At 72.3% G+C, this 55747-nt stretch carries 62 protein-coding genes and 1 pseudogene (1 of these 63 cut by a window edge); 55 read left to right on the top strand and 8 right to left on the bottom strand.

What is annotated here, in order from left to right; translation table 11 throughout:
- From CLV63_RS17200 to CLV63_RS17175, 5 genes are all read left to right on the top strand, one after another.
- Positions 1–119 carry the 3' end of a protein phosphatase 2C domain-containing protein gene (locus CLV63_RS17200; protein WP_106584154.1) on the top strand. 697 nt of this gene lie to the left of the window's left edge, so only the last 119 of its 816 coding nucleotides appear in the window; its start codon lies off the left edge, out of view; its stop codon occupies positions 117–119.
- Between the two features lie 931 nt (positions 120–1050).
- Positions 1051–2472 (top strand): ATP phosphoribosyltransferase regulatory subunit, encoded by a 1422-nt coding sequence (locus tag CLV63_RS17190; protein WP_170134247.1) that lies wholly within the window; start codon positions 1051–1053, stop codon positions 2470–2472.
- Entirely contained in the window at positions 2435–3715 is a 1281-nt protein-coding gene (gene hisS / locus CLV63_RS17185; RefSeq protein WP_106584151.1) for a histidine--tRNA ligase, read from the top strand. Before CLV63_RS17190 ends, hisS begins: the two co-directional genes overlap by 38 nt.
- A gap of 14 nt (positions 3716–3729) precedes the next feature.
- A complete protein-coding gene (locus CLV63_RS17180) occupies positions 3730–4782 on the top strand; it encodes a polyprenyl synthetase family protein (protein WP_170134246.1) in 1053 nt (350 codons plus the stop codon).
- Between the two features lie 150 nt (positions 4783–4932).
- Complete coding sequence (locus tag CLV63_RS17175; RefSeq protein WP_106584149.1) at positions 4933–5727, top strand: FkbM family methyltransferase; 795 nt, start codon at positions 4933–4935, stop codon at positions 5725–5727.
- Between the two features lie 264 nt (positions 5728–5991).
- On the opposite strand, the gene CLV63_RS33230 is transcribed toward CLV63_RS17175, so the two are convergent.
- The 3 genes from CLV63_RS33230 to CLV63_RS17160 all read right to left on the bottom strand — a co-directional run bounded on the left by CLV63_RS33230 (position 5992) and on the right by CLV63_RS17160 (position 8544).
- Complete coding sequence (locus tag CLV63_RS33230; protein WP_146165587.1) at positions 5992–7047, bottom strand: glycosyltransferase family 4 protein; 1056 nt, start codon at positions 7045–7047, stop codon at positions 5992–5994.
- Positions 7048–7483: 436 nt separating this feature from the next.
- On the bottom strand, positions 7484–7699 hold the full coding sequence (locus CLV63_RS17165; protein WP_106584147.1) for a DUF397 domain-containing protein: 216 nt from the start codon (positions 7697–7699) through the stop codon (positions 7484–7486).
- Positions 7696–8544: a helix-turn-helix domain-containing protein gene (locus CLV63_RS17160; protein WP_245928877.1), complete on the bottom strand. Its 849-nt coding sequence runs from the start codon at positions 8542–8544 to the stop codon at positions 7696–7698. The genes CLV63_RS17165 and CLV63_RS17160 overlap by 4 nt, the downstream gene beginning before the upstream one ends.
- 349 nt (positions 8545–8893) lie before the next feature.
- Between CLV63_RS17160 and CLV63_RS17155 the strand changes: the two genes are divergently transcribed.
- The 38 genes from CLV63_RS17155 (at position 8894) to CLV63_RS16975 (ending at position 40502) form a co-directional block, all read left to right on the top strand.
- Positions 8894–9508 carry an ATP-binding protein gene (locus CLV63_RS17155; RefSeq protein WP_106584146.1) on the top strand — a complete coding sequence of 205 codons (615 nt, stop codon included), beginning with the start codon at positions 8894–8896 and terminating at the stop codon, positions 9506–9508.
- A 202-nt stretch (positions 9509–9710) separates the two neighbouring features.
- Positions 9711–10628: an aminotransferase class III-fold pyridoxal phosphate-dependent enzyme gene (locus tag CLV63_RS17150; protein ID WP_170134245.1), complete on the top strand. Its 918-nt coding sequence runs from the start codon at positions 9711–9713 to the stop codon at positions 10626–10628.
- A gap of 33 nt (positions 10629–10661) precedes the next feature.
- Positions 10662–10853 carry a hypothetical protein gene (locus CLV63_RS17145; protein ID WP_106584141.1) on the top strand — a complete coding sequence of 64 codons (192 nt, stop codon included), beginning with the start codon at positions 10662–10664 and terminating at the stop codon, positions 10851–10853.
- A 583-nt stretch (positions 10854–11436) separates the two neighbouring features.
- Positions 11437–11952: a hypothetical protein gene (locus tag CLV63_RS33225; RefSeq protein ID WP_146165586.1), complete on the top strand. Its 516-nt coding sequence runs from the start codon at positions 11437–11439 to the stop codon at positions 11950–11952.
- A 299-nt stretch (positions 11953–12251) separates the two neighbouring features.
- On the top strand, positions 12252–12827 hold the full coding sequence (locus CLV63_RS17140; RefSeq protein ID WP_245928876.1) for a hypothetical protein: 576 nt from the start codon (positions 12252–12254) through the stop codon (positions 12825–12827).
- A 133-nt stretch (positions 12828–12960) separates the two neighbouring features.
- Positions 12961–13626, top strand: coding sequence for an SAF domain-containing protein (locus CLV63_RS17135; RefSeq protein WP_170134244.1), 666 nt, complete (start codon positions 12961–12963; stop codon positions 13624–13626).
- The gene (locus tag CLV63_RS17130) at positions 13626–14390 is read left to right on the top strand and encodes a hypothetical protein (protein ID WP_106584137.1); all 765 of its coding nucleotides are present in this window, start codon (positions 13626–13628) and stop codon (positions 14388–14390) included. Before CLV63_RS17135 ends, CLV63_RS17130 begins: the two co-directional genes overlap by 1 nt.
- Positions 14387–15736: a CpaF family protein gene (locus CLV63_RS17125; protein ID WP_106584135.1), complete on the top strand. Its 1350-nt coding sequence runs from the start codon at positions 14387–14389 to the stop codon at positions 15734–15736. Before CLV63_RS17130 ends, CLV63_RS17125 begins: the two co-directional genes overlap by 4 nt.
- Positions 15733–16614: a type II secretion system F family protein gene (locus CLV63_RS17120; protein ID WP_106584133.1), complete on the top strand. Its 882-nt coding sequence runs from the start codon at positions 15733–15735 to the stop codon at positions 16612–16614. The genes CLV63_RS17125 and CLV63_RS17120 overlap by 4 nt, the downstream gene beginning before the upstream one ends.
- Complete coding sequence (locus CLV63_RS17115) at positions 16611–17498, top strand: type II secretion system F family protein (RefSeq protein ID WP_106584131.1); 888 nt, start codon at positions 16611–16613, stop codon at positions 17496–17498. Before CLV63_RS17120 ends, CLV63_RS17115 begins: the two co-directional genes overlap by 4 nt.
- Positions 17499–17531: 33 nt before the next feature.
- Positions 17532–17735 carry a hypothetical protein gene (locus CLV63_RS17110; RefSeq protein WP_106584129.1) on the top strand — a complete coding sequence of 68 codons (204 nt, stop codon included), beginning with the start codon at positions 17532–17534 and terminating at the stop codon, positions 17733–17735.
- Positions 17732–18145 carry a hypothetical protein gene (locus CLV63_RS17105; RefSeq protein ID WP_106584127.1) on the top strand — a complete coding sequence of 138 codons (414 nt, stop codon included), beginning with the start codon at positions 17732–17734 and terminating at the stop codon, positions 18143–18145. Before CLV63_RS17110 ends, CLV63_RS17105 begins: the two co-directional genes overlap by 4 nt.
- A complete protein-coding gene (locus CLV63_RS17100) occupies positions 18142–18549 on the top strand; it encodes a TadE/TadG family type IV pilus assembly protein (protein ID WP_106584126.1) in 408 nt (135 codons plus the stop codon). The genes CLV63_RS17105 and CLV63_RS17100 overlap by 4 nt, the downstream gene beginning before the upstream one ends.
- Positions 18546–18944 carry a pilus assembly protein TadG-related protein gene (locus CLV63_RS17095; RefSeq protein ID WP_106584124.1) on the top strand — a complete coding sequence of 133 codons (399 nt, stop codon included), beginning with the start codon at positions 18546–18548 and terminating at the stop codon, positions 18942–18944. The genes CLV63_RS17100 and CLV63_RS17095 overlap by 4 nt, the downstream gene beginning before the upstream one ends.
- Before the next feature lie 129 nt (positions 18945–19073).
- The gene (locus CLV63_RS17090; protein WP_106584123.1) at positions 19074–21776 is read left to right on the top strand and encodes an OmpA family protein; all 2703 of its coding nucleotides are present in this window, start codon (positions 19074–19076) and stop codon (positions 21774–21776) included.
- A gap of 1226 nt (positions 21777–23002) precedes the next feature.
- Positions 23003–23560 carry a hypothetical protein gene (locus CLV63_RS17085; protein WP_106584121.1) on the top strand — a complete coding sequence of 186 codons (558 nt, stop codon included), beginning with the start codon at positions 23003–23005 and terminating at the stop codon, positions 23558–23560.
- Between the two features lie 52 nt (positions 23561–23612).
- Positions 23613–24104, top strand: coding sequence for a hypothetical protein (locus CLV63_RS17080; protein WP_106584119.1), 492 nt, complete (start codon positions 23613–23615; stop codon positions 24102–24104).
- Between the two features lie 132 nt (positions 24105–24236).
- Positions 24237–24596, top strand: a complete 360-nt coding sequence (locus tag CLV63_RS17075) for a hypothetical protein (RefSeq protein WP_106584117.1) — start codon at positions 24237–24239, stop codon at positions 24594–24596.
- A gap of 132 nt (positions 24597–24728) precedes the next feature.
- A complete protein-coding gene (locus tag CLV63_RS17070; protein WP_106584115.1) occupies positions 24729–24980 on the top strand; it encodes a hypothetical protein in 252 nt (83 codons plus the stop codon).
- A gap of 152 nt (positions 24981–25132) precedes the next feature.
- Positions 25133–25447 (top strand): hypothetical protein, encoded by a 315-nt coding sequence (locus tag CLV63_RS17065; RefSeq protein ID WP_106584113.1) that lies wholly within the window; start codon positions 25133–25135, stop codon positions 25445–25447.
- A gap of 187 nt (positions 25448–25634) precedes the next feature.
- Positions 25635–26219 (top strand): hypothetical protein, encoded by a 585-nt coding sequence (locus CLV63_RS17060; RefSeq protein WP_146165585.1) that lies wholly within the window; start codon positions 25635–25637, stop codon positions 26217–26219.
- Between the two features lie 85 nt (positions 26220–26304).
- Positions 26305–26802: a hypothetical protein gene (locus CLV63_RS17055; protein ID WP_106584110.1), complete on the top strand. Its 498-nt coding sequence runs from the start codon at positions 26305–26307 to the stop codon at positions 26800–26802.
- A gap of 69 nt (positions 26803–26871) precedes the next feature.
- Entirely contained in the window at positions 26872–27219 is a 348-nt protein-coding gene (locus tag CLV63_RS17050; RefSeq protein WP_106584108.1) for a hypothetical protein, read from the top strand.
- Between the two features lie 125 nt (positions 27220–27344).
- The gene (locus CLV63_RS17045) at positions 27345–27842 is read left to right on the top strand and encodes a hypothetical protein (RefSeq protein ID WP_106584106.1); all 498 of its coding nucleotides are present in this window, start codon (positions 27345–27347) and stop codon (positions 27840–27842) included.
- A gap of 56 nt (positions 27843–27898) precedes the next feature.
- Positions 27899–28537: a hypothetical protein gene (locus CLV63_RS17040; RefSeq protein ID WP_106584104.1), complete on the top strand. Its 639-nt coding sequence runs from the start codon at positions 27899–27901 to the stop codon at positions 28535–28537.
- Positions 28538–28629: 92 nt separating this feature from the next.
- Positions 28630–29751 (top strand): AAA family ATPase, encoded by a 1122-nt coding sequence (locus CLV63_RS17035; RefSeq protein ID WP_106584103.1) that lies wholly within the window; start codon positions 28630–28632, stop codon positions 29749–29751.
- 33 nt (positions 29752–29784) lie between these two features.
- Positions 29785–31539, top strand: a complete 1755-nt coding sequence (locus tag CLV63_RS35025) for a VWA domain-containing protein (protein WP_106584101.1) — start codon at positions 29785–29787, stop codon at positions 31537–31539.
- Between the two features lie 88 nt (positions 31540–31627).
- Positions 31628–31942, top strand: coding sequence for a hypothetical protein (locus CLV63_RS17025; protein WP_106584099.1), 315 nt, complete (start codon positions 31628–31630; stop codon positions 31940–31942).
- 105 nt (positions 31943–32047) lie between these two features.
- Entirely contained in the window at positions 32048–32905 is an 858-nt protein-coding gene (locus tag CLV63_RS17020) for a hypothetical protein (protein ID WP_106584097.1), read from the top strand.
- A 218-nt stretch (positions 32906–33123) separates the two neighbouring features.
- Positions 33124–33303, top strand: coding sequence for a hypothetical protein (locus CLV63_RS17015; protein ID WP_106584095.1), 180 nt, complete (start codon positions 33124–33126; stop codon positions 33301–33303).
- A gap of 41 nt (positions 33304–33344) precedes the next feature.
- The gene (locus CLV63_RS17010; RefSeq protein WP_106584093.1) at positions 33345–33824 is read left to right on the top strand and encodes a hypothetical protein; all 480 of its coding nucleotides are present in this window, start codon (positions 33345–33347) and stop codon (positions 33822–33824) included.
- Between the two features lie 18 nt (positions 33825–33842).
- A complete protein-coding gene (locus CLV63_RS17005) occupies positions 33843–34208 on the top strand; it encodes a DUF7715 family protein (protein WP_106584090.1) in 366 nt (121 codons plus the stop codon).
- A gap of 427 nt (positions 34209–34635) precedes the next feature.
- Positions 34636–35058 carry a hypothetical protein gene (locus CLV63_RS17000; protein ID WP_106584088.1) on the top strand — a complete coding sequence of 141 codons (423 nt, stop codon included), beginning with the start codon at positions 34636–34638 and terminating at the stop codon, positions 35056–35058.
- Positions 35059–35189: 131 nt separating this feature from the next.
- Entirely contained in the window at positions 35190–36050 is an 861-nt protein-coding gene (locus tag CLV63_RS16995; protein WP_146165584.1) for a MarR family transcriptional regulator, read from the top strand.
- A gap of 245 nt (positions 36051–36295) precedes the next feature.
- The gene (locus CLV63_RS16990; RefSeq protein WP_170134243.1) at positions 36296–37381 is read left to right on the top strand and encodes a helix-turn-helix domain-containing protein; all 1086 of its coding nucleotides are present in this window, start codon (positions 36296–36298) and stop codon (positions 37379–37381) included.
- Positions 37382–37572: 191 nt separating this feature from the next.
- Positions 37573–38511 carry a hypothetical protein gene (locus CLV63_RS16985; RefSeq protein ID WP_106584082.1) on the top strand — a complete coding sequence of 313 codons (939 nt, stop codon included), beginning with the start codon at positions 37573–37575 and terminating at the stop codon, positions 38509–38511.
- A 116-nt stretch (positions 38512–38627) separates the two neighbouring features.
- Complete coding sequence (locus CLV63_RS16980) at positions 38628–39743, top strand: hypothetical protein (protein ID WP_106584081.1); 1116 nt, start codon at positions 38628–38630, stop codon at positions 39741–39743.
- 135 nt (positions 39744–39878) lie between these two features.
- Positions 39879–40502, top strand: a complete 624-nt coding sequence (locus CLV63_RS16975; RefSeq protein ID WP_146165583.1) for a hypothetical protein — start codon at positions 39879–39881, stop codon at positions 40500–40502.
- Between the two features lie 516 nt (positions 40503–41018).
- Here the strand turns inward: CLV63_RS16975 and CLV63_RS16965 are convergent.
- A complete protein-coding gene (locus tag CLV63_RS16965; RefSeq protein WP_106584293.1) occupies positions 41019–42200 on the bottom strand; it encodes an Nramp family divalent metal transporter in 1182 nt (393 codons plus the stop codon).
- Positions 42201–42512: 312 nt separating this feature from the next.
- Positions 42513–43430: a dihydrodipicolinate synthase family protein gene (locus tag CLV63_RS16960; protein ID WP_106584075.1), complete on the bottom strand. Its 918-nt coding sequence runs from the start codon at positions 43428–43430 to the stop codon at positions 42513–42515.
- A gap of 115 nt (positions 43431–43545) precedes the next feature.
- Between CLV63_RS16960 and CLV63_RS16955 the strand changes: the two genes are divergently transcribed.
- On the top strand, positions 43546–44553 hold the full coding sequence (locus CLV63_RS16955; protein ID WP_106584073.1) for a LacI family DNA-binding transcriptional regulator: 1008 nt from the start codon (positions 43546–43548) through the stop codon (positions 44551–44553).
- 83 nt (positions 44554–44636) lie between these two features.
- Here the strand turns inward: CLV63_RS16955 and CLV63_RS16950 are convergent.
- Positions 44637–45844 (bottom strand): IS3 family transposase gene (locus tag CLV63_RS16950; protein ID WP_106584071.1). Its coding sequence is split into 2 segments (ribosomal slippage): positions 44637–45544 and positions 45544–45844, totalling 1209 coding nucleotides; the frame shifts between segments, so codons are not numbered across the junction.
- Positions 45845–46211: 367 nt separating this feature from the next.
- Between CLV63_RS16950 and CLV63_RS16945 the strand changes: the two genes are divergently transcribed.
- Genes CLV63_RS16945 through CLV63_RS33590 form a run of 7 tightly spaced genes read left to right on the top strand, consistent with a single transcriptional unit; the run spans position 46212 to position 50997 of the window.
- Complete coding sequence (locus CLV63_RS16945; RefSeq protein ID WP_106584070.1) at positions 46212–47063, top strand: TRM11 family SAM-dependent methyltransferase; 852 nt, start codon at positions 46212–46214, stop codon at positions 47061–47063.
- Positions 47060–47989 carry a TRM11 family SAM-dependent methyltransferase gene (locus CLV63_RS16940; protein ID WP_106584068.1) on the top strand — a complete coding sequence of 310 codons (930 nt, stop codon included), beginning with the start codon at positions 47060–47062 and terminating at the stop codon, positions 47987–47989. Before CLV63_RS16945 ends, CLV63_RS16940 begins: the two co-directional genes overlap by 4 nt.
- Positions 47986–49128 carry a DNA cytosine methyltransferase gene (locus tag CLV63_RS16935; protein WP_245928875.1) on the top strand — a complete coding sequence of 381 codons (1143 nt, stop codon included), beginning with the start codon at positions 47986–47988 and terminating at the stop codon, positions 49126–49128. The genes CLV63_RS16940 and CLV63_RS16935 overlap by 4 nt, the downstream gene beginning before the upstream one ends.
- Complete coding sequence (locus CLV63_RS16930) at positions 49128–49457, top strand: hypothetical protein (RefSeq protein WP_106584066.1); 330 nt, start codon at positions 49128–49130, stop codon at positions 49455–49457. The genes CLV63_RS16935 and CLV63_RS16930 overlap by 1 nt, the downstream gene beginning before the upstream one ends.
- Before the next feature lie 51 nt (positions 49458–49508).
- A complete protein-coding gene (locus CLV63_RS35020; protein WP_106584064.1) occupies positions 49509–50522 on the top strand; it encodes a hypothetical protein in 1014 nt (337 codons plus the stop codon).
- A complete protein-coding gene (locus CLV63_RS16920; protein ID WP_106584062.1) occupies positions 50519–50767 on the top strand; it encodes a WhiB family transcriptional regulator in 249 nt (82 codons plus the stop codon). Before CLV63_RS35020 ends, CLV63_RS16920 begins: the two co-directional genes overlap by 4 nt.
- Positions 50764–50997 (top strand): helix-turn-helix domain-containing protein, encoded by a 234-nt coding sequence (locus CLV63_RS33590; protein ID WP_170134242.1) that lies wholly within the window; start codon positions 50764–50766, stop codon positions 50995–50997. Before CLV63_RS16920 ends, CLV63_RS33590 begins: the two co-directional genes overlap by 4 nt.
- 23 nt (positions 50998–51020) lie before the next feature.
- Here CLV63_RS33590 and CLV63_RS16910 read toward each other — a convergent pair whose 3' ends face one another.
- Together CLV63_RS16910 and CLV63_RS16905 are read right to left on the bottom strand one after the other, a co-directional pair.
- Entirely contained in the window at positions 51021–51365 is a 345-nt protein-coding gene (locus CLV63_RS16910; RefSeq protein WP_106584058.1) for a hypothetical protein, read from the bottom strand.
- Entirely contained in the window at positions 51365–51778 is a 414-nt protein-coding gene (locus tag CLV63_RS16905) for an ATP-binding protein (RefSeq protein WP_106584291.1), read from the bottom strand. Before CLV63_RS16905 ends, CLV63_RS16910 begins: the two co-directional genes overlap by 1 nt.
- Positions 51779–52355: 577 nt before the next feature.
- Here CLV63_RS16905 and CLV63_RS16900 point away from each other — a divergent pair.
- The 4 genes and pseudogenes from CLV63_RS16900 to CLV63_RS16885 form a co-directional block, all read left to right on the top strand.
- On the top strand, positions 52356–52730 hold the full coding sequence (locus CLV63_RS16900; RefSeq protein WP_146165582.1) for a hypothetical protein: 375 nt from the start codon (positions 52356–52358) through the stop codon (positions 52728–52730).
- Between the two features lie 99 nt (positions 52731–52829).
- Positions 52830–54653 carry a polymorphic toxin-type HINT domain-containing protein gene (locus CLV63_RS16895; protein ID WP_106584054.1) on the top strand — a complete coding sequence of 608 codons (1824 nt, stop codon included), beginning with the start codon at positions 52830–52832 and terminating at the stop codon, positions 54651–54653.
- A gap of 13 nt (positions 54654–54666) precedes the next feature.
- Positions 54667–55053: a hypothetical protein gene (locus tag CLV63_RS16890; RefSeq protein WP_106584052.1), complete on the top strand. Its 387-nt coding sequence runs from the start codon at positions 54667–54669 to the stop codon at positions 55051–55053.
- Positions 55054–55119: 66 nt separating this feature from the next.
- Positions 55120–55428, top strand: a pseudogene (locus tag CLV63_RS16885) (histone-like nucleoid-structuring protein Lsr2); the annotation flags it as partial.
- Positions 55429–55747 lie beyond the last annotated feature (319 nt).

The raw sequence follows: 55747 nt of genomic DNA, 5'->3' as shown, positions 1-55747 counted from the left end.
CCCGTACCGTCATCGAGCAGGTCCGCGACGCCGAGAAGCAGGATCCGGACCAGCAGGCCTACCCCCGCGGCAAGGCGTGCGACGACGCGACCATTCTGCGATGGACCCCCGACAAATGAGGACACGCCCGTTGGTCCCGGGGTGTCCCTGCCGGGACGCCGGCGGGGACACCTATGGCCCGCGCCCGCTCACCCGCCGCTATCGAATGGAGTTGCGTCTCCCGCTGGTGTAAGCGGCTACTGCCCGCAGTTCATCGTCTGGTCGTTCTCGAACATGATCGTGCAGCGCTTCGGCTCGTGGTCCCATAGCCAGTAGACGACCTCGGGATCCCCTCACGCCCGCGAGGTAGAAGGCTCGGTCGTGTCCGTGGCCCACGACCGGTTGGGGAGGGGGTGCAGCGTTCAGCGCGCGGGACAGCAGTTCCTTGGCGACGGATTCACGCTTGCCGCCTGCGACGGGGCCCTGCGCCCGGTTGAGTACCGGGCGCCTCAGTGCAGTAGCCCGGGTGGTGCTCCCATGGGCGATTGCGCCGCTGCCATCCGCTACGGCTTCGGTGCGACCGGGTCGAAGGGGTGGGTCGCGTCCAGCCGCGCCACTCGCGTGGAGTGAGGCGCCGTTCTCCGACCCTGTATTTGTTAATTCCTGTGCACGGCGGCCGGAATCGGTCAGGTTGCTCTCTAAGTGGAGCGGCCAGATCTCCGGTTCAATTCGGCCCGGATCCCTCGACAATTCGCTTGCGCCTGGCGGGATTCCAGTCTCTCAGCCCTGTGTCCAGGTCTTTCTCTTCACATGGGCGCATGTAGGTTCCAGTCCGATTCGAATCAACGCTCTTCGCGGCCTCGATAAGCTCTGACCGGTCAAGAACGCTTCGGCCCGTTACGGCTGTAGTGTGCCTCGGTATCAAAATGCATGGAATCGCCCGGCCGACCACTTCCATGCACGCGTACCGAAATGCATGCTGCTCCTGGCCTGCGAGTCCTGTGCGGCGGGCCGCGGCGCACGCCGGTGCCCGCCGCCTGTTGGCGGCTCGTCCCCCAAGGAATGGAAACGATGAACTACAGTGAACACGCCCTGGATCGGACGAACCGGCTGACCACACCCTTGGCAGGAATGCCCGATGCGTTCGGGGTGGAGGTGCGCAAGAGACGGTACGTTCAAGCGGTGCTCTCCGCCCTGGCGCATCGTTTCGGATACGAGCAGATCGACATACCGCTCATCGAGCGGGCCACGTCCTTCTCCGAGGAGGTCGTGGGCCGCTCTCCCTGGCCGGAGTGGAATGAACGAGGGTGCTTCTATGTCGAGGTGCCCGACTACGCGAACTCCTATAACACCAAGCCCGAAACGACCTCGGCGCTCCTGGTTCCCGAAGGGACGGTCTCGGTCACCCGATGGTTGGGATCGCAGCTCATCGCGGACCCGGGCTTCGTCTTCCCAGTAAAGCTGTTCTACGTCACCCCGTGCTTTCGCAACGAACTCGTGGACCAGCTCAGTGAAGGCAAGCGGCGTCAGTTCACCCAGTTCGGACTTGAGGTGCTCGGCGCCGAGGCCGGCAACGCCGACGTCGAGGCAATCCACCTGATCGCGGAAAGCCTGCGCGAGTTCGGCGTCGCAGCCGACGCAATCCGGGTCCGTGTCGGAGACGTCACGGTGTTCAACCGGCTCGTCGAGTTGAGCGGACTCAGCGCAGAGGGCGCCATCTCGGTGAAGGAGTCCTTGGACGGCATTGCCGAATGCAAAGCCGGTAAGGACGCCCTGCGGTGGCCGGCACTCATCGATGACATCGCGCGCGTGCTGGAAAAGGAGGAGACTCCCCGGCCTTGGGCCGCTGTATGGCACGAACTGGCGGCAGCGGGGGACTCCGCGGCGGTCGTGCAGCGCCTCGACGACCCGGTCGCCACCGAGCGCCTCACCGAGTTGCGTGAGCTAGCCCGCGTGCTCGCGGCACTCGGCGTCCGTGTCGATCTCGATGTGTGCGTTGTCCGCTCCCACGAGTACTACACGGGCATCGCGTTCGAGATCGACGTCATCAGCGCTGATCGCACCCACGTCGAAGTCGGCGGCGGCGGGCGCTATGACCGGCTTGTCGGCCACTTTGCCCCCCGCGGGGCGCGACATCGGATCCCCTCGACCGGATTCGCGTTCGGCCTGGAACGGCTGATCCCCGTGCTGGAGTCCCAGGGCCTATTGGACCCCGATCGCTCCTGTGCTCCTCGGGGGGTCAGTCTGTGCACCGCTTCGGCCGAGCGATTGCTGATCGGCCGCCCCGACCCGGCCGGATACCTTAAAGTAGCCGGTGCCGCGGCCCCGGCCCGCGCAGAGGGCGTGCGTGTCGACACCTACTTGGGCGACCCCAGTCCCGAGCGCTGGCGCGAATACGCCTCGGCCCGCGGCATCCCGCATACCGAACCGCTGCTCGACGTCGAGGACCCAACTGGTGAAGACCGATGCAACCCCGCCCCGGGGCACCCGTGACCTGCTGCCCGATGAGGTGGCCGCACGTGACCACGTGAGCTCCACGGTCGCCGACATCTACCACCGCTTCGGATACCAGCGCATCGAAACGCCGTGCGTGGAGGATCTTGAACGCCTCACCGGCGGACAAGGCGGTGAGAACGCCAAGCTCATCTTCGCGATCATGAAGCGCGGCCTCACCGACCCCCTCGCCGGGGAGACGGCGCTCAAGGACATCGCCGACCTCGGCCTGCGGTTCGACCTCACCGTTCCGCTCACCCGCTACTACGCCCACAACCACGCCAACCTGCCGATGCCCTTCCGCGCCTTCCAACTGGGCCCGGTCTGGCGCGCCGAACGTCCCCAGCAGGGCAGGTACCGGCAGTTCCACCAGTGCGACATCGACATCATCGGCATGCCCGGCGTCCTGGCCGAGATCGAACTGATCGAAGCCACCTCCCAGGCACTGCACGCGGTCGGCCTGTCCGGCACCACCGTGCGCCTGTCCGACCGCCGCATCCTCTCCGCCCTCGCCCACCACGCACGACTGCCCGAGCAGTCCTGGGACGGGTTCTTCATCAGCCTGGACAAGCTCGACAAGATCGGCTGGGACGGAGTCGGCCGCGAACTCGTCGACAAGCGCGGCCTCGCACCAGAAGCCGTCGCCCAAGCGCTGGAGACCGTGCAGGGCCTGCACGCGGTAGAAGCCGACAAGAGCATCGACGCGCTCGGCACCGCACTCCCCGAACTCCCCGACAGCGTCCTGAACGACCTGGCGAGCACGACCGGCGCGCTCGGCGACATCGGCGGCCTCTCCTGGGTCTTCGATCCCACCCTGGCGCGCGGCATGGGCTACTACACCGGACAGGTCTTCGAAGTCGAGCACCCCGACTCTCCCGGCTCGCTGGCCGGCGGCGGCCGCTATGACCGCCTCGTCGGCCGCTCCCTGGGCAAAGACGTGCCTGCCTGCGGCTTCTCGCTCGGCTTCGAGCGGATCGTCAACCTGTTGGGGACCCGGCGCCGCGAAGCCGTGGCCGTGCTCCTTGACGCCGAGGTGAGCGAGTCCCGCGCTCTCCACCTGATGCGCGCGCTGCGCGCCGAGGGCCGCACCGCCGCGTCCGTCCCCCGCAGCGGCAAGTTCGCCGCCCAGCTCGCCCGGTTGGAGGCCTGGGGCTACACCTCGTTCATGCACCTGCGCGCCGACGACACCACCCCTTCTTCCCGGCCTGAGGAACGCCCACTGGGCTCACCGCCCCAGACGTGAGACAAGGACGGCCCGTGCTCTCCGACGCTTTCGACCGCCTCTCGCCCGTACTCCGCCAGCGCTACCGGGAACTCCTGGAACGCGAATTCACGGACAGCCCGGAACTGTCCGACCTCCATCGGCTCTACATCGACTACGCGCTTCGCGACGCCCACCTGCCCCGCCCGGTCCTGGCCTATGTCGGATACCACGCCGACTCGGCCACCGTGGACTTCAGCGACGCCGACACCATCGCCGAGGGTCTGCTGATCGCGCAACTGCTGCGCGATGTCCTCGCCATCCACGACGACATCGTCGACGAGGACCTGGAGAAGTTCGGCGCCGCACCGCTGCCCGTCGCCTTCTCCGGAGGCGAGCGGCTGACCCAGCACGGGAAGAACCTCGCGCTGTACTACGCCGACTACCTCGTGGGCGTCATGCTGCGCGTCGCCGCCCGCCTGCCCGCCGCAGCCCGGGTCTCCGCGCTCATCGCTGAGATCCTCCACACCAACCAGCGCGGTCAACTCGCCGAACTCCTCGCCGAGACGCGGCCACTGACCGCAACCAGCGTGGACGACCTGCTGCTCATCGGCGAGCGCAAGGCCGCCTACTACTGCTACGTGTTCCCCTTCCGGCTGGGCGCTCTCCTCGCCGGCCACGACGAACGCCACATCGATCCCGCCGCTGCGGTCCTGACACGGATCGGCACGGCCTCGCAAGTGATCGACGACCTCACCGGCGCCTTTCCCGGCCTCATCGACCACGACAAGGACACCCTGGGCGAGATCGCCAACCTGCGGCGCACGGTGCCCCTGGTCCTGCTCGCCCAGTCCACCCGCGATGCCCAGGTGCGACACCTGTTGGAATCGCCTCCGCCGCTGGGCGGGCAGGACGCGCATCGGCTCCGCAGCGCTCTGTGGAATTCCACCGTGCCAGCCGAGGCCGTCCGCCTGTGCGACGGACTGATCGCTGACATCACCCCGCGGTTGAACGGCCTTGCGCTCGGTGCGCCCGCCACTCAGTACCTCAACGACCTCGTCGAGCACCGCCTGATCGGAAGCGTCGATCGGCTGCGCGCCGGCAAGTAAACGCACCATCGGCGACCGAGCCCCGCGGGCCGCCCCCTGGTCACGCGCGCCGTTCTACCTGCACGGCCAGGCCCAATTGGCGCCATCACGCTACAGCTGCACTAACGCCCCTCACCGGGCCACGCGACCAGCGACGGAACGAGTTTGCCAATGGAACGCCAACAGGCCCCCTGGGGCGACACCATCTGGTTCGACCCCGCCGATATCAGTCTCGACCCGCCGTTCCTGACCACCGGGGTGAGCTGGCCGCACGAACTCCACGCGCTGAAGCGCATGGTCTCCCCCGGCGACCGGGTCATCGACGTTGGAGCGAGCCTGGGGTACCTCACCTGCCACCTCGCGCACCTCTCCGGTCCGGCCGGGTCGGTGCACGCCGTTGAACCCAACACGGCCATGGCAGAGCTGCTCGCCCGCAACGTCACCGCGAACCAGCATGCCAACGTCACCATCGCCCCTCTCGCCTTCGGAGACCGCGAAGGCCATGCCGATCTCTGGCTGAGCCGCACCAACCTCGGACGCCACTCGCTGTACCGTGCGAACGTACCCAACCCTGCACACACCGAGCGGGTTCCGGTGGTCACGGCCGACAGCTACTGGCGCCACCAGATGGCGGGGGCTCCTGTGGGTCTCCTCAAGCTCGACGCCGAGGGCGCAGAGCACCGCATCCTCCAATCGGCCCCCGAACTGCTTGCAGCGACGCGCCACGTGTGGATGGAGTTCTGGCCGGAGGGGATTGCCGCATCCGGCGACGACCCGTACTCGGCACTCACCCTGCTCCAAGACGTCGGCTTCCGACTGACCCGATACGACCTTGTGACCGGCGCGTCGGAGAACGTAGGACAGGTCACCGAATTGAGGGCGGTCGTCCACGACTTGGCGCAATGGGTTGAAGAAGACGGTCAAGGATTGTCACCGATCCTCTACATTCATGCGGAACGATCCTGACTGCCGTTGGCGTACGAATGATCGACCGAGCTTGGCCGGGCCATTATGATAGCGAAAGCCAGCGTCGTCACCAGGACAAGTTCGCACAACATCCAGGTCGGCTTCATAGGCGAGGATAGTGGTTCAATGAGCCCTAGTTGACGAGAAAGTAGGTCAGATCGCACTCTTATGCCAGTCCTTGAGGGTGATCTTTCCGATGGGATTATCGATATTCCTATGCTGGCCGATGCAGTTCCCGTAATTAATTTTCGGGCCGCTACTGACCTATATTGAATTCCACTCGGTTGCTGCGGATTTCGCGTCCTTATAGATTCTGGCGTGCGCGTCCAGCAACTCCCGATGCTCTCTTTCCCGGTAAGCCTGCCAGCCGGTGTGGTCGAACGGGTCATTCCGTTCGACGGCTATTGCGCGGCGCAGCAGTCCGGCATACTCACCAGGGCTGGCCAGCGCAGAGGCGCGTGCCCACACCACAGGCGTGGTCTCGTCACCAGTGTCGGTGAGTTGAGCGCGAACTGTCGCGGCATCGGGGGCCACTGCCGCGAGCCCCAGATCGCGCGCCAGCTCCAACTGTCCGGAGTGCGTGATGTGGCGATAGGGAAGCGCGAGCACTGATCCCTGGGCGCACCACGTGGCCAACTCATCCGGCGCCACCATGGTGTCGGTGACCGCGACCGTGCAATCCGGCTCCTCACGCACGGCGGTCTGGAGTTCAGTCAGCAGAGCCCTATTGCGTGCCACATCAGCAGGGCCGACGGAGCGCAGCAGCAGCCGAAGCGGTGGTCGCTGAACTGGGTCCAGGGTTCGCCAGGCCCGCACGAGCGCCCCGAAATCCCGATTGGGCCGCAACGCTCCGAACGCGAGGATCCCGGGCGCGTTGTTCGCAGACCCCGCTGGGCGCCCGGCACTACCGTGCGGAAGACAGCACAGGCTTCTTGGTTGATCGGCCGTGCGGTTGATCCGCTCGACGGCGGCCGTGGTGAGCGTAATGACCGTATGCGCCAACCGCATGGCAAGACGCATCTTCTGCTGAAACGCCTTGCCGTCTGCCTCGATATTGGGTGCTAGGTCATGGGCGGTAAACACCAGTCCCTTGCACTGGGCCCTCAATCGTGCAGACAAGAGCCGCACCTGTTCGATCGAGGCCAGTTCCACGGTGTGCAGGTGCAGCACATCGAAGAACCGCCAATCATCTAGTTTCAGCAGTTGGTCGATCGTGAATGGCGCGCTGCCCGGTGCGGTGACGGGTGAGTACAGATGGGAATGGAGTTTGTGAACGTAGGCGATATGACTGGGGATATGCAAGACGCGAATCCGGGTCACCGGGCAGTCCCGTTAGGAGATGATTTCGGGGGCGCGCTCGATTCAGCGCATTCGGTTCTCGATTGGCCAGGTGGTAGCGGTGAAGAACACGGCATGGTGGGAATGCGCCCAACTCCTTCCGGCGAGACGGAGAAGATCCAGATCGCTATCGCTAACACAGATCGCACTCTGAGCAGGTCGGGGGCGGTTCGGGCCATCGGTGTCGTACACGATCGAAGAGACCGCCCAACACGGTGATCCCATGGTGGGGCAGTCCATGCCCGGTCCCGATCCGCCCCGTCGTGAGGTCATGTGTAGTAGACCATCTGAAGCGCCCTAGGTCTCCAGGCCGGTACACGCGAGACCCCTTCACCCCGGGACCGGTACGGCGACAGATGGGGCCCGCACGATCGGCACGGAAGCGGGAAGATCTGCGGTGAGTCCCGGGGCCGGAGGACTAGCGGGGGTGGTGGAACTCGCCCTTGCCGGCACTGTTGAGGAAGCACTCCCACTCGCGGGGGGTGAAACTCAGGTGCCCGGCCTCAGGCTTCGTCGAATCGCGCACCAGGACCCCGGCCGTGGTGTGGGCGACCTCGACGCAGTCTCTCCCGCCGCTTGTGCTGTAGCTGCTCTTGTACCAGGCGGGCGTGTCTTCGATGGTCGGGCGCGTCATCTCATGTCTTTCAGTGCGGAGGCGATCAGTTCGACCGATTTCGACTCGGACAGGGCCAATGCCTCCAGTCTGGCGTATCGGTCGATCAGTCGCTCCGCGTCGGTGGTCTCCAGGTACAGGCTGCCCGCAGGGCCGTCGGCGTAGGCGATCTCGGGGAAGGGGTCGGCCATCTTGATGAGGATGTACCCGCCATCGGGGCTGGGGTGCGCCCCGGCCGTATAGGGCAGAACCCGGACGTCGACGTTGGGCCGCTCCCTCTCCGCCAGCAGATGCGACAACTGGTCGCGCATGACCGCGGCGCCGCCGACCGGGATGCGGAGCGCGGACTCGTCGAGCACCGTCAGCAGAGAGGCGGACTCGTCGCCGTGGAGGACTTCCTGGCGCTTGAGCCGCATGGCGACCCAGTCGCTGATCTGCTTGTCAGTGGCGTCGTGCTCGACCGCGCGGATCCACGCTTCGGCGTAGCCGGCGGTCTGCAACAGGCCGTTCACGCGCATCACGTCGAACGATCTGATGCGCTCGGCGCGGCTCTCCAGCCACATGTAGTCGGCGATCCCGCTGGAGAGGTCCTTGGTGATGGGTTCCCACCAGCCGGTCTGGGCCACGTCCTCGGTCAGGCGGATCAGGATCTCGCGGGTCGGCGGGTCGCTGATCCCGTAGAGGTCCATCAGCGCCAGGACATCACCGCGCCGGATCGGTAGGGAGCCCGCTTCGAACCGGGAGAGCTGGGAGGCGTCGCGCTGGAGATACTCCGCGGCTTCTTTCAGCGTCAGCGCGTTGGTGTCGCGCTGGTCCTTGAGGATCTTGCCGAGCCACTGCGCTCGCAGTGTCACCTTGCGCGCCATACCGACCCTCCACGAAGTAGCATGAGCAAATTTGCAAATGTCTATTGAAGATGTCTATGCCATGTGTGAATCTAGCAGGGCGTGAGGGGATCCTCACCAGCAGCCGGTGTCGGCGGCGACGCAGCCGCCGGAGAAATGCCGCCCGGAGCGTGATGAGTTGGCGCTCCGAGAACGCTCCGGGCGGCGCGACCGAAGGAGTTCCGATGCACGGAAACCCACACGGCACGTCCTGTATACAGCACCACCCCGGCCTCCTCGCCAACGGCGAGCCGGGCGGGCGCACGCTGCACGCCCGCGACGCCTCATACGCCGAAGTCCCGCGGAGCGAAACGGCCCCGGGGACAGCGCCATGACCGGCCCGACCGGCGACGCCCATCACCGCGGGCGGTGCCGGCGCTGGAACCACCTGAGCGAAGGGGATGTGGTCGAAGCGCGACGCCTGGTCACCGCGACCGGGAGAACCCTCGGGCTCGGCGACGAGGAGCTCGGCTGGGCCGAACTGATGGCGAGCGAACTCGTCACCAATGCCCTCGTGCACGCCCTTGGTATCGGCGTGGAGGTCGAGGTGTGGCACTGCCCGCTGGGATGCGTCGTTACCGAGGTCCGCGACGGCGTGGCAGCACGCCCCATCCTGCCCGCACACCGCGGCGCCGATCTGGACGCCGAGAGCGGCCGCGGTCTCGCCATGGTCACCGGCTTCTCCGATGGTCTCTGCGGAGCTGCGCCGTCGCACGTGCCCGGAACCCGCAAGACCGTGTGGTTCGCGCTGCCGCTGGCCGATGGCGCTGGGCCTGTCTCGGTGCGCGTCCTGTCATCGCTGATCCAGATCCGCAACACCCGCCAGCACGGCCCGTCCAGCCACACCGCTGCGTCCAACACACGGGTACCAGTGCTGGATCTGCGAGCGGGGCGTGTGCCCGACGACCGCGGCGCCGTGACCCGGGCCCAGCGCGCGACCGCCTGAAAGTCCACGCCCGCACGTGCGTTCCACGCTGCGGGTCGTGGACCCTCCCAGCGGTCGAGGCCCCACGGGGCGTGCAGCCATCTCCCGCCGGGACCCCACCGATTAGAACGACGCCTGCTGAAGGACCACACCATGCCCGCACCCTCCGGAGGCCGCCCCCGTGCGACGGCGCCCGCCCCGCCAACCGGCCGAGTGCCCCCCGGTGATCACCGCCGGGTCAGGCCCCTACCTCACCACTCTCGACGGGCGGCGCGTCCTCGACGCCACGGCCGGCGCCACCGCGGCGACCGGGGACCGGGTGCTGCTGGGCTACGACTGGAACCCGGCCAGCTCACTGCGCCGGGCACCGCTGCTGCCGGTCCTGCCACCGGCCTGGGAGCGGCCGGCCGAGCGCCAACTCGCCGACGACCTCGCAGCGCTGCTGGGTTGGGAGTACGCGGTCCCGGCCGCCAGCGGCCCGGTCGCCTCAGCCGTGCTGTACGAGGTCGCCGTGCGCGGCTGGTGGGCCACAGGGTGGTCGCCGGACGGCGTCGTCGAGGTCGACCTGGCCGAGTTGAGCTGTGCCGAGTACGCCGGGGCCGACGAACCGGGCGTGTGGGAGGTGCTCGATCGCATCGAGCGCAGCATCACCGCCTCCCGTGACGGCTACGTGGTCAACACGGTCGTCGTGCGGGCCGCGGCGGTGACGCCCGTGCCGGTGCGGGCGATGCGGACGTTGCGCAGACTCGCCACCGACGCCGGCCTGATCCTCGGGTGGGACGAGACGAAGGTGGGCCTCGGCCGCAGCGGCGCACCTGCACTGCTGTCCTCACTGCCGGTAGACGTACGTCCGGATGTCGCAGCGATCGGCGACAGCCTCGCCGCTGGGCACGGGGAACTGGGTGCGGTGCTCTGCGACCAGCGGCTCTTGAGCCGGTGCCGGTTTCGCGCGCACGACTTCGGCGACATCCACCCGCTGGCGGCGGCGATCGGAACCGAGACCCTACCCGGAATCATCCGCGCTATGGCCACGGCCACTGAGCGCGGGGATTACCTGCGGCGCGCGGTTGCTGAGCGCCTCGGTCAGCACGCCGTCGTCACGGCGTGCGGGCTGGAGGTCTGCGTCTACCCCGAGGTATAGCGCGGACCCGACATCCCCGGGATCGGTCCCGCGGTGGTGGCGGAAGCCCGGCGCCGCGACCTGCTGCTGCGGTCGACCGCAGACGAAACCGGACTAGGACTGACACCGGTACTGACCTGCGAACACGCCGACCTGGACGCCATCGCCGATCGGGTGTGCGCAGCGGTCGAGGCGTGCATCGAGGCCCCGCCGCCCCGGGTCCGCCTCGGCCCGGGCCGCCGGTGACCGGTATGCAGGCGCGGATCCATCCTGAAGTGTCACGTGTCACGTGTCACGTGTCACGTGTCGGCCGGCGGCCCCGCGGGCAGGTCCGGTGCGCGCTCATCTGGGTTCTCGGACCGCGCGCACCGCCCCTACGCGGACTCTTCCATCCCAGGAAGGACCGACGGTGCAGCCCCTGATCACCTCCGACGCTCCTACCCTGGGCCGCTACCGGGGTCTGGGAGTTGGGGTCCGGCGAAATGGAAAGGTCGACCTTGCTCATCCCGCTACCGCCTGGTCGCTCTCACGACCGTGCGCCGCGAAGCACTCCCGTGATCGGGCGCGCAATTGGGGCCAGGGCTGCGGTTGGACATGGCGCTGTGCGAAGGTGCGCACTCATTCGTTCTATGTCGTCAAATGCCGAATAAGAACATCTTTGTCCGCTTGTGTGCGGTTGTCCGGTAGACACGCTGACTGCCATTTTCAATGGCCGTTTCAGGTCAGACCGTCGCATGAATAACCGCTTGGCGCGAGGTGTCGGTGGTGTTACGGTCAGTACCCTGACGCACGTTGCAGTTGATGCTGAACATGCCGATTGAGGAACGCGATGACATCCCCCACTGTCCGCGTGAGTGCCGCCGGATTCCTCTTGGCGGCAGCCGTGGCCTGCACCTCCAACGCCGAGCCCGATCCTCCCGCAACCTCGCCCCCGGTCTCGACGGCGCAGCCGAGTCCGAGCCCGTCGGCGGGGAATGGAGCCATCGCCGCCTATGAGGGCATGTGGGACGCCGTTGTCGACGCGTCCCGCGACGCGAGTTCGGACCACCCCGAGTTGGATAAATATGCCACCGGTGATGCGGCCGCGCTGATGCGCCAGGGAATGGAATCGGTTGAATCCTCCCACGTTGGAAAGCCTTCGCACGATCTCACTGTGAAATCCGCGAAGCCGAATGCCAACCCGTCACGTGTCGAATTGCGCGATTGCCAGGACGGATCGGAATGGCGTCCGAAGGGGGATCCGCCGTCTGACCAGAAGGACATCCGCGTCGACGCGACCGTTGTCAAGGATGCGCTGAGTTGGAAGGTCTCCGCACTCCGGATCTGGGGGCCGGGAACATGCTGAGAAGCGCGATCGCGATGAGCACGCTGGTATTCGCGGGGACACTTTTCGCGCCTGCGGTGGCAACCGCGGACCCACCCCATCAGTTCTACGGCAGTACGCAGTGCGATGCCGGAGGCGGACCCGGATGCGACGTGTCCGCCGAGTCCGGGGGGCGGCAGCCCGCACCCAGGAGCGAGGAGCCGGAGAACGGAGGGCGCGGGGGGTCAGGGGCATCGTCGGGCGCACCTCGCTCGACCGAATCCGCTCCCTCGTGCTCGTCGGGGTCGCGGCGGATCCGCGTCCAGAACTCCCAGGGTGAGATGGAAACACGCGAGGCCACCGATGATGTGGACTGCTCCGCTTCTGCCGCGGGTGCGGCGGAAGGCGGCGGGGGCGGCGAGGAGGTCTCCCCGGAGGTGTTGGCCGAGCAGGCGCGGGCCTCGATGCGGCTGCCGGAGCCGGTCATGGCCGGCTCCCCCCGCCTGGGCGCCGAGCAGCTCGTCCACGTCCCCGTATGGCTGTGGGTCGAGCGCGCGGCCTGGAAGCCGGTCTCGGCCCGCGCAGAGGTCACCGGAGGCTCGGTGTCGGTGAGGGCGACTCCGCAGACGGCGCGGTGGTCGCTGGGCGACGGCCGCACCGTCGCCTGTAAGGGCCCGGGCACCCGGTACGTGCCCGGGCGGCACGACCCGGCCTCCGAATCGCCGACCTGCGGTGCGACCTTCACCCGCTCCTCCGCGGGAGAGCCCGGCGGGTCGTTCGACGTCGGGGTCGCGATCACCTGGGACGTGGAATGGGAGACCTCAGAAGGCCGGGGCGGTGCCCTGGAGCCGCTGGTGACCTCCGCGGAGACCGGGGTCGTGGTGTCGGAGTCGGCGGGGGTGGTCACCCGCAGCTGACTTCTCGGCTGGGGGGCCGATCTGATCGAAACCTGCTGGGGGCGCGTCGTGAGGGAGTTGACGAACCGTGGCCTCGACCACACGCAATACCATCCGAACCGACCGGAAAACCCAAGAACAAGAAAAAGAGCGGGTGCGGCTGGCAGCGCCGTCACGCCGGCGCTGGCGGTGGCTGGCCGCCGGGGCGCTGCTCATCGCCTGCGGCGGGGCCGCAGGGGCGTGGGCGTCGCTGCACGGCGAGCAGCGGGTGCCGGTCGCGACCGCGGTGAGCGATCTGCCCGCCGGCCACGTCCTGACCGCCGAGGATGTGCGGGTGGTGCCGATGGCCGGGGCCGAGTCCCTGGACCTGGTGGATGCCCGCGACGGCGCGGTCGGCAAGCCCCTGGCGGTGCCGCTGCGCGCGAACACCCCGATCGCCGAGGCCGCGCTCGGCGGCGCGGCGTTCCCCGGCGAGGGGGAGGCGGTCGTGGCCGCCGAGGTCGCCCCCGGGGTCCTGCCGGGCGCCGCGGTGGAAGGGGCCAGCGTCGCCGCGATCATCACCGACACCCCGACCGAGGCCGCCTCCCCGTCCGCGCCCCCCGACGAGGAGGGCGCCGAGGGGGAGCAGGGCACCGCGCCGCCGCCGGGCCGCTCCATTGAGGCGCGGGTGCACGCGATCGACGCAGCCGAGGCCGGGCAGGGCCGGGCCCCGGTGGTGGTGGAGGTCGTCGTCGCGGCCGAGGATGCCGAGGCGCTTGCCCGCGCGGCTGGCGCCGAGCAGTTGCGCTTCGCGGTGGTCCCCTCAGGCGGGGGGCGCTGATGCTGATCGCACTGTGTTCCCTGTCCGGCGCCCCGGGCGTGAGCACCCTGGCGCTGGCCCTGGCCGCGACCTGGCCCGGGACCCAGTCCCCGGTGCTGGTGGAGGCGGACGCCTCCGGGGGCGACATCGGCGTGTGGCACCGGGTCCCCGGCGAGCCGGGTCTGGTCGGGCTGGCGGCCGGGGCCCGCTCCGCGGAGCCGGGCACCGCCTCCGCCGGCCTGGCGGACGGGCATGCCCAGGATCTTCCCGGCGGGGTGCGGGTGGTGTGCGCGCCGGCGGCGCCGCACCTGTGCGAACCGTCAGTGCGCCTGCTGGCCGCGCGCTCGGAGGCGCTGCGCGCCGGGGCGGGGGTGGTGGTGCTGGATGTGGGCCGGATGGTGCCCGGCTCGGCCGGGGCCGCGCTGGCCGCGCGCACCGATGCGGTCCTGGTGTGCACCACGGCCGAGCCCGCGCAGCTGCGCCGGGTGGCCGCCTGTGCCGAGGTGCTGGCCGCGCTGCCCGGGCGCGGGGCCCGCGTCGGGCTCGCCGTGATCGGCAGCGGGTTCGCCGATGCCGAGATCGCCGAGCAAACCGGGCTGGAGGTCTGGGCGCGCATCCCCCACGACCGGCGCGGGGCCGACTTCGTGGCCGGCCGCGCCGGCGGGGCCGGGATCGCGCGGCGCCCTCTGCTGCGCACCGCGCGGCGCCTGGCCGGGCGGATCACCCGCGAGTACGAGGAGCACCAGGCCGCGCTGCGCGCCCTGGTCGCCGAGGAGGCGCAATGACGACACCGAACCGCTCGCGCGAACCGGCCCCCGCAGCGCCCGCCGCGACGGTGGAGCGGGTCGCGGCCGAGGCCACGAACCGGCTGGTCGCCGCGGCCCGCGACGACGAGGCCGCCGGGCGCCCGGTCGTGGTCGGGGCCCAGTACCGCGAGCGCGCCCGCACGGTGATCGCCGACGTCCTGGACGCCATGGCCGGCCACGCCCTGTCGAACGCCCGCCCGGTGATGGCGCCGGAGGTGGAGGAGCAGGTGCGCCGCCTGGTCCTGGCCCGGGTGTGCGGCCTGGGCCCGCTGGAGGAGCTGCTGGCCGATCCGGAGGTGGAGAACATCGCCATCACCGGCGCCGAGCGGGTGATGGTGCGCTACCGCGGCGGGCACCGCGCCGCCGCTGACCCGGTCGCCTCCAGCGATGCTGAGCTCATCGCCCTGGTGCGGCGCCTGGCCGCCGAGGCGGCCTCCGGCGAGCGGCGCTGGGACGCCTCGGCCCCGATGCTCAACCTGGAGCTGCCCGGCGGCCAGCGCCTGGCCGCGGTCATGGCGCTTTCGCGCCGGCCCTCGGTGGTGATCCGCTGCCACCCCGCCCACCATCTGCGGCTGCGCGACCTGCACCGGGCGGGCATGGTCGAGGACACCGCCCGCGACCTGCTCACCGCCGCCACCCGGGCCCGGCTGAACCTGCTGATCTCCGGGGCCACCGCCGCGGGCAAGACGACCCTGCTGCGCGCCCTGGCCGCCCACATCCCCGCAGGGGAGAGGCTGGTCACCATCGAGGACACCTTCGAACTCGGCCTCGACACCGCCGATGAGGGGGCGGCCCACCCCGACTGCGTCGCGCTGCAGGGCCGTCCGCCCAACCTGGAAGGCATCGGCGAGGTCACCCTGGCGGACCTGGTGCGCCAGGCGCTGCGGCTCAGCCCCGACCGGGTGATCGTGGGCGAGACCCGCGGGCCTGAGACGGTCGCGGTGCTGACCGCCATGAGCATGGGCACCGACGGGTCCATGGCCACCCTGCACGCCAGCAGTTCGGCGGGGGTGTTCACCAAGCTCGCCGCCTACACCGCCCAAGCCCAGGAACGCCTCTCCCTGGAGGCCACGAACCTGCTCATCGCCGCCGCGGCCCCGCTCATCGTGCACATCGACGCCACCCCGGACGGGGCGCGGCGGGTGAGCAGCGTGCGCGAGGTCGTGGGCGCCGAAGGCCACCAGATCGTCTCCAACGAGATCTACCGGCGCGATGCCGAGACCGGGCAGGTGACGGGCGGGGATCCGCCCGCCCCGGCCACGGCCCGCGCCCTGGCCGGGGCCGGGTTCGACACCGCCCGCCTGGTGGGGGAGTGGATCGCATGAGTGCCGCTCTGGTTGCGGCGACGGCGGCCTGCGGGGCGCTGCTGGCCGCCGGGGCCGCCGCCCTGGCCTACGCGGGCGCCACCCACCCCGCCGCCGCCCGCACCGCCCGCGCCCTGGCCGTGCGTGCCGCCGGGTTGCGGCGCCGCGAGGCCGCCCTGCACGCCGGCGCGGCCCTGGCCGCCGGGGCCGCGACCGGTGCGGCCACCGGGTGGCCCGTGGCCGCGGTCCTGGCCGCGGCCGGGCTGTGGTGGCTGCCCCGGCTGCTGGGCCCCGACACCGCCACCACGGCGGCCGTGGCGCGCATCGAGGCGGTCGCCGCGTGGGCCGAGCAGCTGCGCGACATGATCGCCGGCGCCTCCGGCCTGCAGCACGCCATCGCCACCACCGCCCCCATCGCCCCGGAGCCGATCCGCGGCGCGGTCCAGTCCCTGCACCGCGCCCTGGCTGCGGGAACCGGCGCCGAACAGGCGTTCACCGCCTTCGCCCACCGCGTCGCGGTGCCCACCGGCGACCTCGTCGCGATCGCCCTGTCGAGTGCGGCCTCGGGCCACGCCGCCGATGTGGGGGCGTCGCTGTCGCGGATGGCCGAGGCCGCCCGCGAGCGCGCCACGACCCTGGGCCGCGTCGCCGCCTCCCGCGCCCGGTTGCGCTCCTCGGTGCGCATCATCGTGGCCACCAGCGCCGTGATGGCGGCCGGCCTGGTGCTGACCAACCGGGAGTTCCTCACCCCCTACGACACCCTGGCCGGGCAGTTCGTGCTCGCCGTGGTGGGGGCGATGTGGGCCGCGGCCCTGGGGTGGCTGGCGCACATGGCCCGCCCCGACCTCGGGCGGCGCCTCCTCGATGCCGGGCACCCGGTGGGGGAGGCGGCCCGATGAGCCCTGCACTCACGGCCGGTGCCGGGGCGCTGATCGCCGCCGGCCTGTTCGCACTCGCGTGGGCGGCGCGCCGCCCGAGCCTGGCCGACCTGCTCGCCGAACCCCGTCCCCGGCCCGGCACGGGCGTGGGCGGGCCGGTGGTGGCCGGGTGGGCGCGCTATGGCACCTGGGGGGCTCCGGTGCTGTCCGCGCTCGGGCTGCCCACCGCCCGGGTGCGCCGCGCCCTGGCCGCGGCCGAACGCGACACCGGCGCCTACCTCGCCGAGAAGACCCTGGCGGGCGTTGCCGGGGCCGGTGTCGTGCTGGTGCTGGGCGGCACCGTCGCCGCCACGGCCGCCCCGCTGCACCCGCTGGTGGGGGCCGGGGCGGCGGCGGTGTGCGCGCTGGCGTGCTGGCTGGCGCCCGACCTGTCGGCGGCCTCGGCCGCGGCCGAGCGCCGTGCCGAGATGGACGCGGCCACCAGTGTGCTCGCCGACCTTGTCGTCATCGCCCTGGCCGGCGGCGCCGGCATCACCGGCGCGCTCTCCCGCGCGGCCGCCCAGGGCCACGGGGCCGCGTTCTCCCGGCTGCGCCTGGCCGTGCACACCGCCGCGCTGTCGCGCACCCCGGCCTGGGAGGCGCTGGCCGACCTGGCGGAGCGCACCTCCTCGGTGGCCTTGGGCGAACTCGCGGCCTCCATCCAGCTCGCGGGCACCGACGGGGCGCGCATCCGCGCCTCCCTGGCCGCCAAGGCGTCCTCGCTGCGGGCGCGGGAGTCGGCCGAGGCCGAGGCCCGCGGCCAGGCCGCCACCGAGCGGATGACCATGCCCGTCATGGTGCTGGTCGTGGGCTTCCTGGTGCTCATCGGCTTTCCCGCCCTCGTCCATATCACCAGCGGCTTCTGACCTGAACCCTCACCCCCATGGGAGGACCCCCGCATGCTCCACATGTTCCGCCTCGGCGCCGCCCTGGCCCGCGCCCTGCACCGCCGCACCCGCGCCCGCGGTGACGCCGGCGAGCAGACCACCGGCTTCATTCTCATCGTCGCGCTGGCCGTTTCCATCGCTCTGACCGTGGGCGCGATCCTCACCAGCACGCTCACCGACGCCGCCGAGTCCATCGATCTGGGCATCGAACCGTGACGCCCCTCAGAACAGTCCTGCGCCGGTGGGGGAGGAGGGGCGATGCCGGCAGCGCCGAGATCATCCTGACCCTGCCGCTGTGCCTGCTCCTGCTGCTGCTGGTGGTCCAGGTCGCGGTGTGGGCCCACGCCCAGCACCGCACCCAGGCGATCGCCACCCACACCCTGTCCGCGCTGCGCGCCGCCGATGCCACCCCCGCCACCGGCCGCGCCCGCGCCGAGGAGTTGAGGGGCGACCTCGGCGGGGACCTGCTGCGCGGAGTGGAGATCGAGGTGGAGCGCGGCCCGGACACCGCCCGCGTCAGCGTGGGAGCGCGCATCATCGGGCCGCTGCCCGGGTGGAAGCCCCGCACCCGCGCCGAGATGCACGCCCCCGTCGAAGCACCGCCCGGCCCGGAGGGCGCCCGGTGAGGGGCGAGCGCGGCGCGGCCGCGGTCGAACTCCTGCTCATCGCCCCCGTCGTGATCGCCGCCGCCCTGTTGATGGTGCTGGCCGGGCGCCAGGTCTCGGCGCAGATGGCGGTGGATGCCAGCGCCCACGCCGCCGCGCGCACCGCCTCCCTGCACACCGACCCGGCCGCCGCCCGCACCGCGGCCGAGCGCAGCGCCGCGGCCACCCTGGGCCCCATCGGGCGGGTGTGCGCCTCCCACAGCCTCACCCTGGAGTTGGACGGGCTGCGCCCGGGCGGCACCGTCACCGCGCGCCTGGACTGCCGCACCGATCTGGGCGGCCTGGGCCCGCTGTCGGATCCGGCGGGGCGCACGATCACCGGCCGCGCGGCCGTGGGCCTGGACACCTACCGGGGCACCCCGTGACGCCCCGCCACTCCCGGGGGGACCGGGGCCACGCCTCGGCGTTCGTCATCTGCACGATGGGCGCGGTCATCGCCTGCCTCGGCCTGGTCTACGACGCCGGCGGGATGCTCATCCAGCGCGGCCAGGCCAGCGCGATCGCTGATGAGGCCGCCCGGACCGGCGCCCAGCAGCTCGACCTGGCCGCGCTGCGCGCCACCGGCCAGCGCCGCCTGGACCCACAGGATGCTGAACGCGCCGCCCGCACCCACCTGGCCGAGGCCGGCGCCCGGGGCGCCATCGCCGTCGACGGCGCCTCGGTCACCGTCACCGCCCGCCTGGACTACACCTCCCGGTTCCTTCCGATCGGTGCGCGCACCGCCGAGGCCTCCTCCACCGCCGCCGCCCGCGCCCCCTGACCCCCGGGCGGCGGTTTGCCCGCGCGTGCGGAGTCGAGGTACCACCGCGCGGGGCCGCTGCCCCACCGCGATCACCGCGGTGACACACGGCTGACCAACGGCGAACACCCGGCGGAGGGAGCAGGGGCAATGGGCGCGAAGCTGCGGTTCGTCACGGTCGCGGCCGCCACCGCCGCACTGGTGGCCATCCCGCCGCCGGCGCTGGCCCGCCTGGGCTGGCCCGCCCCCGCGCTGGAGGCCGATTACGTGCTGCTGAGTCTGCGCAGCCTGGTGGTGCCGCAGCCGCTGCTGGCCGCGGTGCTGATCGGCGCCGCCTGGGCGGCCTGGGGCGTGTTCACCGTGCTGGCTGCGGCCGATGTGTGGGCGCTGGCCCGCGGGCGCAGCGCCCGCCTCACCCCGCTGCGCCTGCTCGCCCTGACCTCGATCGGCACGACCCTGGCCAGCCCCGCCTCGGCCGCCGCCGAGACAGCTCCGGCCGCCTCCCACGCCCCCGCCGAGGCCGCACCCCGCACCGCCCCGGATGCCGAGGCGCCCCAGCCCGAGCCCTGGGAAGTGGAGCGGACACGGACCCTGTCCGGCTTCGCCCTGGACTCCGCCGCGCCCACCCCGGCGATGCGCGAGAGCCTGGCCGTGATCACCGACCTGCTCACCGCCCACGGCACCGGGACCGTCACCGTCACCGGCCACACCGACCCCTCCGGGCCCGCCGCCCACAACCAGGAGTTGTCCAAGCGCCGCGCCGAGGGCACCGCCGACCTCCTCACCGAACAACTCCGCGGCACCGGTGTCGAGGTCGAGGCCCAGGGCCGGGGCGCCCGCGACGCCACGGACGGACCGGCCGCCGACCAGCGCCGCGTCGAGATCACCTACACCCTCACCCCGCCCCGCCCGCCCGAGCCGCCCGGCGAGGACGCGCCGCCCGCCCGCGAGGGCACCGACGCACCGGAGACGCCCCCCGGCCCCGATCCCGGCGGTGTCGACGCGGCCCCGGGTGCGGTGCTGGCCGCGACCGCCGCCGCCGGGCTCGGCGCCGGATGGGCCCTGGGCCGCGCCGTCCCGGCCCGACGCCGCACCCCCCGCGGCCCCGCACCGGATGCGAACACCCCCGGCCGCGCCGCCGCCGAGGCGTCCGCACCGCCCCCGCCCGCCACCCCCGCCCCCGAGGACGCCGAGCCCGCGGCGCCCCCCGACACGGCCACCAGTCGCGACGTCGCGGCCCACCCCCCGGTGATCGATGACCAGGGCCGCCTGCTCCTGGCCCGGGCCCACACGGGCGACGTGGTGCGCGCCGCCTCCGCCACCGGTCTGGCCCTGCACGGCGCCCACGCCCCCGCAATGGCCGCGGCCCTGCTCGCCGCCGCCCTGACCGAGGGCCACCACGTGCTCCTCAGCGACGACCTCGCCGCCGACCTCGGCGCCCCGGGCCCGTATCCGGGCCTGCGCACCGCCCCGGACCCCCGCGCACTCGCCCTGCACGCCGAAGCCCGCCTCCTGGCCCAGCGCCGCGCCGCCGCCGAGGACGAGGACGCCCCCGCCGCGGAGCAGGGGCCGTGGCTGCTCGTGCTCAGCACCCCCGCGCCGACACCGGCCCTGGGCGAGCGCCTGGCCGCCCTCGCCCACGCCGGCCCCGCCACCCGCGTCGCCGTAGCCTTCCTCGGCGGCACCCAGGGCCGCACCATCCGCTGCGACCGCCTCGACGAACTCCACATCGAGACCGACGGCGCGCCGCGGCGCCTGTCGGGCCTGCGGGTGCGCGCACTGGAGGCCGACGAACTGGCCGCCGCGCTGCACCGCCGCACCCCGCCCGAGACCGAGACCCAGACCGGGGCCGACGGCGAGGCGGGACCCGCACCCGAACCCCGCACCCCCGACACCGATCCGGACTCCGGCGGCCCTGCGCCGCCCGCACCCCCGGCACCGGACCGGCCGGCCCCGGATGAGAGGAGCGCCCCCGCGCCGGAGCCGGACCCCGCAACGGAACCGGAGCCCGAACCTCGGCAACGGCCCGAACCACACGCGGAGCGCCAACCGCAGGCAGAGCCGACACGCACCGCGGCGCCGGTGCGGCTGCGGCTCTTCGCGCCGCGCCTGGCCATCGAGACCGCCCACGGCGAGATCGACAGCGGCCTGCGCTCCCACGCCCGCCTGCTGCTCATGCTGCTGGCGCTGCGCCGCGGCGGCGTCAGCGCCGAGGAGGTCCTGGAGACCCTGCGCCCCGACGCGGCCGATGCCCGGGCGCGCAACACCCGCAACGCCGCCGTCACCAACGCACGGCGCGTGCTGCGCCGGGCCACCGGGGCACCCGAGGCCGCGGTCATCCTCCACCACAACGGGCGCTACCGGCTGGACGAGCAGATGGTCGACGCCGACGTCTGGATGTTCGACGACGCGGTGCGCACCCGCGGCGAGGACGACCCCGCCCAGCGCCGCTCCCGACTGGAGTCGGCCCTGGCCCTGCACGCCGCCCCGCTGCTGGCCGAGGAGACGGCCCCCTGGATCGAACCCGAGCGCGAGCAGCGCCGCCGCGCCGCCGCCGAGACCGGCGTGGAACTGGCCCGCACCGCCACCGACCCCCGCGAGGCGCTGGCCTGGCTGGAGCGGGCCCGCGCTGCGGACGAGTACAACGAGGCCCTCTACCAGGAGATCATGCGCCTCCAGGCCGCCCAGGGCCGCGCCGACGCGGTCAGCCGCACCCTCGAACTGCTCACCGAGCGCCTGGCGGCCATCGGCGCCGAACCCGGCCAGGCCACCACCCGCCTGCTCACCGAACTGACCGCCCTGCCTCCGGCCCGCAAGGCCGTCCCCCTCAAACCACGTCGAGCGCGCCGCTGAGCGCGCACCCCGCCTCCGCCACGACCGCGCACTCGGGGGGTCCGTTGGGGGGTCCGTTGGGGGGTCCGTTGGGGGGTCCGTTGGGGGGTCCGCCTAGAACGGACCCCCCACCACCCGCGAACACCGCAGGTCAGACCCGCTGACAACGGCCGGCCGCCACCCCCGACTCGCCACGAAAGTGGCAGGTGAAACCGAATGACCGCGCGCGGCCCCGCTCCTCCGGCTCCAGGCCCGGCCCCCGCTCACCTCTCATCCGTTCTCACCGTCCCCTCTCCTCACCCCCTCACCAACTAATCCCCCCCTTCCTATTGAACAATTCAATTCATTGAATTGAATTACCTCAATTGACCATTTTTCGGGCGCGACAAGATCACCCGCGGCGCACGCCGGCCGCCCGCCCATGATCACCCAGGTCGCAGGGAATTGCGCACACGCGCGCGTGACGCGCGGGAAACCCCGTAAAACGCGCCGAAAAAACCCGCTAATTCCCGCTTGACTTCCCGCCGCCCCCCAAGTCACGGTCGTACCGCAACCCCAAAACACGGCACCGGGAAAACCGGCGAAAGAAAAACCGAAAAAGGGGTTGACTCACCGGAAACACCCAAGCGAATCTCGGACCAATCAAAACCGGGAACACGGAAAAGGAACGGAGGTGAGGCGCACATGCGCCGCAATCAGAACCGGCCCCGGTGCCGAGACCCGGGCGAATAACAAACCCGGCCCGGGCGGCAATGAAACACCGCCGGGAAAACGCGCCAACACCGCGCGGACCCCGGCAACCCCGCCGCCCAAGGCGCGCATAGTGCCAGCACAACGGCGCTATGGCACCGCCGCAGCCTCCTCAGGGGACGCCTAACTCCATAACGCGGGACATTCACGGACCCGGCAATCGGCTGGCCGTAGTAGAGAGCCCATATCCCCTCCGGAGTACCCGGCGGTAATGCAGCTGATACTTGATGAACTCAATAGTGTGCGACGGCAGGCATGGAATCGGGTGCGGCGTATGAACGCGCATAAACCCACGAGAGAACCGTTCTCGAACGGCTCTGGCCCGCCGCAATGCGAACCGATTTCCACTTGCCGTCTAATGCGTCTCCATAGTGATACGCGCCGGAACTCAAGAGAACCCTCCGGTGTCAGGCGAACTCTACCTGCGCCGAGGAAGAGACGACGCGTATCGCTACGGAGGCACATTCCAACAAATACCGCAAAGGAAGGTAGGACGAATGAGTAAATCCATCGAGCCCTACGAGACCATCGCGAAGCAGATCGACACCCAAGGCGGGACCGAGCGGGTCCTGGCCGCGGTCAAGGAACGGCCCCGAACCCCGGTGCCGACCCAGGCCGACATCTGCGAGGACCTGTTCGCCCAACTCGCCGACCTCCTCGACGACGTGTCCCTGGGGACCCTCCAGATCACCTGGACGACCGGCAAGTTCACCAAGGACCCCGAGCGCACAATCCGCTCCCGCAAGGCATCCAAGGACAAGAGTCGGCCCCCCATGGGCACGGTCTCCCGCAAACGCCCCGTCACCACCCGCTACACCCTCACCCGCTACGGCGCCGAGCTGCGCGAGTTCCACGGCGCCAACGCCGCGGCCGAGGCGTTCGCCACCGTGCTCGGCCTGCTGGACGCCCTCATCGGGCGCGAGCGCAGCCCCCGCCTGCGGGTCGCCCTCACCCGCATCGAGCAGGAGTACACGACCCGGCTGCGTCGGGTGCAGAGCGTCAAGTGCCCCATGACCGACTTCATGACGCTCGGGCGCACCCTGGCCGACGGCTGAGCCCTGACGCCCCCGTGAGACCGCCGCTCCCCGGACACGGACGGAGACCGCGATGACCCTGGACATGAGGGCCCACGCCGACTACCCGCACGTCCCCGGCACGCTGTACGACTGCCGGGCGTGCGAGGCGCAGTGCCACTGCGGCGACGACGACGGCTTCATCTGCATCGCCTGCGCGGAACACGAAGAGACGCGGGTCTTCCCGGAGGCGACCGCCGAGCGGGCCCTGGCCGCGCTGCTGGAGCACACCGCCGAGGTCTACGCGGCCGCCGCGGCCCGCGCCCCGGCGGCCGTGCGGCCCTGCCGTGCGGTCCTGGACACGCTGCTCACCCGCCTGCGCACCACCCGCCCCGACCTGGCGGGACTGACCCGCGAGGAGGCCGCCATGGTGCGCGGCTCCGCCGAGGACGCCATCGCTCTCGCGACCACCCAGGAGTACGGGTGGGATTCCGCAGCCGCCTACCACGCCGACCCGGGCTGGTTCGACACCCAGCCGGTGCCCACCCGCGCGCGCATCGTGCGCCGGGCGCTGGCCCAGTTCTGACCCGAGACCTGTCCCGGCACCCGAGCACGGGCTCGACCGCTGGCCCGGCACCGCCCGCGCCGTTCTGCGCGGGGCGGTGGCACCGGGTGGACCCATGGCCCGCCCGGCGCCGATTCGAGAGATGGAGGAACCATGCCCACACGTCCCCTCAGTCCTTACTGCGACAACCTGCTTAACACCGAGCTGGGCCCGGATTACACGATCCATGCCGCACCCCCCGAGGACGGGCTGGCTGGTTCGCTCGAGTGCGCGCTTGAGCTCACCGTGGAGGAGATCAGCCGTCTGGAGGCCCAGCTCATCGAGCTGGGTGCGGCGCACGACGACTCCGAGGAGTACCAGCGCGAAATCAGCGCGGCGCTCACGAGCGCGATGCGGCCCGGGATCGAGGCCCCCGAGGTCTTCTGGCGCGTGTTTGACCACCTCAAGTGCGCGCACCAGCACTTCCGGCACCTGCTGTTCCTGGTGCGGATGCTCCGCCTCCGCACCACCTGACCTACCGGCCCGGGTCGGGCAGCACCCGCAGTCCGACCCCGTCAAGCCCTCGAACCGCCCCTGCCCGCACGCTCGCTTCGACCTGCACCCGCAACCGCCGGGCACGAGCCCGGCCAGACACGAAGGACGCACATGAGCCGCGAGACCACTATCCAGGACCTCATCGACATGCTCGCCGAGCTATTGGAGGAGTGCGGATCTCCCGACACGCCCGTCCGCATGGCTGTCCAGCCGCGCCACCCCTTCGCCCACCGCGTCGCAGGCATGGCGATGGATCACGGGGAGGACGGCCACGTCCTCTACCTCGGGCAGGGCGCCCAGATCGACCACCTGCCCGGTACCGCCCGCGCGGCCCTGCGCGACTCCGGCACCACCGGGTGGTAGATGCCTCGCCCGCCGCCCCGCGCAAAGGAGGGCACCCGCACCCCTCCTGAAACCCGCCCACCCGGACCCCGGCATGAGGGCGCCGCCGTGCGGCGGCGCCCGCGCCCAGTGCACCAGCCGACCGTTTGGCGTAACCGACCCGAGGAGTCCCCGTGTTTCGTACCTACGTCCCGCGCCCGTACACCATCCGCGCTCTGCCCGTTACCACCGACAACTACCGCGACGCCGCGGCCTGGATCGCCAACACCATCGCCGACGAGCGCGGCGTGGACATCGTGGAACCCGGGGAGACCGGCCAGGGCCGGCCCCGACTCACCTTCCGCCTACGCGATCGCCGCTTTCCAGTTCCCCTCAATGTTCCGATCCCCGGCTACCTCGTGCGCGGCGAATGGGACGACGGCTCCACCGACTACCGCGGCGACGACGCTGACGACTTCGACGTCAGCCATCAGCGCGCCGAGGACTGATAAGGGCGGCGCGCCGAGGGCGCCCGCCCTTGCCGTACCGGCCCCGAACAGGCCCGGCACTCGCCCGGAGTGCCGGCTCTTCCACCGCGGAGCGCTGCGCTCCGATCACCGCCTCACCCCAGTCCCGACAGCCCACCCAATGGAGCCCGCCCCGGGCGGGCGGGCTCCCACACCATGAGGAGCAGACATGCGATTGACGTTCGCGGAGTTCGCGGCGCTGGCGAGCGCCTACGTGGACACGCCCGTGCGCCGCATCCCCGAATCCACCCCCGCGTCCGTGTGCGACGGGCTGCACGACGCTGGCCTGGCCACCGAGACAGGAGTGCTCACCCGCGCCGGAGAGGACTTCGCGAGCCAGGTCATCGGCAGCGGCGGCCATGTGAGCATCCCGGGCCGCATCCCGTGCGCCATGGAGTGCTCGTGGAAGCCGGTGCGCGCAGGCTTCCTCGGCTGGATGTCCTTCGACGGCGAGCAGCTCTACGACCCGCTCGGACGGGAACGCAACACCGTTCGCGTCACCCGCGCGGTCGCCGAGGAGATCTCCCGAGCGCTACTGGCCGACCAGGAGCGCCGCATGGCCGCCGAGGGCGAGTACACCGACTACGTCCCGACGTGGCAGGGCGAGGAACTCTGGCTGCACCTGACCATGCCCCCGGGGGAGGAGCCCGACCCGGGCTGGCGCGTCGGCCCGGACGAGCAGGGCTACTACGTGCTCGGCGGCACCCGGTGGCAGTGGGACGCCATCGAACCCCGCGACGACCATTCCCGATAAGGAGGCTCGCCTGACCCGCCCCGCCCGCGTGCGGCCCGGCATCCTCGCGGTGCCGGGCCGCACGCGTCTATCGAGAGGAACGACCGTGCCTGATCTCGCCCCCGCGCTCGACCGGTCCCGCCAGGCCGCCATCGACGCCTGGACAGAGGAGCGTCGCGCGTCCGCCCGCACCGAGGACGCGCTGCGCGCCCACCTGGGCGCGCTTCTGCGCGACGTCTGGCCCGCGGCGCACATGATCGAGGTCGCCTTCGCGCACCTCGGGCGCATCGACTACACCGACGGCCGCATCCGCAGCGTCCTGCACCGCCCGGTTGCTGCCCTGCTCCCGCTCCTCCACACCACCAGCGACGGCTCCGACCTGGCCGACCTCACCACCGACGACATCGAACTGCCTCCCGGCGTCACCGCGCAGCAGTGGCACACCATCCGCGCGGAGGTGGACCGCACCCTGACCTTGCTGCTGGCCCGCGGACTGCCCAGCAGGACCGAGGACGAGTTCGTCCCCGGCGACGAACTCGGCCCGAGTCCGCGCCTGTACCTGGACCTGACCCCCAACGACCACGAGGCCACGACCGCGACCTGACCAGTCCCCCCCCGGAGGGCGGGCTGCTTGTGCCGCCCGCCCCGCACCCATGCGCGAAGGAGAATACCCGTGCTGTTCAGCCCGTACTGCCGCCGCCTGCTCACCCAGGAACTCGGCGAGAACGCCGTTCTCCCGGTGATGGTCCCCGTGGACCACCCCGACCACGGACTCGAATCCGCCCTCTATGAGAGCGCGCTCGCCATCACCTGGGTGGAGGAGCGGATGGCGCGGCTGGCCCATGACTGGGCCCGCAACGCCGAGGACATCACCACGGCCCTCGCCGAGGGCCGTGTCCCGACGATCGGTGATCACACCGACGAACTGCGGCGCTGCGCCGAGCGCTTCCAGACCCAGCGCGGCTACTTCTGCACCCTGCTGCGCCTGACCAAGGCCGCCCGTACGCGCACCACCACCTGACCCACCCGCCAACCGGGGCCGGACAGCACCCGCTGCCCGGCCCTTTCGCCACGCCCCAACCCGGACTGCCCCGCGGCCCCGGCGGCACGTCCGTCATCCACCACCCCATGACGAGGAGAACCGCGATGCCCCTGCGCCTCACCGCCCACTCCCCGGAACTCGCGCGCTCGCTGCGCTGGCTGGTCACCGCGCACGCGGCCGAGACGACCGCAGTCTTCGGTACCGAACTCGCGGCGCGCAACCACCTCACCTTGCTGCTGCGAGAAGTATGGCCCCAGGTCACCGCCGTGGAGATCACCTTCGGCACCGCTGCGGCAGACCGGTGCGACTACACCACCGGGCACATCCGCTGCCTGCTCCACCAGGTGGGCGGTCGGGCCGCGCCGCTGGTGGACTCCACCCGCGACGGCGCGGCACTGGGCGATCTCACCCGCGACGACATCGCCCTGCCGCCCGGCGTCACCGGTGAGCACTGGCGCCGGATCGCCCGCGACGTCGACACCGTGCTGGCGCTGCTGCTGCGCCACGGAACTCCGCACCGCGGCCCCCAGGACGAGTTCACCGTCGAGGCGGAGCAGGCCGTGCTGCACCTCCACCTCACGCCGACCGCGGCGCTGCCCTGAGGGAACCGGGCCCAGAGCCCCCGAACCAGACACCCCATCCGACGGAGGACCCACCCATGAATCCCATGCCGCACATCATCGTCACCGCCGGTCACGTCGGTCGGCTCCGCGAGCAGGGCCCCGGAGGGCTGCTCGTGTGGGTCGAGCCCCACGACGAGGTCGTGGTCCTCGACCGCTCCGGCCAGCCCACCGTAGAGGGCGGCTACACCCTGAAGGTCCGCACGGCCCTGAGTGCCAAAGCCGGACACATCGACGAAGACCTGATGGTCGTTGCGGGATTTCCCGGCAACACGGACGGCTTCGCGGATGACGCGGTGCTCGCCGACCACCTCACCGAGCAGGCCGAGGAGCTGTACGCGCAGTGGCCCGAGACCCGCGCCATGACCCCGATGGTCATCCGGCTGCGCGCCGCCCTCGCCGAGCACGGCATCCACCTCACCGGACCGCCCCGACACCTGGGCCGCCCAGAGACCCCGGGACTCATCGAGAAGTACCGCCGCCTCGACGATTCCGACTACGAGATCGAGGTCGCCACGACCTTCGGCCACCGCGATCCGGTCAGCGTGGCCGCCCACAGCGTGTTCACCGGGCGGCAGTACACCCGGTTCGCTATCGACGTCGCCTCGATGGCCCCGGTCGCCGCGGCCGAGGTCACCGCCGCCGTCATCGAACGCGCCGTGCGCCCCGGCCGGTAGCCCGGCACACCGCGGCAACATCCCGGAAGAATCCGCGGGCCCCCGGCAGCCAGACCCCGCGGGGCCCGTCCACCACGTTGAGGAGCGGACCGATGACCACCCCGCCCGTACCGCCGCCCGCCCCCGCCGGACACGGAGCGGGGGAGCGACTGCCCGCTGGTGAACTGCGCCGCCGCGTCGCCGACCACCTTCTCACCACCGGCTCCGACCTCACCCCCACCCAGGTCTCCCGCCGCCTGGGCAAGTCCTCCGGGGCCGTGGGCAACGCGCTGGAGACCCTGGTGGCGCGCGGTGAGGCTGACAAGGTCACGGGCACCCCGGTGCGCTACCGCGCCAATGCCGCGACCCCCGCCGCGGCCGCCGCCCGGGAGCCGGTGCCCGCCCCGGCCCGCCCCGAGCCCGCCGCTGCGGCGCCGGTCACCGGGCCCGTACCGCGCCCGTCGGGGCAGATGTATCACCCCCGCACCCTCTCCGGCCTGCCCGACGTCGAAGCGCTGCGCCGCCTGCGCGAGGCCGGAGTCGCCGCACTGCTCTACGGCCCGCCCGGCACCGGAAAGACCTCCTTGGTCGAGGCGGCGTTTCCCGACCTGCTCACCGTCCAGGGCGACGGCGACACCACCGTGGCCGACTTCGTCGGCGAATACACCCAGACCCCCGAAGGCCGCTTTCATTTCGTGCACGGCCCGCTGGTCACCGCGATGCGCGAGGGCCGCGCGCTGCTCATCGACGACGCGACCCTCATCCCGCCCACCGTGCTGGCCGTGGTCTATCCCGCGATGGACGGCCGCCGCCAGATCATCGTCAAGGCCAACGGCGGCGAGACCGTGGACGCCGCCGAGGGGTTCTACACCGTCGCCGGGCACAACCCCGGGGTCCACGGCGCCCTCCTTAGCGACGCCTTGAGCTCCCGTTTCGCCGCGCAGATCGAGGTCTCCACCGACCTCGACCTCGCCGCCCAGCTCCACATCGACCCCAAGGCGATCCGGGTGGCCCGCAACCTCGCCACCCGCCAGGCCAAGGGCGACATCGGCTGGGCGCCGCAACTGCGCGAACTCCTCAGTTTCGAGCGCATCGCCGCCGTGCTCGGCACCCCCGCCGCGGCCGGAAACCTCATCGGCATCGCGCCGGAGGAGGACCGCGAGGTCGTGGCGAGCGTGGTCAAGGGCGTGTTCGGCGCCGCCGTGGCGCCCCTGGCCCTGGGCGGGCGCATCTGAACCCCCCCCCGCACCCCGTGAAAGGAGCCGATCATGACCGCCCACATCGCCGCCGGTGCTGCGCCGACCACGGTGTTTCCCGCCGCCCCCGGGTGGATGGCCCTGTCCGCCGCCCTGGGCGATGAGGTCCCGGTGATCGCCGACCGCGACGACCTCCTCGTCACCATCGCCCCCGGCGCAGGCCGCGGCGCCCCGGCCTGCTTCATCCCGGACCAGGCCGCGATCGAGATCGACGGCGCCCACCTGGGCACCGTCGACCCCGCCACCGCCGCCCCGCACCGCGCGGGGGACCGGGCGCGCTATGCCACCGCGTGGGGGCTGCTCACCCACGAGTGCGCCCACGCCGCCCACACCCGGTGGCAGGCCCCGCCCGGCACCCCGCCCGGCGCGGCAGCCGCCGCACTCCTGCTGGAGGAGTCCCGCATCGAAGCGGCCCAGATCCGCCGCCGCCCCGAGGACCGGTACTGGCTGCGCGCCAGCGCCACCCACCTCATCCTCGCCGAACTCAGCCCCGGAACCGGGAGCAGGGCCACCGGTGCCGGTCTCGCCGCCCGAGCCCGCGCGGTGCCCACCACCCCCCAGGACGCCGCCCGCACCGCCGCCCTGCTGCTGGCCCGCGCCGACGCCGGGATCCTCACCCGCACCGAGACCGCAACCGTCACCCGCGCCGTCACACCGGTACTCGGCGCCGACACCCTGGCCGCCCTGCGCGGCCTGTGGCGCGCCGCCCAGACCACCGCCGACACCGACGCCGAGGCCATGATCGAGCTGGGGCGGCGCTGGTGCGAGGCGCTGGGCACCGACCCCGCCGACCCCGCACCCGAGGCCACCGGTGAGCAGGCGCCCGGGCGTCCGTCGCCACTGGGCCGGGCGCTGGCCCGCGCAGCCGCTGCGATCGCCCGCGCTAAGGACCCCGCGCCCGGCGACCCCGCCGCCCGCGCGACCAAAACCGCGGCCGAGAACACCGCGGCCAGGGACGCCGCCCGCACCGAAGCGGGGCGCGTGTTCGCCCCCGGCGGGCCCAGCACGCCCCGGTCCCCGATCGCGGGAACCCGCGCGCCCACCAGCGCCGAACGCACCGCGGCCCGCCACCTCGGGCGCACCCTGAGCACCGCCGGATCCCGCGAGCGCACCCCCGCCCGCACCACCGCGGCCACCCCGCCGGGCCGTCTGCGGATGCGCGGCGCCCTGGCCGCCGAGGCCCAGCGCGCCGCCGGCGCCGTGCCCACCGCCGAACCCTTCACCCGCACCACCCGGACCACCGTCGCGACCCCGCCGCTGCGCCTGGGGGTGGCCTGCGACGTGTCCGGGTCCATGCACGCCTTCACCGCCCCGGTGGCCTCGGCCGCCTGGATCCTCGCCCACGCCGCCCGCCACACCCGGGTGCCCGCCACCACCGCCACCGTCACCTTCAGCGCGCAGGTGCACCCCATCACCCACCCCGGCACCGCACCGCGCGAGGTCACCGAGTTCCGCGCCTGCGGCACCGGGCACGCCATCGACACCGCCATCACCGCCCTGGACGGCGCACTGGACCTGAGCCGCGCCGATGCCGCCCGCCTGCTGGTCATCGTCTCCGACGGGGTCTTCGGCCCCACCCGCACCGAGGCGGGCCAGGCCGCGCTCGACCGGCTGCGCGCCACCGGCTGCGCCGTGCTGTGGCTGACCCCCGACGACCCCGGCGCCACCCCGCTGCGCGGGGCCCGGGTGCACACCCTCACCGACCCCGCCGCCACGGCACGGGCCATCGGCCAGGCCGCCACCGCCGCAATGCGCACCCGCCGCTGAGCACCCCGCACCTGTCTACTTCCGCGTGCTCACCGGCAGTTTCCGAGACGAGCACACCCGCACCGCACACCCGAGAGAAAGGACGCTCATGCCGGACGGCAACACCATCGACCCGGTCACCGGGAAACCCCGCCTCATGGCGCGCAAGTGCGCCACCTGCCCGTTCCGACCCAACAACCCCATGCACCTCGATGAGGGCCGCCTGCGCGAGCTCATCCAGCACAACCGCGCCGTCGGGGCGGCCCTCACCTGCCACACGACCCTCTCCTACGGCGACCACCCCGACGTCGGCCCGGCCTCCTGCCGCGGGTTCCACGACGCCTTCCCCGACACACGGGTCTTCCAGATCGCCCGCAGATTCCTCGGCGGCTTCACCGAAGTCGACCCGCCCGGCGAGCAGTGAATCCCGCATCCGCCCACCACAACAACGGCCCGGGACCGCCCGGTCCCGGGCGTACGCGGTTCGGCGCGAGCCGCCGCGACGCCTCCACGACGAGGAGCAGAGACCATGACAACCACGGCAACGGCCCCGGTGCGCCTTTGGGAACCTGGGCTGGCCTACACCGACCACGGCGGCGGCTGGTTCGCCGGAGAGCGCAGCACCCACCACCACGACACCATCCGCCTCGGAGAAGCCGAGGCGCGTCGTTTCGCCGACGCGCTGTTCACCGCCGAGACGACCGGCGCTGACGCCGAGAGCCACCTCCTGCTGCCCATGTGGGAGCTGGACGGCGGCCTGTACCTGCAGAACACCCACGAGCCCGGTCAAAGCGCCGCGCGCCTGGGCCCCGACGCCGAGGGCTACTACCTCGTGGGCGCGCCGGAGTTCGTGTGGGATCAGGTCCTGGCCCGGCCCGCAGATCACCCCGCCGGCCTTCACGAGGAGACCACCGGATACCAGGTCATCGTCAGCCGCACCGACGCGGTCGGGTGGGAACCCTGGGGCGCCACCCCGGACCCCGACCGCGAGAGGGCCTGGAAGGAACTCTTCCGCGTGCTGAGGAAGGATCAGGAGGCGCAACTCCGGGCCCCGGTGTTCGCCGCGCGGATGCTGCACGTGCGCACACGCCGCGAATTCGCCCCGATCGACCTGGGCACCGACATCCGCCGACCCCACCTCTCTGGCGGGGTCATCGACCGCGCCCGCACCCACGGCGTCTTCGACACCGAGTCCCACTATCAGCTCATCGGCTGGGACGGCCAGACCCTCGCCCGCCACGCTCCCCACCCGACGCACATCTACCACTACAAGGCGGGCAACGACCTGCTGGCCTACCGGTCGGACCACCCGGATGCGCCCGGCGGTACGGCGATCGTGCGCACCAGCCGCACCCGGACCCTGCTGGGCCCCGAGATCAGGGCGTGAGCGCGGCCCCGGCGGGGGCCGGTCGGTGTTGCACCCCCGGGACACCACCCCGGCCTCCGCACGGCCCGCCCCCGAGCGCGGGTCCGCACTCTCCGCGGGTGGCGCGGTCACCGGTGGGGCGACGCGAGCGCCGGGTTGACACCGGCATCGGAGTCGAGCGCCACTAAGCCCCCGCGGATCCCCCACCATTCCCGCCGGATCCGCCGAAGGAGGCACCGATGAAGACGAGCCCCGCCACACCAACGGCGTCGCCGGAGTTCGGCGCCCGCGCCCGCGCCTGGGCGCGCACCCACCTCGACCGCCTGGAACCGGCCCCCGCAACGCCGCCGACAGAAGGCGGAGGTCCCCTGCGCGACCTCACCCTGCTCGCGCTGTGGATGCACCTCCTCCGCCGCTGAGCTGACCCGTCCCGGCGATGTACCCGAAAGGAGCAGTCACTGTGGCAACCACGCAGAACCCGCCATGGGAGCACGACCTCGATGTCCGGTTCGGCAGCGAGGCCCTCGCCGACGTGTACACCGACGCGCGCTGCCTCGATCAGCCGGGCCTCGACGAGGCCTCGCTGACCGACAGCCTGCACCGCCGCTTCGAGGTCGCGCTGAAGAGCCGCGACGGCGACGGCGCGTTCGCGGGAGCGGGAACGGCCCGGGTGATGGCCGTGCACACCCGCCACCGGTCCCGGTGCCGTATCGCGGGCGAGATCGCCGAGGGCGACATCCTCACTCTGACCATCCGGGTCGAGACGATCCCACCCGGAACCGCCAACCGCACCGTGTATGAGGCGCTGACCGAGGCGGTGGAGACCACGACGGTCCCGGCGCGGATCATCTCCTCGCCCTACGTCGTGCACGTGGGCTTCCGGGCCGAGCACGACCAGCCCGACTTCCCGCACTGGACCGACCCGTGGTGGAACGCCTGAAACGGAAGGAGAACGACTATGAAGCTACTCACGGCCCCCGCCGCACGCAGGGTTCAGACCGATAACGAGTTCAACTGGTGCATCGAGGGCGAACTCGTCATCGCAGACACTGTCGCCATCGACTGCACATGTGGATGCAACAGATCCTTCACCGGCCTCCGCAGCCGCCGGGCGACAACGACCGCACTGGTGACAGAGGTCGACCTCACCCGCGAGGAGATCGCGACGGCCATCCGAGACTCCTACGAGCGGTCCGGACTGCTGAAGTACGTCAGCGAGGCCGATCTCGCAGAGACCACCCAGGACGTCGTGGAATTCGCCCGCCCCTACCAGATCGGCGACGTCCTCGAACGCAGAGGCGACGAGGTTCGCGTCCGCCGCTGACGGATAGGAAGCACGCGACAGCCCGGCCCCGCGGACCGAGCGAGATCGCCTCGACCAATGGGGGAATCGGCGCACCCCGCGACGACGCGCGCCGCGATCGCGCCCGAGCACGGTGACGACCGCGTCGACGCCCCACCGTCACCTGTGCTCCACCACCCCGGCCCGGGCCCCGGTGCCCGCCGCGCCGAAGAATCCGCGATACTGCCCGTCACGCCGACCCGCACCGCCGGGAATTCCGGTCCTGAACCCGGCCCGTGCACCCCCGGAAACAGCGGCGCGAAGAAATTCTTCCCCACGGGCTTGACTGAATGCGGCACCCAAGGGTCCATGGACCCGACCGCGAATACGCGGCCAATCCGCCCCCCGCCCAAACGGCGCCCGCGCGGGCTGAAAGAACCCGTTGTGCGCACCCGAGGAAAGGAAATGAATGGGAATCGAAATCATCGGGGACCTGTTCGATGAATGCCCCGATCTCACCACCGGCGAACTCGCCGCACGGATCCAGGCCGACGTCACCGACGTCCAGAACGACGGGGAGATCGACCCCCGGGCGCGGATCACCGTCACCTCGCCCGGCCCGGGGCTGCTCAACGCCCACATCACGATGCCCGGGGCCGAGGAGGCGGCCACCAGCGCTGTGGCCCGGGCCGTCACCGAGCTGGCCACCCACTACCAGCGAGTCGATCTCGACCACCCCGAACACGCGCGGTTCCGCCTCGCCATCGAGATCGCCGACCCTCACTGCGGCTGCGTCAAATCCGCCGCCGTGACCTACGGCAGCCTCTATCCCACCGACCCGGCCTCCGACCACGCCCCGGCGGGACCCCTGAGTCTGGTCGCCGCCCAATAACCCCGGGGAACCACCCGGAGAAAGAGAAATGCACGCGGGGCGCCCGAAGATTCCGTGAACCAAAGGAATGCGCATTATGCGCCCGGGCGCCCCCGTTCTGTTCACACCCCATCGCGAAGGAGGAAAGAACAATGACCGCAACAATGGAAACCCGCACCCTGTCCACCCGCGGGCGGATCCTGGCCCACCTCGGTGACCACCCCGAAGGCTCCACCGTGTCCGACCTCGTCACCGCCACCGCACTGTCGCGCTCCGCGGTGTCCAAGGCCCTGGTTGGCGCCGAGACCGACGGCGCGGCGGTGCGCGAAGGCGGCACCCGAACCGGTGCGCACCGCGTGCCCGACACCTGGTTCCTGCCCGCCGATGCCGCACACCCCGCGCACGGGCCCGGGGCTACCGCGCCCAACCCTGATGCGGCCGTCGACGGTCCCCCCGCGGATGCCCCGGCCCACGAGCCCGACCCCGCCGACCCCGGCCCGCAGGACCCGGCGGTACCCCCCGCGGTGCCCCAGCAGCCGCCCCGTCCGGTCACCGACGGGCCGGAGGCCGTGGACGAGGAACCCCCCGCCGAGACCGAGCGGGTCCCGGACCCCGGGGACCCCGTCGATGCCCCCGTGGACCCCCAGCCCGAGCGCATGGCACCCGACCCCGACCCCCGCACCGCCGCCGCCACCCCCGGCGCCGACGACCGCGAGCCCGAGGAGCAGGCGGCCCCGGCGCCCCCAAGTCGGCGTATCAACGCGACCGGCCTGGCCAAGGCCGCCCCGGGCGAGCTGCGCGCCATGGTGCTCACCCACATGCAGGACTACCCCGGCTCCGAGTTCACCGCGGGCGAGATCGCCAAGGTGATCACGCGCAGCGCCGGCGCGGTCCAGAACGCGCTGGACCGGCTCGTCACCGGCGGGGACGCGGAAAAGACCTGCCCCGCCCCCCGCCGCTACCGGGCCGCGCCCCCACCGCAGGCGCCCGCGCAGGACCACGGCACCGCGTGATCACCGCGCCTCGTGTGGCCGCCCTGGCGGCCCAGGACGCGCAACGCCGTCGCCCCGCGCCGCTGCGCGCCCCGAAGCCGGAGAACCGTCCGGCCAGGGGTGCGCACCGCGGGGCCGCGATGGCTCAGGCCGGTAGTCCCCGGGCGCCCGATCAGGGGCGCCCCGCCATACCTGGCGCTCCTGGGCTCCCTCCCGACCCTACGGACGGTCAGGAACGAACTCCCAAGAGAAAGGCAAGGAAGCCGATGACCACGCCGGAACCCGACCCTGCCGCATCTGCGCCTGCACCCGCACCGCCTCGGGGCCGCCGCGTCGACCAACTCGCCGCCTACCTGGCCGAGCACCCCGACGGAGCGCGCGTGTCCCAGATCGCGTCCGACCTGGGACTCCACAAGCCCAATATCAGCACAATGCTGCACCAGCTCGAAGGGGCCGGCTGCGCGCGCCGCGAGTCCCTGCCCGGGACGCGCGCACACCTCTGGCGGCCGACCCCGTCGATGTCGCGAGCCGAACCGAGCGGCTCTCCGCACACCCCACCCGGACCTGCCGTGGAGCGCCATATCGATCGGCTCGCCACCTACCTGGCCCGCCACCCGGAAGGGGTCCAGGCGTCCCGAATCGACAGCGACCTGGGCATCGACCGGCCCTATACCAGCAAGCTCCTGCGCACATTGGAGGCCATCGGCTACGCGCGCCGCGACGACCAGCGGCGCTGGAGGCGCACCGACCTATGGCGGCCCACCGCACTGACGACCCGACCCGTCCCGCGCCGCCTCCCACCTCCCGGACGGCGCGCCCTCCGGCAGCCCGCACCGTCGGTGAGTGACCGGCTGATCGACGCGGCCCACGCCCCGCGCTGGACGACACGATCGGCCGCCGAACAATGGCTGGCCACCCATCTCCCGCCGGAGGAATCCAGGGCTGAGCTCGGGGCGCTCCTGCACGCCGACGAGATCGTCGTCGACGGCGTGCTGCTCGCCCTGCGCCTCGACACGGGGCCCGGTACGGACCTGGACCGGGCCCTGATCGCGCGGACCCTGCTGTCCTCCGTCGGCGCTGTCGTGCGCGAACGGGTCGCCGACGACCTCGACCGGTGGATCCGCGCTCTGGACGCCGACCTCGACGCCCCGGCATCGCAGGAGCGGCCCAGCCCACCCAACGACGCCCGCGCCCACGTCGGCGTGCTGCGGGTCATCGCCGCACGCATCCGCGACGCCACCCCAATCCTGGACACGATCACCGACCCGGCGGCGGACCGGCCTGCTGACGGAGCGCCCCGCCCTGGCGCGGTCGAGGACGAACACCCGCCCCGGTGCGCCCAGTCGGCATAGCAGGTGCGCCCCCGATCTCCGGCTGAGGCCGGTGAGCATCGCCGGCCGCGCGCGATCCGCGCGGCCAAGCCCGGTCCACCCCGCCGGGCGGGCAGCCCCTGTTCACGACCGCCGGCAGTGCCGCCGGCCTCCCCGCGCACCAACCGACTGCAAGCTCTCCTCCGCATGCCTGAAAAGAAAGGAGTTCCCCGATGTACGCACGCGACGTTCCCCGCCTGCGCGCGCACATGAGCACCTGGGCCCGCGATCCCGGGCGCGACGGCGCCGCCGCCTGGCTGTCCACCGTGTTCGCCATGGAAGACGAAGACGGCACCGCCAGGACGCCCGACGAGGTCGTGCGCGCGGGCCCCTGGCTGGCCCGGATCCTCGCGGCGCAGTTCCCTGCCGCCCACCTCTTCCACGTCGCCCCCGACATGCTCGAACTCGCACGCACCGCGGGCGCGCGGCTGCCCGACTACACCGTGCACCCCCACGACCTGCCTGCCGAGGTCGGGTTCATGGCCCTCGGCGCTCCAATGCACACCCGGTGTGCGCGCGAGGAGAGCGAACCGGTCCGGCTGCTCACCTGGGGCCCGTGTGAGGGGGGCACCATGCTCACCGTCTGGGTCGAGCCGCCGGACTGGCTGACGCCGGAATTCATCCCGCGCCCGGGAGCCTCACCGCTGCCGCGTTCACGCCAGGCACGGCGGGTCCGCCCGCGCCACGGGCTCCTGCTCTCCACCACCATCCGGTACCTGAGCCCCCGGGCGCAGGCGCTGGCGTTTGACGAGGGCAGCGAAGTGCAGCGCAGTGTCCTGGCGATGTGGCTGCTGATGGGCCAGACCCTGTCGGTCAGCGAACGGCAGGCACCCGACCGCGCGACGCGCCGCGCGGTTGCGCGCGAGGACCCCGCACTGGGTACCGACGTCTCCTATATCTACCTGCGGCGCCGCCGTACGGTCCGGGACTCCACCGACTCCGACGCGCCGGGGCGCAACTACCGCCACCAGTGGTGGGTGCAGGGCCACTGGCGCAACCAGTGGTACGCCCGCCGCGACGAGCACCGCCCCATCTGGATCAGCCCCCACCTGGCAGGTCCCGAAGACGCCCCGCTGCTGGGAACCGAACGCGTCAACCTCTGGCGCCGGTAATCGGAACGCGAGCCGACCCACCGACCGCCCAGCGGGATTCTGCGCGCAGGCTCCGCCCAAGAACGCGCCGAGTCGGGCCACCGAGCCCTTGGCACCCCTGCTGCAAGGAGATCACGATGACCACACCGACCCCCGAGCCGAGAGCAGCAACACCCTCACCCGTCCCTGAGCGCAACCGCCGCATCGATTGCCTCCTCGCCTACCTGCTCCAGAACCCCGACGGAGTGCACGTATCCCAGATCGTGTCCGAACTCGGGTTCTCCACGGAGGATGTCCACGCGATGCTCCGCCGGCTCCAGGACCGCGCACGCGTCCACAGCGAAGCCGTGCCGGGCAGTGGTGGCAGGCCCGTGAACCTGTTCTACGCACGGACCTCCCCGGCGGGCCCGGACCGGCCCCAGCAGACCGCCCGCGTCTATCCGGCCCAGCGTCACATCGACCGGCTCGCCGCCTACCTGGCCGTGCACCCCGACGGCGTCGAGGAGCCCGGGATCCGCGCTGACCTCGGCGGCGCCGAATCGCACACCCGCACAACGCTGTACCAACTGGAGGAACTCGGCTACGCGCGCCGAGAACGCCAGGCCGGCACGACACGGCACCTGTGGCGTCCCACCGCCCTGACGGCCCGCCCCGTCCCGAACGAGCTGCCGAACCACGACAGGCACCGCTGCCCGCAGGCCACCGGTGATCGACCGATGCCCCAACCGCCCAGTCCTGAGAAGGGTTCCGCATGGCCGGGCCGCAGGATCGACCGCGTGGCCCGCCACCTGCAAGAGCATCCCACCGGTGTCGATGTCCCCGACATCGTCGCGGGCACAGGGGCCTACACCAATGCGGTGAGGGCAAGCCTGGGCGCGCTGGAGAAGATCGGGCATGCGCGGCGCGAAATCCCGACCGGTGACCGCCGCGCCCATACCTGGTTCCCGACCGACCTCACCAGTGTCCCGGTTCCCCTCGGGCTCTACGCACCCCCGGACCCGCCCCCGCCACCCCCCGCCCCCGATTCCTCTGCCGCCCGGGCCTCCATCTACCTCATCGAGAACCCTGCGGGGGTCACGGCCCGGCAGATCTGCGACGACCTCGGTTGCCCCTATGCCGAGGCGATGCGCGACCTTGAGCAGTTGGAACGCAGCGGGCATGCCTGGCGCACCTGGCCCCTGCCCCCGTGCTCGACCAGTGGTACCCCGGTGCGGGCGGAGCGCCCTGGCCGCGACGCAAGACGGTGCGCGTGATCGACCATTTGTTCGCCTATCTCGCCCAGCACCCCGGCGGGGTGGAAGCACGCCAGATCCGAGCCGACTTCAAATGGACGAGGAAGAACACCGAGACGCACTTGCGTCAATTGGAATCGGCCGGACTCATCCGGCGTGGAGGGGGATTGGAGCCCCAAAAAGTGGCTGCTCACCGACGCTGCGCTGCCGAGCCGCCGGGATGTGGCCGGTGCCGCTCCAGCGCCGACACCCCGGTCGGGGTTCAGCCTCCCCATCCGTGCCGCCGCGGCGGTGCTCCTCGACCACCCCGGCGGCATCCACGCCAGTGACATCGCCACCAAGTGCGACTACAACATCAACTACATCCGGCGGGCGCTGCGCCATCTGGAGCACCTCGGCGCCGCCAGGTCCCGCCGGGACGGCCCGACGCTGCTCCGCTGGTTTCCCGTCGCAACCACCGAGGCGTTCGCCCGAGGCCGGGCTGCGGTGGACACCCTGACCCAGCCCGCGATCGGGACCACGACGACCGAGAAGATCGCGGAATTCCTCCTCCACCACCCTGAAGGGGTCTCCGCCATCGAGGTCCGCAACGCCGTCGGAACCGACAACGTCTCCCGCCGCTTGGTCGCACTGTGCAAGCAGGGTCGGGCGGAGCGCCGCAACATCAACCTCGATTCATCGCGCCCACGTCCCGACGGCACCAGCGGCGTGCGGTGGTTCCCGACCGCGGCAACAGCCGCTGCCCCTGAGGAACGACAGGAGCCGCGGCCCGACCCGTGAGCCTGGCGGTCCGGACGCGTCCCCGCCCCGTCGTGGGCCCGGTGCCGCCGAGGACGCTGGAGCCGAACCGCCAGTACGCGGCCTCCGGGACGACGCCATGGAGCGGGCTGCCGCACTACTGCGGGACCATTCCGAAGGCATCTCGTCCGAACTGCTCCAGAGTGAACTCCGCCTCGGCCCAGCGCGCGTATTCAAACTGCTGCGCGCGCTGCACGCGCGCGGCCGGGCCCGGTGCGAACGCGCCCGCGGCACCACCCGGTGGTACCCGCAGCAGCGGCCACACGGTCACTGACCGAGCAACAGCGCGGGCAACCGCTGCCTCGACCGCGGCATCAGTGTTCACATCACCGCCGATCGGAGGACCAGAATGTAGGACGACCTCATCACGACTCGCGCAGCACTGGAGCCGTGGGCGGGCAAACGCTCCGCGAACGCGGGTGTCTCGTGAGCGATCGCTCACGAGACACCCGCATTCGCGGAGCGCTACGGGGAGAGGGCAACTGATCGCAGACGCGGTCAGAGCAGGCTGGTGATGAGCCGGTAGCAGGTGGCCAGGATCGCGATGAGGCCGATGGCGGCGATGGTGTTGTGCCACCAGCGGTTGCGTAGGTCGTCCATGAGGCTGTGGTTGTTGACGAGGATGATCAGCAGGAGACCGAGCAGAGGCGCGACGACGACGGTGAGCGCCTGGGCGATGATGATCAGCTGGATGGGTGAGCCGCCGACCGCGGCGGTGACGAGCGCGCCGAAGGCCAGCACTGCGAGGATGCCCAGCCGGACCCGCGGTGAGGAGACTCGGTCGCCCCCGCCGAGCCCGTCGGAGAGCAGGGTGCCGCCGGCGGTGGCGTTGGCCAGCATCGAGGAGAACGCGGCGCCGAAAAAGCCCAGGGCAAAGATGATCCGGCCGGTCTGCCCGGCGATGGGTTCGAGCACGCCGGCCAAGTCTGCGAGACCGGCGCTCTGTTCGCCGCTGAGCACGGCGGCCGAGGCGATGATGACCAGTACGGTCATGATGCCGGGTGCGACGATGCCGGGGATGGTGTCGGCCAGGGTGGTTTGGCGGTATTGGTCGCGGCGCAGGCCGCGTTCCCGAGAGGCGTATCCGGTGTAGAACGCGGCGTTGATGGAAAAGTTCGTCCCCACCAGTGCGACCAGCAGCAGCCCGGTGCCTGGCGGGACGGTCGGCAGCATCCCGGCGGCCGCGGCGTTCCAGTCGGGACGACTGAGCACAGCGGTGACCACGAAACACACCGCCATGGCCGCGACCATGACCAGCAGCACCTTCTCGATCACCCCGTAGAGTCCGCGGGTGAACAGGAACGTGGCGACCACGGCGGTGCATGCCAGGGTCCACCACACCGGCGAGCCGCCGAGTACCAGCGACAGCCCCAGCCCGGCCCCGACGGCGTTGCCCACGGCGAACATCAGGGTGATAGCGAAGACACCGAGTCCGGCGGCCGCGCCGACGGGACGTCCCAACGTGCGCTTGACGGTCTCCACGACCGAGCCGCGGGAGACGATCGCGATACGCACACTCATGTCGGTGAACGCGATCATCAGAATGGTCGAGACGACGATGACCCAGATCAAGGAATAGCCGAAACCGCTACCGGCCTGCACGGCCGAGGCAAGGTTGCCGGGGCCGAACTGCCAGGCACCTGCCACGAACGCCGGACCCATGAGGGCTAGCAGGCGCATGATCCGGCCACCGCGCCCGCGGCGCGGGATGGGGCGGGGTCCTGCCCTGTCGGGTTCCATACGGCGGGGTTGGTCGGGTGTGCCGTTCGTGCGGCGGGCAGGCACTGCGTCGGACATGGTGGACCGTTCCTCGCCTCCGCGGTCGTCGCGGAGCTCGTCGGGGACTTCGTTGTCACCGAGCCCGTCTGGCGCACCGTGCGTGTGCACCAGAGGGGCCGGGGCGACGGTGGGCATCGTCGAACCCTGGGTTGTGCTCCGCCCACGGTGCGGCGGGCGGAGCCAGACCGCAAAACAGCGTTTCGGACGTTGGCTTCAGACCAGCCCGGCACTCTTGAGGGCGCGGGTGATCTCTTCTTCGGCCTCGGTCGACAGGTCGATCAGCGGCGGCCGCACCGTGGCCGAGGGGAGGATCCCGCGCGCCTTGAGTCCGAGTTTGAGCGCGACGGTGCCTTCCATGTGGGAGCCGCGGTGGTAGACGGCTTTGGTCACCGGCAGCAGTCGGTCGTGCACCGCGCGGGCCGCGGGGTAGTCGCGGGCCTTGCCGGCGGCGAGGAGCTCCAGCAGCGGCTCCGGGGCCAGGCCGCCGTAGCCGACCAGGGCCCCGTCGACGTCGAACATGGTGTGCAGCAGGTACTCATCGTGGCAGGTGAGGATCTGCAGGTCGGGCTGCTCGGCGCGCAGTACCGGGATCTCGGTGTCCCAGCGGCGCATGTTGCGCACGCCGTTCTTGGTGGCGAACACGCCAGGCTGGGCGGCGATGTCCAGCTGGGTGGGCAGGTCGTAGCTGGCCTTGGTGCTGTCGGGATACTGGAACAGGATCAGCGGCATCCCGGATTCCTCGTGGATGGCCCGGTAGCGTTCCTGCGGGGCACCGGGCTGGAAGCCGAAGCGCAGCCAGCCGTGCGAGGGATAGACCAAGCCCGCCGACGCGCCGGCCTCCACGGCCCGCACGGCCTCGGCCGCGGCCACGGCCGTGCCCTCACCGGTGATGCCGGCGATGATCGGTACCGCCCCGTCGACCGCCTCGACCAGCGTGCAGATCGTGGCGACCTGCTCTTCCTGGGTCAGGAAGGTTCCCTCACCGGCGTGGCCGAGGCACACCAGACCCTTGACCCCGTCGAAGCCGGCCAGCCACGTGCCGTAGCGGTCCAGGGCCGCGTGGTCGACCGCACCGTTCAGGGTGAACGGAGTGACGGGCGCGGGCACCAGCCCGCAGAGATCGAGAAACATGCGCTGAACCCCTTTGGGAACGATTGCGGGAACGTTCCCGTACACTGTGAGGCATGCCATGCCCACCGTCAATGCCTCGCCCTGCCGGCTTTCTCGGCCCGGTAACCTCACAGCTGTGGTGACCATCCTGGACGTCGCCCGGGCCGCCGGCGTGAGCAAGTCGACGGTCTCACGGGTACTTGACGAACGCCTGCCCCGCTCCACCAATTCGACAGCCGAACGCGTCCGCCAGGCCGCCGCCGAACTCGGCTACGTCCGCAACTCCCTGGCCTCAGGACTACGGCGAACCGGCACCAACACCGTGGGGGTGGTGGTGCCGCGACTGACCGACACGGTCATGGCCATGCTCTACGAAAAGATCGCCGCAACCGCCGCCGTCCGCGGAATCTCCGCCCTCGTGGCCACCACCCAGGACCAGCCCGAAGCTGAGCACGACGCCGTCGACACCCTGGTACAGCGACAGGTCGACGGGCTCATCCTCACCACCGCACGCACCCCCACTTCGCCCGCCGACCAACTCGCCAACCATCCCGTGCGGTACGCGCTGGCCCTCCGCACCGACGGCCTCAGCGCCTCCTCGATCGGCGACGACCGCCTCGGCGGGCACCTCGCCACGCGACACCTGCTCGACCTGGGCCACCGGCGAATCGGGCTGGTCAGCGGCCCCGACTACGCCTCCAGCGCCCAAGGCCGCCGCGACGGCTATCGCCAGGCACTCACCGAAGCCGGAATCATCGTCGACGAAGCCCTCATCGAAGGCGACTCGTTCTCGATGGACGCGGGCGAAACCGCAGGCCGGGCACTCCTGAACAACCCCGACCGCCCCACCGCGATCTTCGCCGTCAACGACAACACCGCAATCGGCGTCATGGCCGCCGCGCACACACTCGGTCTGCGCATCCCCGAGGACCTCTCCCTGGTGGGCTACAACGACATCCCCGTCGTCAGCCGACTACCGGTGCCGCTGACCACCGTGCGCGTGCCCTTCGACCAGATCGCCGCCGGCGCACTCGACCTCCTGCTCAACCACAACGACACCGCCGCGCGAACTCTGATCGCCACACCAACCCTCATCCCCCGACGTTCCACCGTCCCACCCCAGCCGCAACCAGGACCTGCATAACCCCCTCGACATCCACTCCGTGCCGCAACGCTCGTGCCGGACGGGAAAGGGGGGTTCCCCCCGAAGTGTGGACACCTTGTTGATCATGCAGCGGTTGCCAGGCTAATCGAGCGCTGCTCGCAGGCGAGCGGACTGAGGCGGCGGTTCCATGAGTGGCGCCGCCGGGTGTTGTAGCGGGCGATCCAGGCGAACACCGCCAGGCGGGCCGCCCGCAGCGTGGCCCAGCATGTGAGCCCCAGCCCTTGCAGCGTCTCGCGTTTGAGCGTGGCGTTGAACGACTCCGCTGCCGCGTTGTCGGCGCTGGAGCCGACGGCGCCCATCGACCGGGTCACGCCGAGCCGATCGCACAGCTCGGCGAACTCCTTCGAGGTGTACTGGGCCCCGTGATCGGAGTGGAACACCGCACCCGACAGGCATCCGCGCTCGCGGGCGGCGGCCCGCAGCGCATCGGCGACGAGTCCGGTGCGCATATGGTCGGCGATCGAGAACCCCACCAGGCGGCGCGAGTACAGATCGATCACGGTGGCCAGGTAGAGGAACCGGCCCCCCTCGATGGGCAGGTAGGTGATGTCGCCGACGTAGCGGGTGTTGGGCCGCTGCGCGGTGAACTCGCGCCCGAGCAGGTCCGCCACGGGCTCCTCGCAGGGCTCGGGCACCGTGGTGCGCTTCCTCTTGCGCAGGTGGATGCCCTCGATGCCGGCCTGGCGCATCACCCGCTCCACCCGCTTGTGGTTGACCTCATAGCCCTTCCCGCGCAGTTCGGCGGTGATCCGCGGCGCCCCGTAGGCCGGGTCCTGCTCATGGACGGCCTGGATTGCCCAGGCCAGAGCGGCATCGCCGGCGGCCCGCACGGCGCGGGCGGGCGCTCCCGCCCTGAAGGCATAGAAGCCCGACCGGGACAGCCCGAGCACCCGGCACAGCCGCTTGACGCCGAAGGCGCCCCGGTGGTCGTCAACGAAGCAGAAGCGGCTCACTGCCTCATCTCTCCCGCGAAATAGGCGGCCGCCTTGCGCAGGATCTCGCGTTCCTTCTCCAGTTCGGCCACGCGCTCGCGCAGTCTGCGGTTCTCCTGCTCCGCGGTGGGTGCCCCCACCGCGGCGGTCGGGCCCGGTATCGGCCTCGCGGCGGGCCCGGTGCCGCGGCGGCCGTCATCGGTACGGATCCAGTTGCGCATGGTCTCGCGGTTGACGCCCAGGTCATCGGCGACCGAGGCGATCGTGGCCCCGGGCCGGGACCGGTACAAGGCGACAGCGTCGGCCTTGAACTCAGGCGGGTAGACCTTCATGGCCATAGATGGACTCCTCCTCTGGTTCCAGTGTCGGAGGTGTCCACAAATCAGGGGGAAGGCCCAAAGCTCCTCACCGCAGCACGCGGCCACGAAGGTTCCCGGCCACGCGGCAACACCGTGCGCGTGCGTGACCACGCGAAGCCGACACCGGGGTTGAAGCCGACACCGGGGTTTTCGCTCCGGCACCAGCCGTGCGGGTGCGGCACGCTCATCCCCGGAGGCGACAGCCGGTCCCGGCAACGGAGCGGGTACGCAGCAGGCGCCCTCGGGGGATTCTGCTCGGGCATGTCCACTTTCGGTGCGGTCCTGGCAGTTTTCGTGGGCGTCAGGGCATCCGGCACCGATCACCCCCCGCGCGGGCGCACCGCCCATGAACCACCCCGATCCCGCCCCCGGCCGCGAGTCCACCACCCCGCAGCCGCCTATGGCCATCTGGCCCTGCGCCCAGAGGCCGCCTGAGGACCAGCGGGCCGAGCGCGGCCTGGCGAACCCGGTCGCCGCGGCCGAGCCCGCCACCCTGCCTGACCTCGCCCAGCGCGTCATCGTCGAACTCTGCGCCCCCGGCTCCGCGGTCGCGGACCTGATGTGCGGCTCGGGCACCATCGCCGCCGAGGCCGCCCGGATGGGACGGCGCGTCCTGGCCATGGACATCGAGGCCGCCTGCCTCGCCCAGACCCGCACCCATCTCGACCAGCCGGGCCTGTCCGCCCACGTCGAAGCGCTGTGGCAGGGCGACCTGCGCGACGCCGCCGACCTCCTTCCCGATGCGCACCGCAGCCGCGACCTCATCGTGCTGGCCCTGCCGCTGCCCGGCCAGGGCACCCCCGCCGGCCGGGAGCGGGGCACCCTCACCGGGCTGTACGCCTGCTCCTACGCGCTGGCGCTGGAACAGGCGCTGCGCGCCTGCGCGGTGCTGGCGCGCCCCGGCGCCCGGCTCGCACTCATCTGCCCCCACCAGCCCGCCGCCACACCGGATCTGGCCGGGCTCGCCGCGACCGCCGCGACCGCCGCCGGGCTCACCTACATCCAGCACGTCCTCGCGTTGAGGGCCCCGATCACCCACGGCGCCCTGGCCCTCCGCCCCGCCCCGGTGCAGGCTCCGCTGAACCCCGACAGCGCCCGGGCCGCCGCGAGCCTGCACACCCCCGTCCACGACGACGTCCTCATCTTCACCGCCCCCACCCGCACCGCAACGCCCGCACGGGCGGGGGTGGGCCGATGAGCGCACCCGACCCCGGGCCGGACCGGCGCTCGGTGTGGGCCACCGGCCAGCTCCAGGCCCGCGCCCAGCGCGCCGAGCGCTACCTTCCCGAGACCCTGGACCACCCCGCCCGGATGCTGCCCGCGATCGCCCGGCGCGCCATCACCGCCTACACCCGCCCCGGCGACACCGTGCTGGACCCGATGTGCGGGATCGGCACCACCCTGGTCGAGGCCGTGCACCTGGGCCGCGACGGGCTCGGCATCGAACTCGAGACCGCGTTCGCCACCACGGCCCGGGCCAACCTCGCCCGGGCCGCCGCCCAGGGCGCGCCCGGGTCCGCGACCGTGCACACCGGCGACGCCCGCACCGCCGCCGCCGAAGTCGCCCCGCCCGTCGGCGGGGCCGCGCTGCTGCTGACCTCACCGCCGTACGGGTCGATGACGCACGGGCGGGTCCGCTCGCGCCGCGACGGCGCCACCGACCGCAAGGTCGACAAGTGGGCCCACCTGTACAACCAGGACCGCGACAGGGCCAACCTCGCCTACCAGCGCCCCGAGGCGCTGCTCAGTGCGTTCGCCGAGATCCTCGTCCAGTGCCGCCCCCTGCTCTGCCCGGGCGGCCGCGTCGTCATCACGACCCGCCCGTTCCGCATCAAGGGGCGGCTGGTGGACTTCCCGTCCCAGGTGGCCGAGGCGGCCCAGGACGCCGGGCTGGTCTTGGTCGAGCGGTGCGCGGCGTTGCTGTGCGCGCTGCGCGGCGAGGGCTTGGTGGGGCGCGCCTCGTTCTTCCAGATGATCGAGACCCGGCGGCTGCGCGAGCGGGGATTGCCCGCCCACGTCATCCAGCACGAGGACGTCCTCGTGCTGGCCAATCCGGGGGGAGGGGCCGCGGTGAGCGGCCCCGTGGGGGAGCCGACCGGCCCCGCGGGGGAGGGGGCGCCGTGAGGCCCGCGCTCGCATCGGCCGTCCCGGGCACCCGCGCTCACCGGCCCGCCCCGTCCGGGGCGCTGCCGGTGATCGGGTCGCTGTGCACCGGATACGGCGGCCTGGACATGGGGGTCGCCACCGCCCTGGGCGGGGCGCGCCTGGCCTGGACCGCCGATGACGACCCCGACATCGCCCGCCTGCTGAAGGTGCGCTTCCCCGGCACGGCCAACCTCGGCGACCTCGCCGCCGTGGACTGGGCCCGCCAGGAGCGCGTCGACATCCTCACCGCGGGATGGCCGTGTCAGGACGTCTCCGGGGCCGGGCGCGGCGCCGGCATCGAGAAGGGAAAGCGCAGTGGGGTCTGGGTCCACGTCGCCCGCGCCGTTCGCGATCTACGACCCGGACTCCTCGTGCTGGAGAACGTGGCCGGCCTGCGCTGGACAGGGCGGGGCCTGGACCGGGTACTCGCGGACCTGGCCGCGGCAGGGTATGACGCGCGGTGGTGCAGCCTACGTGCTGGCGACATCGGCGCCTGCCACCGCCGCGAGCGGGTGTTCGTTGCTGCCCACCCCGTGCGCGAGCGAGGGGAGCGGGGGACCGGCCGACCCGGTGGTGCGCCGGGCCCGCGGGCGCCAGGTGTTGCTTTCCGATGTGCTGTGCCACCTGGACACGGCGCCCGCACCGGGCCCCGGGCCGACCGGGCGGCGCCGGGATGCCGCGCGGGGGCCCGCCCGGGAGGCCGACAGCGCCACCGCGCCCCGTCCAGAGGGCCCGACCGGGGATCCGGTCCGGCCCACTGCCGCCACCGCCCCGCCCAGCGCCCTGCCCACCACCGAGGGGGTTCGCCTTCGGCCGGTGCTGATCCCGCACAGCGGTGGGGCCGCTACGCCCCCGCCATCGCCCGCTGGGAGCACGCCGTCGGACGCCGCGCCCCCGCACCCACCGAGCCCGGACGGCGCGGCCGGCCCCGGCTGAGGCCCGCCTTCGTCGAGTGGGCCATGGGCCTGGATCCCGGCTGGGTCACCGGGACCGACCTCGCCTTGGCCCGGCGCGCCCAGTTCCGCGCGCTGGGCAACGGCGTCGTGCCCCAGCAGGCCGCCCACGCCCTCACCCACCTGCTCAACCGATCGGCCGCACACCCCGAGGAAGGCCCCTGATGCACACCGCCGACGCCCCCGCGCGCGCCCGGATCCTCGCCCAGATCCACGCCCTGGCCGGCTTCCTGCACGCCCGCCCCGACCTGCCCGTTCACGACCTCGCGACCTTCGACCTCTGCTACTTCCCCGGCGGCGACGACGAGGCCCGCGAGGCCGAGGTCGAACGCATCGCCGACCTCCTCCAGGCCCCCGTGGTGCGCGAGGACGGCCACACCACCTGCGAGCACCGCATCGGCGCCGCCGCCTACCGGGTCGTGGCCATCAGCGATGAGGCCCGCGCCCGCCATCGCGCCCTGGCCACCTACGCCCCCAACATCCGCCCCGACTGACCGCGAGCCCCACCCCGCCCCCCATGTCTTCGCGCTGTGAGGAGCTTGCGCATGCCCGCGGCCACCGCGACCGAACTGACCCGGATCCAGCGCGCCGGGCGCAACCTGGACCGGGCCCTGACCGCGGTGGCCGCGGGCGCGCTCGCGTTCTCCACCGTCAACGTCGCCCTGCTCGCGATCGCGCACGGGGTGCCCGCCTGGATCGCGTGGCTGCTGGAGCCGCTGGTCGGCATCGCCCTGTGGGCCGTGCTGTCCTCGGACGCGGTCCTGTCGCGCTACGGCGCCAGCGCCGGGGTGTGGGCGTGGCTGCTGCGCGCCTTCACCGGCGGCGTCACCCTCACCCTCAACGTGTGGAGCAGCGTGTTCACCACCGGGGCCGGCGGGGTGCTGCGCCTGGACCCCGACCCGGCCGGGATCCTGCTTCACGCCATCGCCCCCGTCCTGCTGATCCTGCTCGCCGAGGCCGCCCCCCGCTACCGCGCCGAGTTCGCCCGCATCGAGACCCGGCTGCGCTCCGCCCCCGCCCGCCCGGCCGCACCGGCCCCCCGTTCCCCGGGCCGCGGCCCCGCCGCCCCGGGGCCCGGGGAACCGGCCGAGGCGCTCAGCGCCCACCTCTGGTACGGCACACCCCCCGCCGGCACCGCGGGAAGGTCCGGCCCGCAGGCGCCCGAAGGTCCGGCTGCGGGTCCGGACCCCGGGGCGACCCCGCCCCCTGCCGCAGCCGCCGCGACCGCGCCCGCGCCGCGCCCCCCGCACGGTCCGGACCCGGCGGCCCACAACCCCAGCACAGGCCCCGCACCGCCCGCCCCGCCCGATGCGGCGCCGGGTCCGGACCCAACGCGACTCTCCCGCAAGAAGAAGCGCAAGCACCGCCGCGACCGCAACGACGCCCGGGCCCGCCGCATCCTCGCCGACCACCCCCACATCACCGGTGCCGAACTCGCCCGCCGCCTGGGCGTGCAGACCCGCAGCGGCCAGCGCATCCTCAACCGGATCACCGCCCCCGCCCCGGAGCCCGCCGCGGCCACGACGCTGCCCGCACCCCGTGAGGAGCCCGCACCATGAGCACACCCGACCGCCGCTGGCATGAGGCCGCCCGCTGCCGGGGCGCGGACCCCGGCCTGTTCTTCCCCGCCCAGGGCGGGTCGGTGCGCGCCGCCAAGCGCCTGTGCGCCGCCTGCCCCGTGCGCCGGGACTGCCTGGCCGAGGCGCTCGGCAGCGGCGAGGCCTACGGGGTGTGGGGCGGCACCAGCGAGCAGGATCGCCGCGCCCTGCGCGGGGCAGGCGCAGGCACGGGCGGGCGCCGGTGAGCGGGCTGGACACGCCGCTGCTGAGCATCGACCAGGCCGCCGAGTACCTCAACGTCCGCCCGTCGTGGCTGCGCGCCAAGGTCGCCGCCCGCCAGGTCCCGCACCGGCGCCTGGGCAAGCACGTGCGATTCACCGCCGAGGACATCGCCGAGATCCTCACCGCCGCCCTGCACCACCCCGCCCCCGCGCAGCGGTCCCGGCCGCGCCCCCACCGCTACCGCGCCGACTGAACCGCGCCGGACCCGCGGCGCACTCAGGCGACGGAGGGCCCGGCCGCGCCGAGCAGGAGCCGCACCGCCCGGTCGATGTCGGCGGAGCCCAGCCGCACCGCGGCCCCGCCCCGCTCAGTCCAGGACAGCTCCCCGGCCCGGCACCACACCGTGGCGCCAGGCAGCGACACCACCGCCACCGTCGCGTGCACCGCCCCGTACACCCGCACGGCCCCGGCGCGGCGCAGCGCGGCGAACAGCGCCTGGGCGGTCTCGGCCGGCCCCTGTGACGGGGGCGGGGGCGGGGGCGCGGCCGCCTGGACGTAACGGCCGAAGCGCCGCCGCGGCTTCGCGTCGCCGCGGGGCCGGGGCCGCAGCAGCAGCGCCATCACGCACCCCCGGTCGCGAAGCGGGCCCACACGCGCACCCGGTCCGGACCCGGATCGATGCCCCACGCATCGGCCAGGGCGGCGACCAGCGCCAGGCCGCGCCCCGACTCCGCGCCCGTCCCTGCGGCCCGCGGGGCCGGGACGCGTCCCGGAGCGGCCGGGGTGTGCACCCGGACCTCCACCCCGTGCGCATCCAGGCGCAGCACCACCCCGCCGGGCCGGGACCCCGGTGGCGCGGAGGCGTGGACCAGGGCATTGGTGGCCAGTTCGCTGACGACCAGCAGGACCTCCTCGCTGCGGGCGCGGCCGACGAGCCGACGGGCGGCCCAGACGCGGATCCGCGCGACGTCGCGCGCACAGGCGGGCAGCGGGCGGGTGCAGCAGCGGGTGCGGGTGCGGGGTGTCGCAGACATCGGGGTCGCCTCCAACCCGTGGTCGGTGCGCAGACCCGGGGCGGGCGTGCGCACCCGCATCCAGGCTCACCTTCGCCCCCCGCGGCAAGCCGGTGCCACAAGAAAACTCACCCGGCGCGCCCGCCCCGCCCCAGCAGTGCCGGGACGGGCGAAAACGACTCGGCCGACCGCTTGACCCCGGGCGCGGAGTCGAGCCCTACTGGTGCCCGCCCCGGACGGGCGCACCGCACGTCAGTGCGGCGCGGCGGCAGGAACGGCGCGGCGCGCCCGCACTCCACCGCCGGCGACGACTGCCGCCCCTGCGGGCCCGCCAGATCAAGGGGGGACGGGCCCGCAGGAACCCGTCCGGGGCCCCGCCGCCCCGGGCCGCGCGTGCGGCCCGGGGCGGCATTTTCGGTAGACACCCCTGACCTGATCCGGCCGCAATCCATAAGTCCCATGACAGCCCGAAGTCACTGCGTTACCGTGAAACCTCTCCATTTCCTATTAACCACAGGAGGCCCCCAATGGAGACCACGGCGAAGTGCGCTGTTTTCCCCGAATGTCCCTTTTTTCGCCGCCCTGCGAAGGCGGGTGGATGACAATGAGCGTGCTCACCCGAATTCCCGCCAGCCTGAAGATCGTGCGCGTCGCGCTGTATGCGTTCGCGGTCATATCCGTGTTGGCCAGCGCCGGGCTCATTCTCACCGAGGGATCCGCACCGCTGGTCCTGCTGGCCACGTTCGTGTTCGTGACCGCCCCCGGCGCCGCGGCGTTCCTGCTGGCCATGCTGCTGCCCAAACGGGGGACCGTCCTGTTCTGCGGGCTCATCGCGTTCGGCGTCTGCGGGATCCTCGCCTCCCTGGCCTCGGTCGGGGCCGGGCTCACCTGGATTTCGCAGATGCTCATCCCGCTCGCAATACTCATTTTCTCCCTGCGCGCCGATTCGCGGGAATTCCTGCTCCGCCCTTGACCTGAACCAGACCTTGACCCGCATTCGCCGGCGGCGGCCCCGTGCGCGCCGCGGCCCTATTCGCCGTGCCCGCGAAACGCCCATCCCCCAGGTGAGTTCATGCTGCTGCGAATCCACGATCCCGACCGCGGGGCCTCCCTCGTCGAATACGCCGCCCTCATCGTCCTCAGCGCCGCCGTACTCGGCGGCCTGCTGGGTTCGGGCGTCCTCAGCCTGCTGCGCACCTCCGTGCAGGATGCCGTCGACGCCCTGCTCAGCGGGGACGGCACCGCACCGCAGGCGGGCCCGGGAAACCCGACCCCGTCGCCGCCTCCGGGCGGCGGCGACCCGCCGACCGGGGCGCCCAAGGGCCCGCCCGACTCGCCCGCCCAGCCCGAGCCCGACCCGGGGCTCTGGCCCGGGCTGGGCGACCTCGACGCCCCCAGCCCGCGCGCGCTGCTCAGCGATCTCGGCGGCATCGGCACCGCCTTCCACCCCGGCGGCGGGTCGCTGCAGCGGGCCTGGCTCGGCGACGCCGCGGAACCGGCCCTCACCCTGCCCACCCCCGACCTCACCCTCGCCGAGTACTTCAACCCGAGTGCCTATGCCGTGCGCAAGTACGCCGAGTCCCAAGGCGTCGAAGCCAACCCCCGGCCCGGCGGGCTCCGCGGGCACTTCCACGACCTCGACACCGAGGGCGGGGCGATCCTCGGCGGGATCCTCAGCGGCACCGGAAACGCGTTCCTGCACCCGGTGGAGGCCGGGCAGCGCGCGGGGGAGTCGCTGGTGGCGGCCGGCGACGAGATTGACCGCCACCAACTCCAGCGGGACATGCGCCTGGCACGGCAGTGGCAGCGCGGCGACTACGTCGCAGGCATCGGCCGCCACCTATGGGACAACGCGGCCTACAACACCTTGCACTCGCCCTTCAGCCCGGGCAATTGGCTGGTCAACGACCAGGCGCGCGGCTATGCCGGCAACGGCGCGTACGGCAAGGCCGGCGCGCACGTCCTCGGCTCGCTCGCCGACCTCGTCCCCGGCGGCAAGGCCGTCAAAGGGCTGGGCGCCGCGGGCAAGGGCGGGGCGCCGCCCGCCCCCGCCCCGGCGCCGCTCCCCCGCGCGGGCGGCCCGGACAAGCCCGGGACACGGCGCGACGGCGAGGCCGAGACGCCGCGGGGCTCCTGCAAGGCCAACAGCTTCCTGCCCGCTACCCCGGTCCTCATGGCCGACGGCTCCACACAGCCCATCTCCGCGGTCCAGGAGGGCGAGGAGGTCCTGGCCTTCGACCCGCGCACCGGCCGCGAGGGTCCGCGTCCGGTCACCGACCTGATCGCCGGCACCGGCACCAAGGACCTCGTCGAGATCACCCTCACCGGCCGCACCGGAGCCGCCTCGACGGTCACCGCGACCGCCGAGCACCCCTTCTGGGCACCCGACCGGGCCGCGTGGGTCGACGCCGAGGACGTGCGGGCCGGCACCCGGCTGCGCGGCAGCAACGGCGCCTGGGCCACCGTGGCCGGCGTCGAGCACCGCACCGCTCCAGGCCAGGAGGCCCGCAACCTCACCGTCGCCGGACTGCACACCTACTACGTGATGGCCGGCGACCAGCCCGTCCTGGTCCACAATGACGACTGCGGCGATCTGGGAGAGGACTGGACGCCCCGCGACCCCGCCGAAGCCTGCGACAGTTTCGGATGCGAACAGGTGGCCCGGCAGATCCAAGGCAAGATCGGCGGGCAGCGGTACCGGATCAGCGACTCCGCCGGCGCCCCCTACCTCGGTCAGTACCGCGGCCACGACACCATGTGGCGCACCCACGAGGTCGTCATCCGCGACGGGCGCGTCTACGACGAATTCACCGACCGGAAAGGCATGCCTGTCGAAGAATGGAAGCAGCTCTGGGAATTTAATGGCCAGTACCTTGACTTCGAACAACTGGATTGACAGGTTCCTGCCGATGGACTACCGCATTCTTTTCAACGACGTGCAGAAACGCCCCAAGAACTATGGGCTGGACGGGTCGTTCCTTCAGTTCACCGTCTTCGTGAACGGCTGCGACGCAGGCAATGACTGGGGGCTCCTCCTCGGATTCAACCACTGGCTCGCGCTGCGGCTCGACTGCGAGGCATCCCCGGCATGGCCGGTTCTGGTGCTGCGCTCGGCGTTCCCGGACGAACAGCGCCCGACGTTGCGCGCCGCACTCTCCCCCGAGCAGGACACGCAGGCCAGCGAGGAGATGTTCCGCCTCCTGGGCGCATTTCTTGAGCAGCGCACAGGGGCCTCCGTCTCCTCCATTATCGCCAGATACGAGAACAAGACGCGCAACCGCGCCGACGCCGGCTAGCGGCGCGGGCGATCCCAGCGGGTTCGTGACCAGGTACCCATACGCGTATGGGTGAAAGGGGAGAGCATGGCTCAGCGCACAACGGTGGAACTGATCGATGACCTGAACGGCTCCCGCGCCGAGGAGACCATTGACTTCGGCCTCGACGGCCGGCGCTACGAGATCGACCTCAGCGAGGACAACGCCCGCCTGCTCCGCGCGGCCCTGGCCCCGTTCGTGGAGGCGGCCCGCACGACCGCCACAGCGCGCAAGCGCTCGGCCCCGCGCCCCGACCCGGAGGAGCCCGCACGGGTCCGCGCATGGGCGGCACGCAACGGCTACGAGGTCAGCACCCGCGGACGCATCCCGGGACCCGTCGTGGCCGCCTACCGCGCTGGAACCCCGGCCGCACCGGCGCCGCCCGCCCCGGCCACGGCCCACCACCCGTTCACCCCCAGCGACCCGTTCGCCCCCGCGGCCCCCTGACCGCCACGCACCCGGTCGTCCGTGCCCCATCCGCGGACACCCCTCACAACCACGGGATCCGCGCGGGCTCCGGCCGCGTCCCACCACCACGAGAACGCCCGCGGCCGAGGCCGCGGCACAACCCCATAGCCAGCAGTCCTTCAGTTCCCCCACACGAGGACCCTTGCCATGAAACGCCAGATCGGCGCGGCCGTGTGCGCCGCGATCCTGCTGTCCGGATGCTCCCTGC

The organism is Murinocardiopsis flavida, assembly GCF_003014485.1.
Classification (GTDB): Bacteria; Actinomycetota; Actinomycetes; order Streptosporangiales; family Streptosporangiaceae; genus Murinocardiopsis; species Murinocardiopsis flavida.
This window is presented reverse-complemented; position numbering and strand designations above follow the sequence as displayed.

Coding starts and splice junctions, on each gene's coding strand:
- CLV63_RS17190 (WP_170134247.1), top strand. CDS start 1,051: ATGAACTACAGTGAACACGCCCTGGATCGGACGAACCGGCTGACCACA.
- CLV63_RS17175 (WP_106584149.1), top strand. CDS start 4,933: ATGGAACGCCAACAGGCCCCCTGGGGCGACACCATCTGGTTCGACCCC.
- CLV63_RS17165 (WP_106584147.1), bottom strand. CDS start 7,699: ATGACGCGCCCGACCATCGAAGACACGCCCGCCTGGTACAAGAGCAGC.
- CLV63_RS17160 (WP_245928877.1), bottom strand. CDS start 8,544: ATGGCGCGCAAGGTGACACTGCGAGCGCAGTGGCTCGGCAAGATCCTC.
- CLV63_RS17155 (WP_106584146.1), top strand. CDS start 8,894: ATGACCGGCCCGACCGGCGACGCCCATCACCGCGGGCGGTGCCGGCGC.
- CLV63_RS33225 (WP_146165586.1), top strand. CDS start 11,437: ATGACATCCCCCACTGTCCGCGTGAGTGCCGCCGGATTCCTCTTGGCG.
- CLV63_RS17140 (WP_245928876.1), top strand. CDS start 12,252: ATGGAAACACGCGAGGCCACCGATGATGTGGACTGCTCCGCTTCTGCC.
- CLV63_RS17130 (WP_106584137.1), top strand. CDS start 13,626: ATGCTGATCGCACTGTGTTCCCTGTCCGGCGCCCCGGGCGTGAGCACC.
- CLV63_RS17125 (WP_106584135.1), top strand. CDS start 14,387: ATGACGACACCGAACCGCTCGCGCGAACCGGCCCCCGCAGCGCCCGCC.
- CLV63_RS17120 (WP_106584133.1), top strand. CDS start 15,733: ATGAGTGCCGCTCTGGTTGCGGCGACGGCGGCCTGCGGGGCGCTGCTG.
- CLV63_RS17115 (WP_106584131.1), top strand. CDS start 16,611: ATGAGCCCTGCACTCACGGCCGGTGCCGGGGCGCTGATCGCCGCCGGC.
- CLV63_RS17110 (WP_106584129.1), top strand. CDS start 17,532: ATGCTCCACATGTTCCGCCTCGGCGCCGCCCTGGCCCGCGCCCTGCAC.
- CLV63_RS17090 (WP_106584123.1), top strand. CDS start 19,074: ATGGGCGCGAAGCTGCGGTTCGTCACGGTCGCGGCCGCCACCGCCGCA.
- CLV63_RS17085 (WP_106584121.1), top strand. CDS start 23,003: ATGAGTAAATCCATCGAGCCCTACGAGACCATCGCGAAGCAGATCGAC.
- CLV63_RS17080 (WP_106584119.1), top strand. CDS start 23,613: ATGACCCTGGACATGAGGGCCCACGCCGACTACCCGCACGTCCCCGGC.
- CLV63_RS17075 (WP_106584117.1), top strand. CDS start 24,237: ATGCCCACACGTCCCCTCAGTCCTTACTGCGACAACCTGCTTAACACC.
- CLV63_RS17070 (WP_106584115.1), top strand. CDS start 24,729: ATGAGCCGCGAGACCACTATCCAGGACCTCATCGACATGCTCGCCGAG.
- CLV63_RS17060 (WP_146165585.1), top strand. CDS start 25,635: ATGCGATTGACGTTCGCGGAGTTCGCGGCGCTGGCGAGCGCCTACGTG.
- CLV63_RS17045 (WP_106584106.1), top strand. CDS start 27,345: ATGCCCCTGCGCCTCACCGCCCACTCCCCGGAACTCGCGCGCTCGCTG.
- CLV63_RS17040 (WP_106584104.1), top strand. CDS start 27,899: ATGAATCCCATGCCGCACATCATCGTCACCGCCGGTCACGTCGGTCGG.
- CLV63_RS17035 (WP_106584103.1), top strand. CDS start 28,630: ATGACCACCCCGCCCGTACCGCCGCCCGCCCCCGCCGGACACGGAGCG.
- CLV63_RS35025 (WP_106584101.1), top strand. CDS start 29,785: ATGACCGCCCACATCGCCGCCGGTGCTGCGCCGACCACGGTGTTTCCC.
- CLV63_RS17025 (WP_106584099.1), top strand. CDS start 31,628: ATGCCGGACGGCAACACCATCGACCCGGTCACCGGGAAACCCCGCCTC.
- CLV63_RS17020 (WP_106584097.1), top strand. CDS start 32,048: ATGACAACCACGGCAACGGCCCCGGTGCGCCTTTGGGAACCTGGGCTG.
- CLV63_RS17015 (WP_106584095.1), top strand. CDS start 33,124: ATGAAGACGAGCCCCGCCACACCAACGGCGTCGCCGGAGTTCGGCGCC.
- CLV63_RS17005 (WP_106584090.1), top strand. CDS start 33,843: ATGAAGCTACTCACGGCCCCCGCCGCACGCAGGGTTCAGACCGATAAC.
- CLV63_RS17000 (WP_106584088.1), top strand. CDS start 34,636: ATGGGAATCGAAATCATCGGGGACCTGTTCGATGAATGCCCCGATCTC.
- CLV63_RS16995 (WP_146165584.1), top strand. CDS start 35,190: ATGACCGCAACAATGGAAACCCGCACCCTGTCCACCCGCGGGCGGATC.
- CLV63_RS16990 (WP_170134243.1), top strand. CDS start 36,296: ATGACCACGCCGGAACCCGACCCTGCCGCATCTGCGCCTGCACCCGCA.
- CLV63_RS16985 (WP_106584082.1), top strand. CDS start 37,573: ATGTACGCACGCGACGTTCCCCGCCTGCGCGCGCACATGAGCACCTGG.
- CLV63_RS16980 (WP_106584081.1), top strand. CDS start 38,628: ATGACCACACCGACCCCCGAGCCGAGAGCAGCAACACCCTCACCCGTC.
- CLV63_RS16965 (WP_106584293.1), bottom strand. CDS start 42,200: ATGCGCCTGCTAGCCCTCATGGGTCCGGCGTTCGTGGCAGGTGCCTGG.
- CLV63_RS16960 (WP_106584075.1), bottom strand. CDS start 43,430: ATGTTTCTCGATCTCTGCGGGCTGGTGCCCGCGCCCGTCACTCCGTTC.
- CLV63_RS16945 (WP_106584070.1), top strand. CDS start 46,212: ATGAACCACCCCGATCCCGCCCCCGGCCGCGAGTCCACCACCCCGCAG.
- CLV63_RS16940 (WP_106584068.1), top strand. CDS start 47,060: ATGAGCGCACCCGACCCCGGGCCGGACCGGCGCTCGGTGTGGGCCACC.
- CLV63_RS16930 (WP_106584066.1), top strand. CDS start 49,128: ATGCACACCGCCGACGCCCCCGCGCGCGCCCGGATCCTCGCCCAGATC.
- CLV63_RS35020 (WP_106584064.1), top strand. CDS start 49,509: ATGCCCGCGGCCACCGCGACCGAACTGACCCGGATCCAGCGCGCCGGG.
- CLV63_RS16920 (WP_106584062.1), top strand. CDS start 50,519: ATGAGCACACCCGACCGCCGCTGGCATGAGGCCGCCCGCTGCCGGGGC.
- CLV63_RS16910 (WP_106584058.1), bottom strand. CDS start 51,365: ATGGCGCTGCTGCTGCGGCCCCGGCCCCGCGGCGACGCGAAGCCGCGG.
- CLV63_RS16905 (WP_106584291.1), bottom strand. CDS start 51,778: ATGTCTGCGACACCCCGCACCCGCACCCGCTGCTGCACCCGCCCGCTG.
- CLV63_RS16900 (WP_146165582.1), top strand. CDS start 52,356: ATGACAATGAGCGTGCTCACCCGAATTCCCGCCAGCCTGAAGATCGTG.
- CLV63_RS16895 (WP_106584054.1), top strand. CDS start 52,830: ATGCTGCTGCGAATCCACGATCCCGACCGCGGGGCCTCCCTCGTCGAA.
- CLV63_RS16890 (WP_106584052.1), top strand. CDS start 54,667: ATGGACTACCGCATTCTTTTCAACGACGTGCAGAAACGCCCCAAGAAC.